The organism is Aureivirga sp. CE67 (assembly GCF_015767245.1).
Classification (GTDB): domain Bacteria; phylum Bacteroidota; class Bacteroidia; order Flavobacteriales; family Flavobacteriaceae; genus Aureivirga.
This window is the reverse complement of record NZ_JADOTV010000019.1, coordinates 1-57,671: the sequence shown is the minus strand read 5'-3', so window position 1 is coordinate 57,671 and position 57,671 is coordinate 1. Positions and strand designations below refer to the sequence as shown.

55 protein-coding genes (1 of these 55 running past the window's edge) are annotated in these 57,671 nt (G+C 27.8%); 14 read left to right on the top strand and 41 right to left on the bottom strand.

The features are described from left to right. On the bottom strand, positions 1-1,081 hold the 5' portion of the coding sequence (locus I0K12_RS17570) for a PKD domain-containing protein (protein ID WP_196889447.1). 926 nt of this gene lie to the left of the window's left edge; the window shows 1,081 of its 2,007 coding nt (coding positions 1-1,081); its start codon is at positions 1,079-1,081; the stop codon falls past the left edge of the window. A gap of 326 nt (positions 1,082-1,407) precedes the next feature. After that, positions 1,408-6,408: a PKD domain-containing protein gene (locus I0K12_RS22180; RefSeq protein ID WP_317194448.1), complete on the bottom strand. Its 5,001-nt coding sequence runs from the start codon at positions 6,406-6,408 to the stop codon at positions 1,408-1,410. A gap of 645 nt (positions 6,409-7,053) precedes the next feature. On the opposite strand from I0K12_RS22180, the gene I0K12_RS17560 reads away from it, so the two are divergent. Next, positions 7,054-8,028 carry a DUF438 domain-containing protein gene (locus I0K12_RS17560; RefSeq protein WP_196889445.1) on the top strand — a complete coding sequence of 325 codons (975 nt, stop codon included), beginning with the start codon at positions 7,054-7,056 and terminating at the stop codon, positions 8,026-8,028. Between the two features lie 231 nt (positions 8,029-8,259). Here the strand turns inward: I0K12_RS17560 and I0K12_RS17555 are convergent, their stop codons facing one another. Then, complete coding sequence (locus I0K12_RS17555; protein WP_196889444.1) at positions 8,260-9,195, bottom strand: hypothetical protein; 936 nt, start codon at positions 9,193-9,195, stop codon at positions 8,260-8,262. A 149-nt stretch (positions 9,196-9,344) separates the two neighbouring features. Here I0K12_RS17555 and I0K12_RS17550 point away from each other — a divergent pair, with 149 nt between their 5' ends. The 3 genes from I0K12_RS17550 (at position 9,345) to I0K12_RS17540 (ending at position 12,700) form a co-directional block, all read left to right on the top strand. Further along, positions 9,345-10,028 (top strand): hypothetical protein, encoded by a 684-nt coding sequence (locus tag I0K12_RS17550; RefSeq protein ID WP_196889443.1) that lies wholly within the window; start codon positions 9,345-9,347, stop codon positions 10,026-10,028. A 355-nt stretch (positions 10,029-10,383) separates the two neighbouring features. After that, positions 10,384-11,430 carry a hypothetical protein gene (locus I0K12_RS17545; protein WP_196889442.1) on the top strand — a complete coding sequence of 349 codons (1,047 nt, stop codon included), beginning with the start codon at positions 10,384-10,386 and terminating at the stop codon, positions 11,428-11,430. A 193-nt stretch (positions 11,431-11,623) separates the two neighbouring features. Beyond that, positions 11,624-12,700, top strand: coding sequence for an ETX/MTX2 family pore-forming toxin (locus tag I0K12_RS17540; RefSeq protein ID WP_196889441.1), 1,077 nt, complete (start codon positions 11,624-11,626; stop codon positions 12,698-12,700). Positions 12,701-12,811: 111 nt separating this feature from the next. Here the strand turns inward: I0K12_RS17540 and I0K12_RS17535 are convergent, their stop codons facing one another. The 35 genes from I0K12_RS17535 to I0K12_RS17365 form a co-directional block, all read right to left on the bottom strand. Beyond that, entirely contained in the window at positions 12,812-13,630 is an 819-nt protein-coding gene (locus I0K12_RS17535; RefSeq protein ID WP_231372795.1) for a hypothetical protein, read from the bottom strand. Between the two features lie 695 nt (positions 13,631-14,325). Beyond that, a complete protein-coding gene (locus tag I0K12_RS17530; protein ID WP_196889439.1) occupies positions 14,326-14,769 on the bottom strand; it encodes a VOC family protein in 444 nt (147 codons plus the stop codon). Further along, positions 14,756-15,406, bottom strand: coding sequence for a DUF3885 domain-containing protein (locus tag I0K12_RS17525; protein WP_196889438.1), 651 nt, complete (start codon positions 15,404-15,406; stop codon positions 14,756-14,758). The genes I0K12_RS17530 and I0K12_RS17525 overlap by 14 nt, the downstream gene beginning before the upstream one ends. Before the next feature lie 67 nt (positions 15,407-15,473). After that, positions 15,474-16,172 carry a hypothetical protein gene (locus I0K12_RS17520; RefSeq protein ID WP_196889437.1) on the bottom strand — a complete coding sequence of 233 codons (699 nt, stop codon included), beginning with the start codon at positions 16,170-16,172 and terminating at the stop codon, positions 15,474-15,476. A 538-nt stretch (positions 16,173-16,710) separates the two neighbouring features. Then, positions 16,711-18,138, bottom strand: a complete 1,428-nt coding sequence (locus I0K12_RS17515; protein ID WP_196889436.1) for a hypothetical protein — start codon at positions 18,136-18,138, stop codon at positions 16,711-16,713. A gap of 14 nt (positions 18,139-18,152) precedes the next feature. Continuing rightward, positions 18,153-18,803, bottom strand: coding sequence for a suppressor of fused domain protein (locus tag I0K12_RS17510; RefSeq protein WP_196889435.1), 651 nt, complete (start codon positions 18,801-18,803; stop codon positions 18,153-18,155). Between the two features lie 3 nt (positions 18,804-18,806). Further along, positions 18,807-19,892, bottom strand: coding sequence for an SEL1-like repeat protein (locus tag I0K12_RS17505; RefSeq protein WP_196889434.1), 1,086 nt, complete (start codon positions 19,890-19,892; stop codon positions 18,807-18,809). Positions 19,893-20,178: 286 nt separating this feature from the next. Then, a complete protein-coding gene (locus tag I0K12_RS17500; RefSeq protein WP_196889433.1) occupies positions 20,179-20,976 on the bottom strand; it encodes a c-type cytochrome in 798 nt (265 codons plus the stop codon). A 170-nt stretch (positions 20,977-21,146) separates the two neighbouring features. Continuing rightward, positions 21,147-21,800 carry a hypothetical protein gene (locus I0K12_RS17495; protein ID WP_196889432.1) on the bottom strand — a complete coding sequence of 218 codons (654 nt, stop codon included), beginning with the start codon at positions 21,798-21,800 and terminating at the stop codon, positions 21,147-21,149. A gap of 33 nt (positions 21,801-21,833) precedes the next feature. Continuing rightward, entirely contained in the window at positions 21,834-22,448 is a 615-nt protein-coding gene (locus I0K12_RS17490) for a DUF4844 domain-containing protein (RefSeq protein ID WP_196889431.1), read from the bottom strand. Position 22,449: 1 nt separating this feature from the next. Then, entirely contained in the window at positions 22,450-22,827 is a 378-nt protein-coding gene (locus tag I0K12_RS17485; RefSeq protein WP_196889430.1) for a hypothetical protein, read from the bottom strand. Between the two features lie 39 nt (positions 22,828-22,866). Then, positions 22,867-23,220, bottom strand: a complete 354-nt coding sequence (locus I0K12_RS17480) for a hypothetical protein (RefSeq protein WP_196889429.1) — start codon at positions 23,218-23,220, stop codon at positions 22,867-22,869. 65 nt (positions 23,221-23,285) lie between these two features. Further along, positions 23,286-23,942 carry a class I SAM-dependent methyltransferase gene (locus I0K12_RS17475; RefSeq protein WP_196889428.1) on the bottom strand — a complete coding sequence of 219 codons (657 nt, stop codon included), beginning with the start codon at positions 23,940-23,942 and terminating at the stop codon, positions 23,286-23,288. A 51-nt stretch (positions 23,943-23,993) separates the two neighbouring features. Next, complete coding sequence (locus I0K12_RS17470) at positions 23,994-24,296, bottom strand: hypothetical protein (protein ID WP_196889427.1); 303 nt, start codon at positions 24,294-24,296, stop codon at positions 23,994-23,996. Between the two features lie 21 nt (positions 24,297-24,317). Further along, positions 24,318-24,722, bottom strand: a complete 405-nt coding sequence (locus I0K12_RS17465) for a hypothetical protein (RefSeq protein WP_231372794.1) — start codon at positions 24,720-24,722, stop codon at positions 24,318-24,320. Further along, complete coding sequence (locus I0K12_RS17460) at positions 24,716-25,141, bottom strand: hypothetical protein (protein ID WP_196889425.1); 426 nt, start codon at positions 25,139-25,141, stop codon at positions 24,716-24,718. Before I0K12_RS17460 ends, I0K12_RS17465 begins: the two co-directional genes overlap by 7 nt. A gap of 484 nt (positions 25,142-25,625) precedes the next feature. Next, entirely contained in the window at positions 25,626-26,339 is a 714-nt protein-coding gene (locus I0K12_RS17455) for a M949_RS01915 family surface polysaccharide biosynthesis protein (protein ID WP_196889424.1), read from the bottom strand. Positions 26,340-26,403: 64 nt separating this feature from the next. Beyond that, positions 26,404-26,790 (bottom strand): hypothetical protein, encoded by a 387-nt coding sequence (locus I0K12_RS17450; RefSeq protein ID WP_196889423.1) that lies wholly within the window; start codon positions 26,788-26,790, stop codon positions 26,404-26,406. Positions 26,791-26,800: 10 nt separating this feature from the next. Beyond that, a complete protein-coding gene (locus I0K12_RS17445) occupies positions 26,801-27,310 on the bottom strand; it encodes a hypothetical protein (protein ID WP_196889422.1) in 510 nt (169 codons plus the stop codon). Between the two features lie 91 nt (positions 27,311-27,401). After that, complete coding sequence (locus I0K12_RS17440; RefSeq protein ID WP_196889421.1) at positions 27,402-27,656, bottom strand: hypothetical protein; 255 nt, start codon at positions 27,654-27,656, stop codon at positions 27,402-27,404. A 39-nt stretch (positions 27,657-27,695) separates the two neighbouring features. Beyond that, entirely contained in the window at positions 27,696-28,421 is a 726-nt protein-coding gene (locus I0K12_RS17435) for an ATP-grasp domain-containing protein (RefSeq protein WP_196889420.1), read from the bottom strand. A 6-nt stretch (positions 28,422-28,427) separates the two neighbouring features. Further along, positions 28,428-29,045, bottom strand: coding sequence for a hypothetical protein (locus I0K12_RS17430; RefSeq protein WP_196889419.1), 618 nt, complete (start codon positions 29,043-29,045; stop codon positions 28,428-28,430). Between the two features lie 43 nt (positions 29,046-29,088). Continuing rightward, positions 29,089-29,925 carry a hypothetical protein gene (locus I0K12_RS17425; protein WP_196889418.1) on the bottom strand — a complete coding sequence of 279 codons (837 nt, stop codon included), beginning with the start codon at positions 29,923-29,925 and terminating at the stop codon, positions 29,089-29,091. 48 nt (positions 29,926-29,973) lie between these two features. After that, positions 29,974-30,945 (bottom strand): DKNYY domain-containing protein, encoded by a 972-nt coding sequence (locus I0K12_RS17420; RefSeq protein WP_196889417.1) that lies wholly within the window; start codon positions 30,943-30,945, stop codon positions 29,974-29,976. A gap of 12 nt (positions 30,946-30,957) precedes the next feature. Further along, complete coding sequence (locus I0K12_RS17415) at positions 30,958-31,554, bottom strand: DUF5071 domain-containing protein (protein ID WP_196889416.1); 597 nt, start codon at positions 31,552-31,554, stop codon at positions 30,958-30,960. A gap of 12 nt (positions 31,555-31,566) precedes the next feature. Beyond that, positions 31,567-32,124: a hypothetical protein gene (locus I0K12_RS17410; protein ID WP_196889415.1), complete on the bottom strand. Its 558-nt coding sequence runs from the start codon at positions 32,122-32,124 to the stop codon at positions 31,567-31,569. A 12-nt stretch (positions 32,125-32,136) separates the two neighbouring features. Continuing rightward, positions 32,137-32,583, bottom strand: coding sequence for a hypothetical protein (locus I0K12_RS17405; RefSeq protein ID WP_196889414.1), 447 nt, complete (start codon positions 32,581-32,583; stop codon positions 32,137-32,139). A gap of 96 nt (positions 32,584-32,679) precedes the next feature. Next, a complete protein-coding gene (locus tag I0K12_RS17400; protein WP_196889471.1) occupies positions 32,680-33,912 on the bottom strand; it encodes a hypothetical protein in 1,233 nt (410 codons plus the stop codon). A 115-nt stretch (positions 33,913-34,027) separates the two neighbouring features. Further along, complete coding sequence (locus I0K12_RS17395; RefSeq protein ID WP_196889413.1) at positions 34,028-34,204, bottom strand: hypothetical protein; 177 nt, start codon at positions 34,202-34,204, stop codon at positions 34,028-34,030. A gap of 400 nt (positions 34,205-34,604) precedes the next feature. Next, the gene (locus tag I0K12_RS17390; RefSeq protein ID WP_196889412.1) at positions 34,605-35,654 is read right to left on the bottom strand and encodes a hypothetical protein; all 1,050 of its coding nucleotides are present in this window, start codon (positions 35,652-35,654) and stop codon (positions 34,605-34,607) included. Positions 35,655-35,981: 327 nt separating this feature from the next. Beyond that, on the bottom strand, positions 35,982-36,257 hold the full coding sequence (locus tag I0K12_RS17385) for a hypothetical protein (RefSeq protein WP_196889411.1): 276 nt from the start codon (positions 36,255-36,257) through the stop codon (positions 35,982-35,984). A gap of 55 nt (positions 36,258-36,312) precedes the next feature. After that, the gene (locus I0K12_RS17380) at positions 36,313-36,720 is read right to left on the bottom strand and encodes a hypothetical protein (protein ID WP_196889410.1); all 408 of its coding nucleotides are present in this window, start codon (positions 36,718-36,720) and stop codon (positions 36,313-36,315) included. A gap of 15 nt (positions 36,721-36,735) precedes the next feature. After that, on the bottom strand, positions 36,736-37,767 hold the full coding sequence (locus I0K12_RS17375; RefSeq protein ID WP_196889409.1) for a metallophosphoesterase: 1,032 nt from the start codon (positions 37,765-37,767) through the stop codon (positions 36,736-36,738). 64 nt (positions 37,768-37,831) lie between these two features. Next, complete coding sequence (locus I0K12_RS17370) at positions 37,832-39,889, bottom strand: ATP-binding protein (RefSeq protein ID WP_196889408.1); 2,058 nt, start codon at positions 39,887-39,889, stop codon at positions 37,832-37,834. A gap of 746 nt (positions 39,890-40,635) precedes the next feature. Further along, complete coding sequence (locus I0K12_RS17365) at positions 40,636-41,181, bottom strand: IS1096 element passenger TnpR family protein (RefSeq protein ID WP_196889407.1); 546 nt, start codon at positions 41,179-41,181, stop codon at positions 40,636-40,638. Between the two features lie 129 nt (positions 41,182-41,310). Between I0K12_RS17365 and I0K12_RS17360 the strand changes: the two genes are divergently transcribed. The 10 genes from I0K12_RS17360 to I0K12_RS17315 all read left to right on the top strand — a co-directional run bounded on the left by I0K12_RS17360 (position 41,311) and on the right by I0K12_RS17315 (position 53,692). Then, positions 41,311-41,676 (top strand): PaaI family thioesterase, encoded by a 366-nt coding sequence (locus I0K12_RS17360; protein ID WP_231372793.1) that lies wholly within the window; start codon positions 41,311-41,313, stop codon positions 41,674-41,676. A 354-nt stretch (positions 41,677-42,030) separates the two neighbouring features. Then, positions 42,031-42,903: an alpha/beta fold hydrolase gene (locus tag I0K12_RS17355; protein WP_196889405.1), complete on the top strand. Its 873-nt coding sequence runs from the start codon at positions 42,031-42,033 to the stop codon at positions 42,901-42,903. A 134-nt stretch (positions 42,904-43,037) separates the two neighbouring features. Beyond that, the gene (locus I0K12_RS17350) at positions 43,038-44,096 is read left to right on the top strand and encodes an isochorismate synthase (protein WP_196889404.1); all 1,059 of its coding nucleotides are present in this window, start codon (positions 43,038-43,040) and stop codon (positions 44,094-44,096) included. A 128-nt stretch (positions 44,097-44,224) separates the two neighbouring features. Beyond that, on the top strand, positions 44,225-44,551 hold the full coding sequence (locus I0K12_RS17345; protein ID WP_196889403.1) for a hypothetical protein: 327 nt from the start codon (positions 44,225-44,227) through the stop codon (positions 44,549-44,551). A 278-nt stretch (positions 44,552-44,829) separates the two neighbouring features. Beyond that, entirely contained in the window at positions 44,830-47,928 is a 3,099-nt protein-coding gene (locus I0K12_RS17340; protein WP_196889402.1) for a T9SS type A sorting domain-containing protein, read from the top strand. 247 nt (positions 47,929-48,175) lie between these two features. After that, complete coding sequence (locus tag I0K12_RS17335) at positions 48,176-48,457, top strand: DUF493 family protein (protein ID WP_196889401.1); 282 nt, start codon at positions 48,176-48,178, stop codon at positions 48,455-48,457. Between the two features lie 173 nt (positions 48,458-48,630). Next, on the top strand, positions 48,631-50,517 hold the full coding sequence (locus I0K12_RS17330; RefSeq protein ID WP_196889400.1) for a peptidylprolyl isomerase: 1,887 nt from the start codon (positions 48,631-48,633) through the stop codon (positions 50,515-50,517). Continuing rightward, entirely contained in the window at positions 50,517-51,389 is an 873-nt protein-coding gene (locus I0K12_RS17325; protein WP_231372792.1) for a hypothetical protein, read from the top strand. The genes I0K12_RS17330 and I0K12_RS17325 overlap by 1 nt, the downstream gene beginning before the upstream one ends. Continuing rightward, on the top strand, positions 51,382-52,731 hold the full coding sequence (locus I0K12_RS17320; RefSeq protein WP_196889399.1) for a peptidylprolyl isomerase: 1,350 nt from the start codon (positions 51,382-51,384) through the stop codon (positions 52,729-52,731). Before I0K12_RS17325 ends, I0K12_RS17320 begins: the two co-directional genes overlap by 8 nt. 7 nt (positions 52,732-52,738) lie before the next feature. Continuing rightward, positions 52,739-53,692, top strand: coding sequence for an AAA family ATPase (locus I0K12_RS17315; RefSeq protein WP_196889398.1), 954 nt, complete (start codon positions 52,739-52,741; stop codon positions 53,690-53,692). A gap of 62 nt (positions 53,693-53,754) precedes the next feature. Here I0K12_RS17315 and I0K12_RS17310 read toward each other — a convergent pair whose 3' ends face one another. From I0K12_RS17310 to I0K12_RS17300, 3 genes are all read right to left on the bottom strand, one after another. Further along, positions 53,755-54,633 carry an acyltransferase family protein gene (locus I0K12_RS17310; RefSeq protein ID WP_196889397.1) on the bottom strand — a complete coding sequence of 293 codons (879 nt, stop codon included), beginning with the start codon at positions 54,631-54,633 and terminating at the stop codon, positions 53,755-53,757. Positions 54,634-54,695: 62 nt separating this feature from the next. Continuing rightward, positions 54,696-55,790 carry a methylmalonyl Co-A mutase-associated GTPase MeaB gene (gene meaB, locus I0K12_RS17305; protein ID WP_196889396.1) on the bottom strand — a complete coding sequence of 365 codons (1,095 nt, stop codon included), beginning with the start codon at positions 55,788-55,790 and terminating at the stop codon, positions 54,696-54,698. Positions 55,791-55,857: 67 nt separating this feature from the next. Continuing rightward, entirely contained in the window at positions 55,858-57,363 is a 1,506-nt protein-coding gene (locus I0K12_RS17300) for a carboxypeptidase-like regulatory domain-containing protein (protein ID WP_196889395.1), read from the bottom strand. Positions 57,364-57,671 lie beyond the last annotated feature (308 nt).

The following is a 57,671-nucleotide window of genomic DNA, read 5'->3' as shown; positions in this document are numbered from 1 at the left end:
CAAAGATGTACCCTAAAAATTCAAGGTCATCTACCCAATGCCCTGCTAGATAAATAAATTGTTCCTCTTCTTCATAGTCTATAGCAATGTCATGAATTTGAGACCATTTAATATCCCCTTCATTAGCACTTTGTTTGCACCAAAGCACATCTCCTGTCGGACTGAAAGCAGCTACGTACAAATTTTCCATAATTTCTTCTTCCCCAATAAAAACAGGATTATTCGCATATCCTGCATATCCACCTACATAAATATTACCTGTTTCTTTATTTCTGATAAATTTAGTTTCAGTAACACTTGTATCAGGACTTGATGTCATATCTATAGAGTTTGCTGTATGATAGTTTCCATCTGTGTCAAATTCCATAATAAAAAACTTTGTTTCATCTTCATCTACTTGTATATCTTCATTGATTTGTAAAGGTCCTCCCACACCTTTGAAATTTGCAATCCAATATAATTTTTGATTTTCTTCATCTAAAAATAACCCTCGTGTACCAGATCCACTATAAGCTTGTGATCTATTAATGTCTTCAGGTTGTGGGCTTTTGTACCAAAGAAGGTTTCCGTTCGTATCATGTTTTATAATAAAAATAGATTGTTTTCCAACAGTATCACTACTGTCAAATGGGATGGTTTCTTCTGGACCATCTATATATAAACCTCCTTCTACAGCTTGATCTCCTGTTACAAGCTTTACAGTGATATAGGAATTTCCTTCGTCATCTACCTGTAGACCAGATACTTTGTCTGTTCTATATCCTCCCATAAGTTTAGACCATCGATGGTTCCCTTCGCAATCAAAACTAGCTAGCATCACGTCTGCTGTAGCAGCAGAAAGAGTACCATGGTTTTCGTGTTCCACACCGTCTACATCTGTTCCATTTTCAGAGATTGGTCCTGCAACATATACATTTCCTTGCGCATCTGTTCCCATAAATCGTATTCGTTCCCATTCCCAATCTAGTTGAGAATCACCTCCAGCTCTTTTGGCCCATTGTAATTCTTGTGCGGAGATTTGTTTTATAGAAAAGATTAGGAAACATAGTAAAAGTAATTTTTGTAGTGTAGTTTTTTTCATTGTGAGATGTTTTTTAACCACCCCTAGCCCCTCCTTTAAAAGGAGAGGGATTAAGAGTGTTGGTGTTTTGTTAATTTTTTTGATTTTGTTTATTATTTCCGCTGTTTAATTTACAAAAAAGTAGTATAAAATTAATTTTATACTACTTTTTTTATATGAGGAATTGTTTTAACACACCCCTAGCCCCTCTCGAGAGGGGAAATTTTATTGTGTGTTTTTTTATCTAAAACACACCCCTAACCCCTCTCAAGAGGGGAAATTTTATTTTGAGATGTTTTTTAACCACCCCTAGCCCCTCCTTTAAAAGGAGGGGGATTAAGTAGTGTTTAATTAATTTTTAGTTTTTCTCGTTTTAAAATACGTTCGTTTTCTTTAAGAAGAACTAAATATAGACCAGATTGATATGGAGACACATCAAGTTGAATCGTTCCATTTTTAATATCTAGTTTTCTGTTCGAAATTAATTGTCCTTGCATATTATAAATCTCTATAGATTTTTGAGAATAGTTAGAATTAGCGAATTCGAAATGAATGTTCACAAAATCTTGTGCAGGATTTGGAGCAATAGAAATATTATTTAATGTTTCTTCTTGATTTAGAACAGTACTACTTGATTCTGAACTTTTTCTAGCTTCAGCAACACACTCTCCTAATATGATTTCTTTTTGTACTATACAAATTTCTGGTTCTGGAATTATAAACACAGTAGATTCATATAGAATATTGATTTCACTTATAGGTGTATCTGCATTTACATATATTGAATAAGATGAATTCAATGTAGAATTTCCATTTATATAAAAGCTACTAGGTATTATTGTTACTCCTTCTACTTCTGTTTGTAGTGTTACAGACATAGGTTCATTAAAATCATTAGGGATTCCAATATTAATATTATAACTGCAGTACCCTTCATAATACGAACTTTCTGCATAATTTGAAGTAGAGATGCGTAAATCACATTTGCAAGGTTCTAAATTTATAGATGGACCTTCTATAGTTTCTTGGCAATCATTATTTTCTAAATAAAGACCATAGTTTCCTGATTGATTTATATTTATATCCTCTGGGAATCCTTCTCCTCCTGCAGGTGAACCATTATTTGTAATCCACTTCCAAGATTCGAATGTGTCTGTTGGGCCAACTAAATATGGATCACCAGGAGTATTTCCTCTTACTCCGCACATATCATAACAACCTTGTGGAACAATCCAAGAATAGGATTCAATACTATGAGGAATATCTATTTCTTCTGTAATTTCGCATCCTGTGAAGTTTTTAAATCGAACCTGATATACGCCACCTTCATGCACTTGGATTTCGTTTCCTGTCATCCCATTACTCCAAGTATAAAATCCATTATCATCTCCTGAAGCAACAATTTTAACTGTATAAGGATTCTCACATTTCACTACTGAGAAATTTAACTGCATTGGGCTAGGTAGAGGAACAACAGTAAGTGAATGTGTATCATATTGTGTACAATAACCTCCATTTCCGTCAGGGATTTTTGTTTCTAGTTGGTAATTGTAAGTTCCAGGATTTAGATTGTTAAGTTCTATTTCTGGATTTGTGCTTATTTGAGTACCATTTTTTGACCAAATGAATAAATAATTATCTCCTTGAACCGAAGCTTTTAAAGTGATGTCTTCATCTTCACAAATTGCTGGTTTTCCTTGAATACGAACAGAAGGACTATTGCTAAAGGAAATATTAGTACCTTCAGAAATAGAAGTTGTACATGTAGAGCTATCATCGCTTACTTTTACCCAATAATATCCTGATTTTGTCACGATTCCTTCTTCTTCTGGAATGTCTCCAAGAAATGGATCCGTTGTTTCTGCTATTTGCTCTCCATTGTACATCCAATAATAATTTGTAGGTGTATCCGTATCAAGATCTTCTTCATATTGTAAGATGATATTTTCTCCTTTACAGGCTATATCAGGGCTTGCTTTTACAGATCCATCCAGATTATTTTTATTGATAACAATTCCTTTAGAAAAAGTAGATGTACATCCGTATTTGTTGGTTACTGTAAGAGAAATTTGTTTTGGACCATACGTTCCTGTAGTAGAAATAGTAGGTACAGTTGCAGAGTTCTCTTCTCCATTAGGTAATATCCATAAGTAAGTGCTTTCAGGGTCTATAGATCCTTCTAAAGTAATAGAAACAGGGTCATTTTCGCATACTTCAGTAGAACTAATATCAAAATTAGCATTTGGTAATTCAGGTAAATTTACTACTACTGATGCTCTACAAGGAGCTTGCACAACTCCATCAAAAGAACCAATGATTTCAATTTCAAAAGTATGTGTTCCAGGTTGTAAAACAAGAGAGTGTTCAGCATTAGTACTAACAGGAGTAATAGGAGTAGAAGTACCACTATTGACCTCGAAAAATTGGTAAGTGAAATCCGTTGCGTTTGGCATCGTATTCGAAGCATCGAAAAGTGTCACTTGATATCCATTTTGATCTTGTGCACATTCTACACTATATTTTAAATCTGCAATGTATGGAATGATAATCTGAGAAAATGAAGAAATATTACATAGAGTTCCACCATAAATAGCTTCATTATAAATTGAATGAACACCCGGTGTATTAGCTTGATAAATAGCTGTAGTTGGTGTACTAGAGATAAGTGTCAGTTCGTTTGTTGCAGTTGTAGTCCATGAAGTAGTAATAGGCATATTAGATCCTATTGGCAATGCAGATGCAATAATCTGATTACAACCATCTTTTGTAAGCGATATATCTATATCTCCATCATGAGTTGTACAACTACCACTAGCGTCTTCATCATCACATTTTTGTTTGATATGTACAATATTTGTGATAGACCAACATTCGTTGTTGTTTTTAAGACGAGAATAGTAAAAACCAAATTGATTGATTTCACTTGTAATTGAAGTAGAACTACTTAAAAGAGTGTATCCACCGTTTGAAAAATCTGAATCGGTATCATGATACCATTCGATTTCTGTAATATCTGCTAAATTTTGCTCTGTATTCACAGTTAGAGTATAATCTGTGATCTCAGAAATTTCGCAAGCAACAAGATTATCATAAGGAGTAATAGTAGCTTTTGGAGCTCCAAATACCGAAACATCCATAGTTTTGGTAGTAGTCCCTATACAGTTGTCAGGATCCGTAACAGTTACAGAAATCGTATATTCCGTATTATCTCCATTTGTTTCTGGGTAGGTATAAAGAACATTTGGGGTAGAAGTAGTTATAGTATCTCCATTACCAAAATCCCAAACGATATTTCCTGTTGATATTCCAGTTATTTGAAAAGAATTAGATTCATTTACACAAATGTCAGAAATATTTACAATTTCGAATTCTGGCCCAGGATAAATAGTTATTTCTTTTTCAAATTCATAAACAACACCACATCTTTCAACTTCTAATTTTAGAATAGTATTTTCAGTACTTGAAACATTATTCCAAAGAATATTCACAGAAGAATTGGTGTTCCCATCTTCAAAATTTCCTAAATTACTGTTTTCTAAAGACCAAGTATAGATATCTCCATTCTCATAACTTAAATTAGTACCATTGATTAAATTCGTATACTCATAAGAAGTACTACTACAAACATCAATTTCTCCTTCTATTTCTAAATCTACTACTTCAGGTGTAAAAGAAATCGAAGTTAATTCAGAATCACAATAAGGAGCTGTGTCCATTTTTGACCATGCTCTTACCGTATAGTCTCCTGAACTAGATTCCGTAAATTGTACAGTAACTGATGTACCAATATTAGGTCCAATAAAAGTTCCATTTTCAATAGCCCAATACAATTCTTCGTCATTCGCACTTTGTATTTCATAAGAAACATCGAAACATATTTTATTATCCTCAGGTAAAGAATTATTATTAATATTAGGTGCAGACTCTGGAGCTAAAACATTTACAACAAAACTATTGGTTCCGCATACTCCATCGCCATTACTGATAATATATTCTCCAGGAGATGAGAATGTAATATTTTTTGATGTTCCAGTTCCTAAATTCTGAGTTGAATTATTTGGTTTTTTTAAATACCATACTATATTTTCATTATTTTGAATATTTTCAGCATCTTCAATTTCATAATTACTTACAGTACTTTGCCCAGGAGTAAAACAAAGAGTTTCTTCTCCAATAATACTAATATTGTCCTTTACTACAATAGTTATGGTTGCATAACCATCACAACCTACAAGTGTATTTTTGTAATCAGCTCTAAGCGAATAAGTACCAGGATTTAATGCTTTAAATGAAATTCTGTTTCTTTGCTCAGTTTGAATTATTGATGTTCCAGAATCATTACCAATTACATTCCATGTTACTTCAGTTGTAGGCCATTGTGGAATTTCGTATAAATTACTTTGATTTGTACAAATTTGATTTTCTCCTATAATATCTGTTCTATCTAAAATAACTGGAACTTTTATAGTAATATCTCCTTCACAAATAGAATCACAGTTACCAGTTTTAACAGTTACGAAACCAAATCCTCCATTTTCTTGTAGTTTCACTCCGTCATTCCAAAGAACGTTTACCATTGTAAATTCACTGAAAATAACTGTACCTCCAACAACTTCCCATTCTAGATTCCCATTACAATAGCTATAAAGATCATTTGGAACACTATAAGAAGCAACTTCGTTGAAACATACAATACTCGGACACTCTATTGGAAAAGCTTTTTTTTCTTCAATAAAGACTTGTTTTTTAATGGTGTCTGAACATCCACAATTATTAGTTACTGTTAAAAATACAGTGTATTCTCCTGGGTTAATATAATTATGAACAGGATTTGCTTCTGTTGAAAAATTACCATCACCAAAATCCCAGAGATAAGATACAATAGGAGAGCTATTGTTATCAGAAGATAAATCTGTGAAGTATAAATCATTATCAAGACACATTAAATAAGTATCTTCGTTATATTCAGAACCGATTTTAAAATCTGCTCTTGGACTTATTGCTTTTACAATACAAATAGTTTGCGTATCTATTTCGCCATCATTATTTGTGATAATAGCTTTTACAGATCCTAAACCTGTATCTCCCCAAAGAATATTCGCATTAAAACCAGAAGTATTTTGAATATCACCACCAGTTACTTCCCATGCTACAGAAGAAATGTTTGAGGTATTACCAGAAACAGAATATATTACAGAATTATTGCTACATACAAAAATACAATCATCATCAGGAATAGAAATGTCAGGATTACTTGCTTGTTCTCTTATTAAATAATCTCGACAACCAACTTCTTCATCCCAAGTTACAGTATAACCTTCTTGTGCTATTATACTGTTAAAGCTCATTATTAATACTAAAAAGAGTATTAATTTTTTAGCTTTTTTATTTAAAAAAGCTTTTAAAAAATAAAAATTTAACTTCATCCGTAAGTTTTTAAAAATTGATTCCTATAAAGAAAAATAAAAGAAGTAGAAGTTTAACTTGTTAAATAGTAGGTGTTTACGTTAAGTGTTTTTTTATTGTAAAGAATAAGGGATTTTCACGATTCTATTTCACAAAAAAGAGTTTATTTACCTGAAAATATGTTAAAATAAACTATTTTTTAAAACACTGTAAATTAATAGTTTGAAGTATGTTGTTAACATGAAATTTCTAACTATTAGATTTACCAGTTAAGATACTATTAGTTTTTAAAAATGTTAAATAATAAAAAAATAACATTAAGGTAACAATAAAATAATATTGTGTATTTTTTAAAGGAGCTTGATAATTAACATAATGTTATTTAGGTATAGTATTTTTATAAAATAGTGAAATATGAGTGTTCCTTAATTTTAAATAAAAGAAAAAAAGATAGATTTATCTTTTTTATCTCAAAAAAACATAATAATTTTGCTTCCATCAAAGAGAAACTAACAACTGTATCTTATAAAAAGTGAATATAAATCAACTTAACAAAATATAGTTTAAGTAAAAAAAAGAAGGAAATTATGAATACGTTTTTACCAACAGTAGAGAAGCTGCCAGAAGGACATCCAGTGAAAGTATATTATGAAGAGGCGGAGTTGATTCATAGATTGATTGATGAGATTAGAGATATAAATATTGAAGAAGAATTTCAGAAATATTATAATGCATTTAATGAATTAGCAACTGTAGAAAAACGTTTTGTAAGGAAAGAAAATCAACTTTTCCCTTATTTAGAAAAATATGGTTGGAATGGACCAAGCCAAGGAATGTGGTCTTTTCATGATAATTTGCGAAAAATGATTCGAATTATCGAAAAGCACAATGCCGAAAAAGATATAAAATCGATTTATGAAAATTTAAATTTTCTGTTAGATAATCTTCAAAATCTGATGTATGTTGAAGATACAAGGCTTTTCCCAAATGCAATGGAATTATTAAATGAAAAGGATTGGGAAGAGTTTTATGAAGGTGATGAGGAAATAGGGTGGATGTTGAAAGAAAAACCACAGGCTTATCCGAAACCAAAAGAAACTTATGTACATCCGAGTGAAGATCATACGGTGCGAGATTTACCTTTTTCTACGGATAATACTTTTCATTATGATGAAGGATATATGACTCCTGAACAAGTTAATTTATTACTTCGTTTTTTACCAGTAGATATTACTTATGTAGATGAAAATGATAAAGTAATTTTTTACAATAGAGGAGAAGACAGAGTCTTTGCGAGAAGTAAAGGAATTATCGGAAGAGAAGTTCGATTCTGTCATCCGCCGAAAAGTGTAAATACGGTTCTTCGAATTTTAGAAGAGTTTAAAGCAGGAACGAAAGATGTAGCGGAGTTTTGGTTTAATTTCCGTGGAAGAATTATTCATATTCGATATTTTGCAATTAGAGATAAACAAAAAAAGTATAGAGGTGTTATAGAAATGTCACAGGATGTGACAGAAATTCAACAACTAGAAGGGGAGAAACGACTTCTAGATTGGGACTAATTTTTTATTTATTTGCTTAGAGCCTATTTAAATTTATATCAAAAAGTTTTATAGACTTCTTAAAAGCTCTTTTTTATCTTTTTTTTCGTCCATAGCGATGCTATGAACTCTAAAAAAGCTTTCAAAATAGCATCTTAATAAGTTACATAACAATTCTGATACAATTTTTAAACAGACTCTTAACAAAAACACCTATAAATGCTGCCATATTTTATAGGTGTTTTTTTGAAGTTATTTTTTATATTCAATTATACGAACAGTTTCTTCGATAGGACTATTGTTTAAATATTCTATTCTTTCTATCCAATTTCCATTTTTATCGTATTTATATGTATATTCAGTTGGATTAACTGAAGAAAAAATACTCATAATTATATCATCATTTTTATTGTATTTAGTAGAATGATCTAAAAGTAATTCACCATTTTCTACATAAAATATTTTTTCAGTATAATTTCCTTCTTCATCATATTCAATAGTCGTTTTTGTATCTAATTCATTTTTGCTGGTATACCATTCATTTGAGTAATCTCTTGAATTTATATAATTATTTTTTATAGAATATAAAAGCTTGCCTGTTTTGTCATAAGCTGATTTTTCAATTAGTTGATTTAAATTATTGTATTTATAATTTAATTTTTCAGAAATAGAACTTTGGTTATCAAAAATAAATTTTTCTTGAATTAGATTATTTTTAAATAAAACTTTACTATTTAAACTATCTTGAAAATAATTTAATGTAGTAGTTAGTATATTTTTAGGGTTATATTCGTATTCTGTTCTATAAATTTCATTAGGAAAATCCTCCGTGCCACTGAATGTAATATTTGTTTTTTCAATCAGTAGACTTCCGGAATATTTAAATAATGTTTCATAAGAAAGCCAACCATTATTATAGTTTTCAATTTTTTCGATATAATTTCCATTATATTTAAACACGATAGAATCTCTTTCTTTTTCAGTTCTTTCGGTAGGTTTTAAGTTAACTTCTTCAGGACCACAAAGGCAATCTTCATCATTATAAACTTCTGGGTTTAATTTATATGAAATAGTCGTCATACTTTTTACATCTCCATATAATCTATAATCTTCAAATAGAATAGGATTTTTGTCGGAAACTGTGATAGTACAAATTAAAAATAGGATAGAATAGTATTTTGAAATCATTTTAAGATTAATTTTTAATATTTCAAAAGTAATCGTTTTCTGATAAATTAATGGAGAATTATATACTTCTATAATGGCTAAAGCGGATGAGTTGGAATATTTATGTTTATTTGTGAAACTAAATTTAAAATTCTATTAAAAATTAAAAGATGAAAAAAGTTGTTTTTTTAATGCTGTTTATGCTTTTCTCAAATGTGTTGAAAGCAGAAGATACAAGAAAACTTGTCAAATTATCAGGGAAAATTGCTGGGAAATATCCAATTCAGATGGTTTTGAATATTAAAAATAATAAAGAAGTTTATGGTTATTATTTTTATGAGAAATATAAATCGAATATTGTTTTAAGAGGAACTGTTGAAAATGGAAATATAAAATTATATGAAGGAGATACTGATATCAGATTCACGGGATTTAAAGGGGAAATATCAGATTTTGGAATTAAGGGAGAATGGATTCAGGAGAGATATAAAAAAGAAACAAGAATTTTGAGTTTTGATTTAAAAAAGAATTCTGAAAAAGTAATTACAAAAAGTGAAGATTCTTATTCGGGACTTTATGGAACTTATTATAGCGAAGGAGAGGAAGATTTGAATATCGAATATGTTGGAGGAGATTTATACGTTTTTCATATTTCAGTTGGAAGTCCATATTGTATGGGAGAAATTTTAGATTTGATTTCCATAAAATCTGGAAAGGGAGAATTTTCGAATAAGAATTGTGGAAAATTAATTTTTAAATTTTCTGAAAAAGAAGTTCATATTACAGAAGAAGATTGTGATTATTATCATGGAGCTCGTTGTAGTTTTCGTGGCGATTATCCTAGGAGAAAATAATTTGAAAAAGGAAGAATTTTTGGAATACTTCCTTTTTTAGAATATAAAATAGAAGAAATCTTGGTTTAAAATAAAGTTAAACAGCAACCATACCTATCTTAAAACCTGCCTTTTTCGTATCTTTGTTTTTAACATTTAAGACTATTCTACCAGAAATGTTAAAAAAATCTTTTCTTTCCTAAAATAAAAATTAAAAAATAGCCTTATCGTACTAAATTCAAGTTAATTAGACTTTTTTTAAAACAGACTTAAGACGACCGGTCATATCTTTGTAATAGAAAATCGAACTACGTTCTTTTAAATACAGCAAAAACAAAAATTACTAATTTAATCTATTACAATTGAAATGAAGAAAATGAATTTCAAAAACTTAAAAGGTGCAGCTATCTTATTAAGTTTATTTATTGCAGCTAGCTGTAGTAAAGATGAAGAAGTAACTCGCGCAGCTGAGTTTGAAACAGTTGAAGTTCAAAATTCAACTGAACAAAGAAAAAGTTCTTTAAACGAACTAGGTTATTCTTCAGTGGAAGAAATGATTCAAGATGGTTGGGAAATTATCTATGAAAGTCCAGAGGATTCAGTTTCTACTAATAGAAATCAAAGAGAAAGATTTACTTACAACCAAAATAGTGAAGCAGCAAGAGTTCCTTTTACAATTCAACATTTGAGAGAATTAGGATATCGACCTGATACTAAATATGGTTTAAATGCAATTAAAGATATTTTTACACATGAGTATACTGGAAAAAAGCCAGATGCGATTTATTTTTCAGAAAAAGAATACTTAGGTGAGGTGAAATTTCCGAATGTTACGGATTTCTTAGAAGTAAAAACAGATGTGGTAGTTGGTGAACCAGAAGTTACTGTAAAAGCAATCGAAGCACCACTTCCTGCAGATGTTACAACTTTTGAGTTGGTAAACGAAGGAGCTGAAGAAGCAAAAATGAGTTCTACATATACGTATACTAGAGGACATGTTTCAAATTGGAGTGTTACAGCTAGTGGTTCTTTAACAGTAGGAGCAAACGTAAGTGTAGGAATTCAAGGAATGACAACTATAGGAGCAAATGTTGGTGTTACAGTTGGTGCTAGTGGAACAAAAGGAGGAAATAAATCTGAATTGACAAGTGTTTCTGAGCAAGTAAGCGCTGTGGTTCCACCAAGAAGTAAAAGAACTGTAACAATCATTGCAGATAGAAAGAAAAGTGAGGTTACTTACAAAGTTCCGATGAAAGTTAAAGGAGTTGTTGGTTTATCTAAAAATCACAAATACGAAGATGACTATATCTGGGGACAAGATGCAAGTAAAATCCAAAATGGCGAAATTGCCGAAAAAGGAGTTGCTGGTTTAGTTTTACATTTAGGTGTAAAAGCTGTAGTATCACCAGCGCAACCTTTATAAGATCATAAACACAAATCTATTTAAATTCGTGTATATACTATTTATAGGAATGTAGAATCGATAAAGGATTCTACATTCTTTCTCGGAGTTTTTTTTATTCATTTTTAAGACGACTGGTCATATTGTCGTTTCACAAATCAAAACCTAGATTATTATTTCTATACCATTCAGTAATCTATTAAAAGCTAAAAAAATGAAAACTCTAACAAAATATACGAGAAGAGGTTTATTGATATTATTTATTGCCTTGGCAGTAGTATCATGTAACAAAGATGAGGACGTCGAAAGGGAAGCTTTCAAACCAGATAATACAATATTTAATGAAACTCCTCAGCAAAAAAGAACCACATTAGAAGACTTAGGATATGCTTCAGTGGAAGATATGATAAACAATGGATGGAACATTGTAGATGAAGATGTTTTAGTACAAAAAACACAAGGAAGAGAAAATAATGGAGACGTTACAGCTTCTATTGATGGAGATGATAAAGTACCATTTACAATTACACATTTAAGACAATTAGGATTCCAGCCAGATAATGGGGCAGGAGTAGATCAAATCAAAGAAATTTATCGATTAGACGGAAAAAAACCAGATGGTATTTCCTTAAACCCAGGAGAGAATATTTCTGGAGTTGTTAGTCCAAACGTAAGTGAGCGTATGGGATTATCAAGTAGTGTGAAAATCAACGATCCTGTGGTGACTGTTGAAGATCAAGATTTACCAATTCCATCGGATGTAACTTCAATTGAGTTAGTAAACAAATCTGACGAAGAGTCTACGATGACTTCTTCATATAGTTATCAAAGAGGACAAACGAAGAGTTGGGGCGTAAAAGTAAGTTCTTCTCTTACGATTGGTAAAAAAGTGAATGTTGGTATTCCTGGTATTGGTGGAGCAGAAGCTTCTGTAAATGTAACGGTAGGAGCGGAAGGTTCTACTGGAGGAACAGAAAATGAAACTACAACGCTTACTGGTTCGGTTACTGCAAAAGTACCACCAAGAAGTAAGAAAACAATTGTAATTGTAGCAGATAAAGTAAAAAGTGAGGTAACTTATAAGGTTCCAGTTTCTATTGAAGGTCATGTTGGGGTAAATTATCCAGACAGAGCAAATGGACACTATTTCTGGGGATTGGATGCTAATAAGTTTCAAAAAAGTGATATAGTAGAAGAAGGTGTTGCTAGTTTGGTAACAAATATGGGAGTAAAAGCAGTAGAATCACCAGCTGTGCCTCTTACACCAGATGAGTTAAATGCACCAAATTAAGATATAAAATTAGTTTATAGTTTAGTTAGTTAGGATTAGTTTAAAAAGAGCAATGTTAGGAACGTTGCTCTTTTTTGTTTCAATGTAGGTTATATTTTGTTATGGACAGTTTTATTTACTTTCTATATATATTTTAGCCATTTCTAAAATCATTTTCTTTGAATCGAAAAGACTTTTTGTAATTTTTGGTTGACTCCAACCCATTTCACCATGTCTAGAATTAATTCCTAAAAGACCAAAGTTATTAGCTGTGCCAGTAAAAGCTTTAATATCATTTTTTGAGTAACCACAAATTGATATTAATTTATCAAAATCTTGTGAATAATATTTTAATGTATCGTATATGGCATATAGGGTAACCCAATCTAGGTCATTTCCAGCCAATAATAATAAACTTAGTACATCACTTTCACTTTTAGCCAGAAAAGAAGAATAAGTAATAAAGTTTGTTCTTTTCAACATTTCTTTACTTTCATTTTCTGTTTGAAGATTTTCTGGGAATGGATTAATTGGTAAAATATTTTCAGTTGAGAATGGAGTTAGGTTTTCATTTGTAACCCAATTATCAAGTCTAGTAAATTTAACATTAGAATCCCATTCATTATTAAATAAATCAATGTTTACTGCTCCATTATATAAATTCAATAGAAAAAGACCTTTTCCCCAAATTTCTTCAGGATTAATAATGTCAGTTAAATATTCAGAGAAGAAAAAATATTCTGGAGGGAAATTATCTTCTTCAATAGACACAATTGAAAATTCGTTATTATTCAAATTTACGTGAGAATAATGAGTTGTGTATGTGTTCTTTATTGCAAATTTTTTTCTATCTCCCATACCTTTATTATTTATAACATATCTACAACAAGAAATCTTGTTATTTCTATTATATCTGTAACTATAAAATTTCTGTGGATATTTAATTTTCATAGTTAAAGACTAACAAATATAGAAGAAAACATTTAAATAAATGATAGTTATTTTTTTTAATCAAAAAGATCAATACCAGTATCAATAATATCACAATAATTTTTCATTTCAGTTTCATCTAAAAGACCAATTTTGAAACATCTTACTAAAAAATAATAAGCTGAATTTACAAACTCTTTTCTAATTTTATTTATTATTTGGTTTATGCCTTCACTATTCATTGCGTAACAATCAAATCGAAAAATTGTGTTGTATTAAAAATTTGAAAAGCTCTTTTCCTTCAAAGTTATTAGGAGGTTTTATTCATTATTCCCTTTTTCAGAAATTTATTTAATAGCAATATCAATAATAATAAAATTAGTCCAATATAGCCAAACTCTTGAGAATTTCCTTTAGAGTTATTTAGACTAGTAAAACATATAAGTGTTAGGATTAAAGTAATTAAGTCAAACCATAATACTTTTTTAAGTTTAATCATCTTTAAAGCACTCCAAATAATTTCAATCATTAGTAAGAAATAAAATCCTAACATTGAAAAAAATAAATGCCATTTATCAGGACGATCGATATAATTTGGCATGAAACTAATTTCTGACGAGTAAAAAGTCAAAATTAATAGTATGGTTATAAAAATGATAGTTTTTAATTTCATTTATTTACTTATAATGTTTGTCAAAAATAAATTTAATCTCCATTTAATCCTCATTCAATGTAGCTTCAATTTCTTCATCATAACAAACAAATTCTACGATATTTAATTCAGGATCTTTCACAAAAATAGATTTCCATTTCGTCCATTCAAAAACTTCTGTTACATATTCAAGATTATTTTCTTCAAAGAAATTCACTAAATAATCATAATCTTTTTTATCAATTTCAAGAGCAAAATGATGTAAAGTGCTTTGCATCGTTTTGATATCTCCAAATTTTTCATGGAAAGCGTTGAGGTTAGATTTTACAAATAAAGCCAGCGTCTGATCATGTCCACCATATCCATTTGCAATTTTGAAAAAACAATAATTTTCAGATGCATTTACTAATTCAAGTCCAATAGTTTGTGCATAGAATTTTTTCATTAATTCCATATCCTGAACTCTTAATATTATTTCTCCTAAACCTTTAATTTTATTCTTTATCATATTGTTTTTTTTCTTTAAAGTCTTTTTTATATCTTTCGCATAGCCATTTTTGATGTGTATTGTAATCGGGTTTCAAATCAATCAAGTTTTGCGACATAATTAAACACCCTCTATCATCATACATCCAGAACATTTTTTTAGAAGTCTCACCAAAAAAATATACAATTTGATGGATAGTTGGATTAAATCCCATGTCCGTATTAGCAATGCCTTCGAATAATTTTTCCAAATTAATAGAAGCTTTTTTAAATTTATAAACACCTAAAAATCCATCTTCATATTCGGGTTCTTCATCTTTAAAATACATCAAGGATAATTTTTGTTTCTCTTGTGATTTTTCAACTTGTAAAATTTGATATAAAAAATCTGGAGTTCTAGCTAAAAAGTTATTTTCTGTATTCCATTCGTAAGTCAAAACAAATAAATTATCTTCTTTTTCAAAACAAGTATTGAATATCTCTAATGCTCTTTTTTTAGCTTGATTTACCCTTTCTTTTGTCCCATTTTTTAGTTTATCACCAAGTTCAAACCTTAAAGAATGATTAAAGGATTTTTCAATAGTAGTAAAGTCAGATAAATTGATTTCTAACTCATTTTTCTTAATGTATTTTTTAAATTCAGATTTTAAGTTGTTCATTTCTAATTTATTCCTAACTGTATGATTCGCAAATATAGTAGAAAGCCTAAGAGTAGGTTTGTTGTTTTTATTTTTGAAAGCGTTCAAGTGTTTTCAAATCCATAATATCTTTAATACCAAGATCAAGCTCAATATTTAAAGGATATTTTTCTTTAAAAGAATTTATTTCTATGGAAGTTTTATCACAAAAATCTTCTTTGTCTTTCATCAATTTTTCTTCTACAAATTCCAGATGTCCTTTAGAGATTTCATGTAATACTTTCAAAATTATTTTTTTATCAACTCCTTCATTCCAATCTAAATTAAAATATACCTGATCAAATCTTTTTGGAAAAGTACCTTCTGGATTTCCAACATTTTTATAATACTTAGCAATTTTAGAACTTAAAGAGTCTACAGAAGAAATTGTAGTATTTACAAGTATAGATTTATTAGAACTTATAGAAATTGAATATTCGTTTTTTAATCTTAATGGAATATTACAATTTTCACAAATCGGGTAGTCGTAATCCGTATAGACTTTTAAAAATCCTTTTTTATTATCAAATTTCATAGGAATTTTGAATTCTACCTTATCACATTTTTTACACAAATCTTCCGAAAAATGAGTTTCAATCTGTTGTCTTATTTCTTTTTTACTTTCATTAAAATCTATAGAAATTTCAGGTATATTTTCTGTTGTATTAGAAAAATTATATTTGTTCTTACAATTTTTAGAACAGCTTAAAAAGATTATCGTTGTAATAAGAATTAAAATTTGCTTCATAGTTTTTTGATTAAAAATTATCACGAAACCTTCTTCTTTTGGTCTCAATGGAATAAAATATCTTAAATAAATAACCAACACAAAGGCTCCGATCAGCCCAATGAGAATCCCTATAATAGTTAAAATCATATTACTTTATTCATGTTTTAAAACCCAAAATTTCTCTCAATTACTCATAGCTTGAAAACCACTAATTTTTCTTTTTCTCATAATCCAAAAAATTAAAAAAGAAAAAAGAATCGTAAGGATAATTCCTTCCTCAATCAAAAAAGGATTATTGGTGTAAGTATATCTCAAATCTAAAAATTATTGTTCTTGAACTTCAAAAACATCCCCAACTTTTTTCCAACCAATATATCTAGTGGGTGATCTGTTTCAGCCCAATATAATTATTTGGTAAAATGATTTACAACCAAATATTCAACGGTTGCATATGAATTTTGAATGGAAATGATAAATAGAGTTAGTAAGATTATAGTAGGTTTTCTTTTCATTTATTATAATTTCTGGTCCATTATTATTATTATTATTATTATGTTTAATTTTTCATGGATTTATAGATTGGACTATTCTTCATTTTAGATTCTTTTTCTTTTTCAATTTCTTTAAATACATCATCAAAATCTCCCTTGAAATAGGATTTTACCTCTGAGTTTCCTAATTTATCAACGCAGTATAAAAAATGCTTGATTGAATTTTGAGAATTATCATTATCAAATGTTGCTGATAGCCAAAATAATTGTGCAGCAAAATCATAAACACTCAAATCAGATGCGATATCTGCATATTTGAAAAAATCATTTAATCTTTCATTTTTATCTTTAAACAAGAAATTTATCTCTTGTCGCCTAAATAATAAATATGCTTCTTTTCCATTACTTGCTCTAACATTCATATTGTACAAAGGATTGTGTTTATAAATTTCAACCTTTGCTATATCCCAGTCTTTTTTGTCGCTTATAGTAACCTTTTGATTTTTTGTATTCAATACGTTTTCAGAATAATATTTTTCATATAATGCCCAAGAAGAATTTGGATAAATTTCAAGAATATTTTTATAGATATTTATAGCATTCTGATATTGTCCTTTATCATGCTTAACAATTCCTTTATGAATTTCTTTTTCCAATTCTTGACTAAATAAACTTAATCTGTAATTAATATTTTCTAAATAATCATTTGAAATAGTTTCTGGATTTGAAAAAGGGCGAAGAATTTCAATATACTTTAGAGCATGGTCAAATTCACCTTGAGATACTAATGCATAAATTTTTGTTATAGGAATTAGTTGATTTCCTCTTTCCATTTCCAAGGTTGCTGACCAATAATTATTATTTAAACTGGTTAATGCTTCTATGTTTTGTTTTTTATTAAAATCAGTTTTGTGTATCAGGTTACCAAATTCTTTAACACCTTTAAATTTATCATCTACCCTTCTTTGATAAGCACTCAAAACAGGCAATACTTCATTTATTGCATATTCTTTGTTCAATTTAATTTTTGTTTCTAAATCGGCATTTTTATATGCATTTATTTTCAATTCAACAGGATTTTCATAATCCTCAAAATCGGTTATTTCTCCATTATTTGTGCTGTTTATTGAAATGAATATTGAAAAATCAACAAGTTTAGTGTTTTCTATTTCCAATTTGTTTAGCTCTTTTAAAGTTTTCTTCTTTAATTTTTTATCTATTTTAGGATTTGAATATACTTCATAAGTAGGTTTTCCTTCTTTATGAACAGTTACTAATATTCCAATCTTTTGTGATTTAGGGAATTTCTCAAAATTTACTTTACAATAATCTGTAATCTTTGCAATAGAGCTTACAAATTTTTCTTCCTCGATATTAACTTCCGTAATTTTATCATTGGAAAGTAAGTTTATCATTAATTCTAGCTTGTTTTCCTGAGAAAAAACATTTCCACATACAAGAATTAATAAAAATGCAACAATTTTTAGTTTCATAATTTGAGTGTGTTTTATTTTCTTTTTAAATCAGTTATTAATAGCGGGTTTTCTTTTTTCAATTTTTCCAGTAATAACTTAACCTCTGTCGTTTTAGGGTTTAGTTTTAATTGTTTATATTCCTCTGTTGTAATTCCAACCATTTGCAAAAACTGAACTTTTCCGTTTGGCGTATCAATGCTTCCCATCTCAGGATCTTCGATAAATGCAATTGCAGTAATGTCAGTTTCTGTATTTAATCTGATAGGACCATTTGCAGGAATAAAATGATATTCTTCAAACCAGTTTTTACTGTTAAAAACATATTTAGCCAGATTTTGCATTAAAGAAACAACCCATTTTGGTTCTTCAGGATCTTCATCAAATGGAGCTAATCTAAAAGTAAACTCAAATCCCCATCTGCTGTATTCTTCTTCACAGTTTTCTATGTCATAATACAAATTAGACATTCCATAAGAAACAAAATGGTAATGATCTTTTTGGTTTTTACTTTCATAAATACTTACTCCATCTAATGGATCTTCACCACCTAGCATATATTTGATGATGGTTCCAAAATGTTTAGGTTCCTGATTAGGGTATAATTTAGTTGTTACTTCATCAATACTAAACCAACCTACAGCGTCTTCTTCGTTAAATTTACTTTTATATTCGTCTTTTTTCATTTTTTAGTTTTTTGTTATTTCTTTTTCAAGTTGTTTAATGAAGTCACCCCAATTTCCACTACCTGTTTTTTCAATAATTGTATTTTCAGCTTTTACCAATAAATCATATGCTTTAGGAACATTTTTTTCAACACCTCTACCTTTGTAATAATAAAAAGCCAAATCAGATAAAGCATTATAATTATTCATCTCTGCACAGTTTTTTGCGTACTTAATCCCTAGTTCATAATTCAATTTACCACCTGTACCTCTCATATAAATCCTTGAAAGTTTTAACAGTGCTTTTTCTTTAAACCATTGTTCTGAAATTAAACTCTCAAGTAACGTAATAGCTTTATCTATAGATTCAATTTTATTGTCAATTATAAAATCTGCTAATTCATAAATATCGTCTTTACTTCCATATTTAATCGCTTTTTCTCTCCATTCAATAACTTTATCGATATCTACATTATCTTGATAATAATAATAGTCAGCAATTTCATTTGCTGCTTCAGGGTGTCCTTTTTCAGCAGCTATAAGTAATAATTCAAGTGCTTTTTTATTTCTTTCTAAAGAGTAGTTGTAATCAAATTCTGAGGTCATAAGTTCAGAGGCATAATTGCATAAACTTCCTGGACAATTTTTAATTTCACTTATATCTTGATTTTCATAACCAACAGTTTCTATTTCATTAATCAAACGATTTGTTTTAGCCGTATTTTGAAATTCAGAAAATGAAAAAGCATAGAATGTTTTATCATTACCTTCATCTAAATGTGAAATTTTTGTACTTGATTTTTTTGAGTTTTGATAAAATAAAACTTCATTATCCTCATTAGTAGCAAAAGCAAAATCTTTATCAGATATTGCTCCTTTTTTTCTTAGAATTAAAGTTTGTTCTATAGATGTTGTTATATCCCAAAATAACCAATTATCGATTTTAAAATAAATTTCTTTTTCTTTGTTTAGATCATTTCCACGATAATTTATATAGTCACTCGGAATTTCTATTCCCAATTTTTTTTCCATAAGATTAAAATCTATTTTTTGTCCTAAAATATTGCTTGTTTGAAAAAGAATAACCAAGAAAATAATATTCAGTTTCATAGTTTGGTTTTTTATTAGTTTCATATTTTTTATGAAGTTTCATATTTCTAATAGGTGGTAACGTTTTGTAATTTTTTCTACTAGTTTAAAATATATAGCGTTATTTAAAAAAGCTTATTTCTTTAGATTTTAGTTTAGAAATTTATTCCATTTTTCCATGCTTTTATGCTGTTTTATCCATAAGAGAGTTTATTAGTTTTTGATTTTTCTCTGTTTGACTACTATAAGTAATAAAAAAAAGAGAAATAAGTAAATGAATGAATTTCATAATGATTTTCCCTAGATTTTATTGGCATTTTTCTTTTAAATAATCTATTAATAAATCAATTTCATTTTTAGTCAATTTTGACTTATGGTGTGTATTAGAATTTGATATTTTATTGATTATTGCTTGTTTTGATTTTTTTTCTAGAATACAATTTAATTTAGGACCTATAAAATCATTTTCCAATCTATGACAAGCCATACAGTTATTATTAAAAATCTTTTCTCCTTTAACAATTGCTGAGGTTTTATTATCAAGATTCATTAATTTATTATATGCCACTTCATCAATTATAGTATGATTTTCTGACTTCAAACCATTAATGATTTCATAAGAATAAACAGGAGAATTTAAATTATAAATCACTACTGAAATATTACAAGAATTATTACCAAATTTACAAAGCTCTTTATATTTTTTAATTTGTGATATTTCTCCTTTTTTATTGTAAAATATTGTAGAGTCGATATGAAAATCTGATTTATATTTTTCAACCCTTTGCAATTTTCCATTTGGATAAAAACATTTCAAAAAATTATCTAGTTTGTTATTTTTGTAGAATTGCTCAAATAAAACATTACCATTTTCATAATAAGTTATAGATTTTCCATTTCTATCTAATCCATTCAAGGATTCATATGTTTCTCTAATTTTTCCGTTTTCAAAATATTCTTTTACTAGAAGAGTATCCGAATTATTCTTTTTGTGTATTTCCCTAAGAACATTCCCTTTTTCATCAACTTTTTTATCAATTAATGTATTTTGACTATTACAGCTAATAATTGTAAAAAGTAGGATAAATTTTAATAATAATTTCATTCGTTTTTATTTTTTGTCTAAAGCATAAGCATAACAAGTATCCCTGTTATTTCTATTAAACCTGTAACCATAAATATTTTGTGATTATAAAATTTTCATAGCAGCAGATGTCCAAATATAGAAGAAACTTTAAATTGAGACAAGAAATAATACGACAAGAGTTTTTTAGTTTAAATCAAACTCCCAACTAGTTTTTGTTTAAGTCCATTTTTATCAAAAACCCAAGCAAGAAAATATCCTCCTGCGCCATCACTATTCAATTGGTAAACAATATAATATTCTCCAGTTTTTATGATTTTAAATTCATTTCTAACCTCAAAAATATCTTGAAAGTAATGTTTGTCAATATTAATTTTTTTTCCGTTTATTTTTACATCTATACTGTCAACCTGAATGTGTGGAAGATAACCATCAATTCCCCAAGGTCTTTGTCCGTCAATGCTGACAACCCATTTATCTTCCTGCTTTTCAATTTTTCTGTTTGTAGCATCAAAGGGTGAAAGATGGTATTTGAAGTGAAAATCGTTTCCATTATAAGGTTTTGCATCTTTAAGAAAAAGTAATCGAGAAATATGAATAAATCCCTCAATTTCATTTTTAGAATCTTTTACTTCTATATAGACAGGAATCCATTTAGCTCCATTTTCAATTTCATGATATTCATAAAAAAATATTTCTCCTTCATATACTTTATGTATAATCTTGGATTTTCCATTTGGAGCTTTTCTTACATTCGTATAACCATCCGGGTCTTTGATTGTAGCAATTTGACAAAAGCTAATTTGTATAATTAAAAATGTTAGTATAGATAGAGTAGTTTTCATTTTTTAATGATTTGTGTAAGCTAAATTTAATATTTATTTGATCTTCAAAGACTCTAATTTTTCTAATGCTTTTTCTTTAGTGAAATCACTTTTGGCTAAATGTTCTATAACCTGATAATTCCCGAATAAGAATTCTTTAATTTCTGGTCCCAGTTCAATCATATTTAGTGCAGAACATTCATTACATTTTATAATTGTATAAGAAAAATCTGGAATTCCTTTTTCACGCTCTAAAATCTCGGTTTTGAATTTTTCCTCACAATTTGTACAATGATGTAAGATAATATCTTTACTCGAAGATTTTTGTGTTTTGATAAATTCATAAATTTCTTCTCCATACATCCATTTCATCAAATTTTCTTTAAAGTCCAATCCACAAATCTCGGATAATTCTAAAAAATAGGTAACGATAAATTCTCTTTCTTCAGTATCATAATCATACGAATTTAATTGACTTAAAAAACTATCAAAACAGTTTTTATAATCTTCCTTTTTAGAAAGAATTAGTTCATTAGCACATTTGTTTAAAAATGTATTCAATTTGTTACATTTTTCTTTGCTAGAGCTATTTAATCCTCTATTTTTCCATAATTCCTTAGAAAATTTATCTTTAGAAATAAAATTGATTAATGCTTGAAGTGTGTTCATTTTATTTTATTCTCAAATTATATGGTTTTTTAAGTCCACCAAAAGTTTTTTTATCAAATAAATCTATGATTTCTTCTAGAGTATTTGCGGTAATTGTATCGTTATATCGAATAATTTTTAGTGTATCAAAAGGGATGTCATTATCAATTTCACCAATCGCATTTCCAACTTTTATATTTTCATTTGGAGCTAATTCATAAACATCAAATCCATCAACTGTGGTTAGAGTTTTTTGTTTTTCTGTTCTAAACCTGTTGTTCTGCTTAACTAATATTTTGACAGTTTCAGTAGTTTTGTTAGTTACCGTAATTGAATAATAAGGATCACAACTTGATAATAACAGAATTAGTAGAACAAATATTCCTATTTTTTGTATCATAGTTTTTTTATTTATTATTTTCTTCTTTTTTCTCAATTTTCACTCTTCCTTTACACTTAAAATTACATAGTTTTTAGGATTACTTTCAGAGTATTTAAGTAAGAGTTTTGTTCCATTTTTTAATCTTCGATTTTCAATCCCTTTTAAATAACTTCCTTTGTATTTAATACCATTTATATTAAAATTTATGGTATACCACCAAACTGTTTTGGAAGTTCCCCAGCTATTTATAGCCCAGTCTTTTCTTGATTCAATAATAGTTGCTTCTGTTTCCTTTGTTTTTACAAAATTAAATGGGTAATCTCGATATAATTTATAGGCAAACAAGAATAATCCTAATACTACAGTTAAGGAAATTACTTCATTCTTATATTCTTTAATTAATTTGTTCATTTATACTTTTTCTAAAATTTTATTCAAATGCTCCAATATTGATTCTCATGAAAAAGTTTCTTGGTTTATGATTTTTCACTAATTATCACCATATAATCTCTATTTGCCAAATCACCAATTTTACTCTTAATATTATCCGTTTTATTTTTGATAGAAATTATTTTAAACCCAGATTTTTCTAATAATGTTTTTGCTTTTTCTTCATTAAATAATTGAAAATTATCATCTACAAAATCCAAATCTTTCATGAAATCTTCATTTACAAAAGTCAAAATAAACTTTCCATTTGGTTTTAAAACTCGATAAATTTCATTTAAAAATAATTCATGATTTTCCCAGAAATAAATAGTGTTTACAGTAAATATTTGATCAAATTTTTGGTCTTCAAACGGAATTTTATTTCCATCATAAATCAAAAACTGCGCTTGATTTAATTTTATGAATTTCTCATTTATTCTCTCAGCCTCTTTCTTCATAGTTTCTGATATTTCTAGACCAGAATAATGAACATTTTTATCTTTAATTATTTCAGTTAAATGAGAACAGTTTCCATGTCCGATTTCTAAGATTTTATCATGATTTTTAACTTCTAATAAGTCTATAGAAGAAGTAATCATTTCTTTATTCGTTTGGTTCATTGCATTTCCAACTTCGATTCCATTTTCTCCTGTTGGTTTGCTTAATTGTGAAGATAAATCTTCTATCAAATTTTCGTTTTTCATTGTTGGTAAAATTTTATATTAAAGTATGATGGTTGGTAAGTCTATTTTAATTCATTCTTGGTGAAATTTTCTTTTCTTACATATTATAAAACATTCTTTAAATGAAATGACTAAACCGCAGTGTTTTAAAATTTCATTAAGGCAATCTATATAATTAGAATTTCGTTTTATGTCATGATATTTTATTAAATATTCAAATACAGCAAGTTCGTAAACTAGTTTAAAATCCATACCTATAAAAAATACTTCAGATGAAGATTCTTGACTTGTTTTTTCTAATAAAGAATCAAAATAATCTTCAATATAGTCCGTATCATAAAGTTCTTCAATTTCAGAATCTAAAAGGTAAAACAAAGGTTGTAGTTCAAAGATTTTTTAATGTTCATTCCACATTTCTTTTAAAAGTTCTTTAGATACTTCATTCTTTCCATCAAAGAATATTTGATGATTTGTTTTATTAGGTCCAAATTCTCTTTTATGTGCTAAATGAAATTTATCTTTTATCATATAAAGCATCCAAAACCCTGGACTTGTCATTGGAAATTGCCATTCCCATGAATTTACAGCTGTAAACTCTTTTGAAGACCATTCATGGAATTTTTCTATCAGTTCATTAACATGTTCATAAATAAAATGTTTTGTAGGAATATTAAATCCAAATTCTGTATAAAATTTCTCGATTGAAGATATAGCTTTTTGTTCATTAAATTCATTTTTGTCGAACAATGCGATTTTTAATTTTTCTTCTAAAATATTTTTAAAATCATTTTTTCTTAGCATCTTATTTTTTTCATTTTCCATGCTCCTTTAGTTTCAGGAGTATAGCCTAATTTTCCATTTATAATAGTAATTCTTCGTTTAAATTTCCAAGTTCCTTCAAACTCATTAGTTTCATTGTTTAAACTTCCTTCATAATAAATTGGACTGTGTGGTTCCTTTTTTTCAATTTTTTCTCCATTTGGAAAAATAATAGTTTTTATAGGCATTCTTTTTACAAATTTTATTTTATTCCCTTTAACAGTACCAGAAATAGTTCCAATTCCTCTTGTACCACCAGTTTCAATATTATCGAAAATAGTTCCTGAGATTTTTGAATTATCATCATTTTCTATTGTTATTTCGAATTCAGTACGATTCTTTTTTACTGAATCATGCACATTACTTGTAAACCAGTAAGTACCTTTCCAGATTCCTTTCATTATTATTTATTGTTTAATAGATTTATTTTTCTTTTTAAAACTCTATTTTATTTTTTTAAATTCATTATTACTTAGTACACCAATAAATTCTATGAATATTAATATTAATCCTGTCCAATATATTTGAATTTGCGTCAAACTATACAAAGCAAAGATTGTTACTAATAGTAACCTGAAAACATAAAATATATTTTGAAATGAATTATTTTCGGTTTCTTTTTTCTTGAATAAAAGCTTTTTCACTATTCCAATTATTAGAGCAGCTATTATTGAAATAGACAAAACAACAAATGAAGAAAATAAAAAGAATAATACGAGTTCACTTGAATATTTAGTAATGAAATCTTCAAAATAAGGAAATAAAATAATACTAAAAATTATTGCTAAAGATACTCTTAACAATCTAAGTGTAATCTCTTTTTTTGTCAATTGGAATTTAGTCTTTAAAATATCTAAGTTCATATCAATTTAATAATTTGAAGTTTTAATAATATTTTCTATTCTCACATTTATTTCTATCCCAATGTTCTATAAGAAACTTCGAAAATACTTTTTTATTTTTTAAGTTTTCACTTGGTTTAAAATCACCACCAAAAGGATGTTCAGATTTACACATAAGCATTGTAGAACCTCTTAAAGCATATTTAGTTCCGCCTTCATACATTATTATTTTCATTCTTCCAGGATCAACGCCTCCACGACAAATAGAAACATATGGTAAAGTTATTTCTGAAACTCCATCTTTATCCAAATCCGTGATAGTAGTAGCTTTCGGAATAAAACCAGTAAACCAATCTACTCCATAACATTCTGTATAATCATAAACACGCCATTTTCTTCTAAATTCTTTATCTGACGCTCTTTTTTGAAAAAGATAAGCATACAATTCTGATTTATCTTGAATTGTATAATTTGTAGAGTTTTCTTCATAATCTTTCCAATCAAAAGCTCCCGTTATCGTTTGGATTAGAATATTTTCTCCATTAGAATCTGTCCATTTTAAAGCTTGAACTACTGTTCCTCTAAAATCAATATATTTAGGAATTTCATCATAAATTAAAGTTTCAATTTTGATGGAATTATCAGAGTTTTCTTTATCCCAAATTTCTAAGCGAAGTTCTGGTACAAGATCTTTTTCAGTTTGACCAAAAGAAAATAGACTGATGATTAAAATTAGTATAGTTGTGAGAGTTTTCATATCTAAATTAAATCCTATAAAATAGGAGTGAGGTTTGTAAATTATTATTTTAAAATTCGTTTTCTTATTTAAATTGCTCTTCGTACTCTTTTACGTGATGAGGAAATTCCTTTTCATAAATTGAGCTTGGAATTCCTTGAATTGAAATTTCATTTAGTTCGTTTTTAATGATTGAAATTTGATTTCCAACACCTTTAATTTCTGTCCCTTCAGGACTAATTATTTTCAAATCCTCAATAGTTTCGCAAGTGGATAAATAAAAATCCTCTGTAAAATCAATATATAAAATCTCATTTTCTTCACAATAATCTCGAAAAAAATCATAGCCATATTTATTACTAGTGAATTCAATTTCACCAAAAGCTACTCCCATAGGAGCATCTGCTTTTTCTAATTTTGTAAACCCAATTAAATGTTCTCCTAAATATATTTTATACTTTTTCTTTTTCATTTATAATAGTTTAATTTCCATAAGATTGTTCGTAATAAGTCAAATACTTAGAATCTAGAATTTTAGTAATGTTCTCAAATAATTTATTTCGATCTTCTTTTGAATATTGTTTTTCATATACCCAACTAGGAAGTCCGTATTCATAAATTAATAGAATTACTTGAAAAAACTGTTCAATATTTTTTGCTAATCTTAAATGAACCATTTCAAATTCTGGATCAAACATTACTATTTCTTTTGTTTTCTTTTCAATTCCAATATAAAAAGGATCCTGAAGCACAAAAAAAACATATTCTGAATTTTCTTCAAGTTTCCCAAGAAAATTAAAACCTATTGCACGTCCTGATAAATTATAATTTTCATATAAATCTGATAGGAAGTTTTTAGTCAGAATTGGATTATTGTTTTTCGTTTCCGGAATTAAAATTTCAAACAAATATTCTTTTTCCGATGTAATAAGATTTTTGTTTAAAAGTTCTTTTAATTTTTCTACAAATTTTATCGCAGTTAAGTCTCTCATATTTAGGTGAAAATCCTATAAAATAGGAGGTAAGGATTTATAATTTTTAAATATTATTTGAATGAGTGCTGATGAAAATAAACTTATTTTTTTACATTCTTGACAATACAGTTATTGTTGAAAATACAGAGAAAACAATACTAACGATAGCAATAATCATTAATATTTTTCCGATTTTTTCAATCAAACGAGTAGTCGATTCGAAGTATACTTTTTTCTCATTTAAAGATGAAATCCCAAAGAAATTTCTTACATCTTCTGAATCAGTAAGTATTTTTCCAACATAATATAAAACGACATAATATAAAATTGATTGAATCAATCCAACTAGTGCTGTTAAAACCATATTTTTTCTATTTCTTTTTAAATTATTTCTTAATATTTTTTAAAACCTTAAATAATCTTTCGTACCAGTTAATTGACTCCATCTTGCGGAAAGAAATTTCGCATAAGTAATTGGACCAATTCCATAAGTTCCCAAACTATGACCATCATTTATTTCTACCAAATAACAATTTCCGCTTGCATCAATTCCTACATCCAAGCTAAAAGAATTAGGCTGATTTTTAAAGGCTGAAACTGCATCAGCTACCATTTTTAAATCAATTTTATTATCCCATTTTCCTTTGTAGTATCTAACATCCAATATTTCACCATAGCGAATATAACAACGCCATTCTGTTTCAAAATTTATTATTTCAGAACACCAAACAGGAACTTCATTATCATATTTTAAACCAATAAAATCTTTAAAACCAGAAAAAACTTTACCTGTAAAAAGTTTTGTTTGTAATGGCTTTACAAAAACAGGGAATTTATTTTCGTTCATAACCTCTTCCAAAGTCGATTTCCATATTTTTCGCCCAAGAAATTGACTCAATTCTTCTGGATATTCAAATTCTTCAGGAATTTCCAAACCAAGATTTTTAAGTCGTTTTCTTATACTTCCAATTCCACCAACAAAAATAGATTCTCTGTCTAAGTCTTTTACAGAATCGGCATCTACATATTTTTCAATTTCATAGCCCAAGGCATCAAAACCAACATAAGCCGTATAATCATTTATGTTGTAAAATGTTCCATTTTCATTTGTTTGAATGTATACTTTCATAGTTTTTTAGTCAGCTAAAAATTCTTTTGAATGATTTAATATAAACATATCAATATATTCATCGAATTTTGTTTGTTCAAATTTATAACGTTTTAATTCTTTTTTGGGTACTTTATCCTTATTATATTCGTAATTCTGTTTTAGTTTTATTTTATATTTTTCTTTAAGTATTTCGTATTCTTCGGTTAATTTAAAATATTCACTTTGCTCTGATTTAAATTGAATTAATCTTTCCCTGTTATATTTTCTAATTTCAGAAACATTTCCATTTTTTATTTCAATAATTAAATAGTTCTCCTCAAAGTTATTATTAGTGTTTGGTTTCATTGTTTTATGCTGGTCTATTAATATTAAACCTGAGAACCAAATCATTTTTTTTGATTTAGGAAATACTTCGTTTAGCACAGATTTGTACTTTCCTTTTCTTGAAACATGAAGTTTTGCTACAAATAATTCTTCATTTACGATTTCATAATCCGAGAAATATCCTCTCCACATACAAGTTTCAATTTCTCCCTCAGGTTTTCTTTCTGGAAATTCTTGAAAATAGAATTCTAATAAAAAATGATCCAAAAAATATTCTGTATCCTTGAATTTTAAAAATTCTGTTATCTGTTTTGTCATTACTCGTTGATTATTTAATTGAATTGTGCAAAACGTCCAAAATTCAATTAAAGTGCTGTTTTAGTTTTTCTTCTATTAATTCCATCATTTCGATAGAGTTATTTATAGTCTGAATACTTTCAATATAGTCTCTTGCAAATCCATTTATTTGATCACTAATTCGCTCAAGTTTTTCAGTGATATCTGATTTTGATTTAATCAACAAATAATCATAGTATCCCAAATCTTGTCCGATTAAAAGACCAATAAAAATATCATTTTTAGAAAGTAAGCTCTCTAGATTTGGTTTATCAGAACTTTGTAAATAATTAATAATAGAATTAGGTTTTTCTGAAATAAAAAAGTTTGAAAGATTATTAGCTTCAAAAAATCCAGGCTTTAAAAAATCCACCAATTCTTTAAAAGTATTTAGTTTAAAAAGTCCTGTTTTGTCTGTAGGTGTTTTATTTATAGGTTTGTTGTATTGTGAGAGTATAGGGTTTTCCGCTTTTTCAAATCCAATAATTTTTCTTTGATAATTCCCTTTAACTATTAATTCATGATTTAATTTAAATTCCCAATTGATAAGTGTTGGTGTTTGCTTTAATATCTTTTCGATTGTTTCTGTTTCCCAAATTCCAACTCCATGTAATTGCATTTTCTTACTTAATTCCCAAATCAAAATCATGTATAGAAGCACATTTTCTCCAGTTGCAAGATTTGAAATATTATACTTATCGTAAGATACAGGAAGTCCTTCTTGCTTACACCAATCTTTCCAAAGCTTCTTATTATTTGAAAAATATTCAGTTTGTTCAATAATCAATTCTTCATTTTTCGGGTAGAAATGATACTCGAATAAGTCTTTGGTTTTAAATATTTCGAATTTTATAGGATTCATAATTTATGTGTAATGCAATTTGTTCTGTTGTATATTGGAAGCTTATATTTACTTAGAAGCTTTTTTATTTAATTCTATTATAATTTCATTAATATCAGAATAGTGCTCTTCTTTAATTTTTTCATCCCAAAAATAATATCCATTTTTATCTTTAGCAAAACACCCAATTCCTTCTACTGTTTTAAAAGTTTTATAATCAACATTTTCTATTTTACCATATCTAATTAAATAAATATTATTTTTATCTTTTGCATAACAATCTCCAATAGTTTCAAAAGTCTCAAAATCAACATCTAATATTTTTATATAGCCTCCGTCACTTCTTTCACTATGTTCATATATATAGTTTTTATCTTTATGATAATTACCTCCAATATTTCTAAAAGTTATTGTGTCAACTACATTTGATAAATCTTTAATAATAACTAAAGAATCAGAATCAAAATAAATGGATGTTAAAAAATTATTTTTAAAAGTTCCGTTTTCAAAGACTTCCTCTGTTTGAAATCCAATTTCTCCACTTTTATTTTTATAAAGACCACACTTTAATTTTTTCCAATATGAATTTTTATATAAAACTTCTTCTGTTTTTTGTTTATTCAGAATTTTGGAAAGTTTAGGAAATTCAGATGCCATTCTTTTGTTATCCATTTTTCCATCATAATCATTGTCTCCATACTCAAGTCCTACGTCTATTAATCCATCAAAACCAATACGTTCTGTTTCAGGAATCTCAATTAAAATCTCAGCAAAATCATTTTCTCCAATTCGGTAAATGATTTGAGTCAAAACATATCCTAAATCATAAGTGCTAGCAGCTCCGCCATTCGGAAAATCTTTTATTTCAATAATTGCAATTTTGTCTTTTTTTAGAGCTTCATTAATCAGATTTTCCATTTTACGATTCTCAGTTAAAGATTGATGTGCTAATAAAGTCTCTCCAATGATAATTCCGTCAATACTTTTGTTTTTACAGCTAATTAAAATAATTGTGAGAAGTAATAGTGTAATTTTTTTCATATAGCTCAATTTTTAATATAGTTCTTTGTTGTCTATTTTGGTTATTAATTCATTTAAATCTTCTGTACAAGATTGCTTGTTTTCAAAGTATTTTATCAAATAATCAATAAGTTGGTCAATTTCCTTTTGAGTCAAAATCTTTTTGTTATGAAGTAGTTCTAAAGCAGCTAAAGCAGCTCCATCTTCATCTGCTTTTTTAACCAAATGAATCAAATCATTTTTTAATTCATTTAACCTAAAACTATCAATTTCAAACAACACATAAATTATATTATAATGCCAAATAGAATCAAATGGATCTTTTTTGAAAACTTCTTTTATCGGATCAATTATATCTTCACCAAATAACACCAATAATTCATGAATTTTAGATGCAGCAGGCCAATTCATATCTTGAATCCAAGTAAGTAATTCAGGAATTCGATGTTTTAATCTTTCTGAATCTGTATGAAGTAGGAGGTAACCAGCACCTTCATATTTCACATAATTTTCTGTCAGCAACTGATTAATTTCAGAATCTGTCAAAGGACTAGAATTTTTAAAGATATGTTCTAATTCCTGACGTTTATCTGGAGAATCATATTCATAAATCCAATCTTTTAAATTCATAGTTTTTTTGTTTTATAAATCAGTCAATTGAATCTTTCCTTTAGCAATATTATCAAATCGTTCAAATTGAGAAATTCTATTTTTACCCCATTGATTATTTTCAAATTTAAAACTCATATACTTATAGATTGAAGGTCTTTCATGTCCCATTACATAACTGTACTCATAAGATTCAGAAATGTATAATGCATCTTTTTCTTTTGGCGAATATTCAAAATCAAATATTTTTTCATTTGAATTTAAAAGCTCAAGTACATAATCAGATGTAATAATATCATTGATTTTACCACTTGAAGCATTTGATGAACCTAAAATATCAAATGAATTATCCTTGTGTCTAAATAAAAACCATTCAATATTGGTATTTAAATACAAACCTTGATTAATTGCTTTTTCAGTTTCTATAACATAAGGATATTTCTTTATACCAAGCTTTAATTCTAATTCATTTTGTCTTTTTAAATTCATTTCTTCGGTTGTGAGAACTTTCTTTTTTGGATTTTCCAAACCCTCTTCAGCTATAGAATTATTATAAGTGCAAAATTTAATTTTAGGTAGTGGCTTTTTCATAGAATCTATTTTTTATTTATTCCATGTCGAATTAAATTTCCAATCTTTTTTCTTTATTAACTCAGGAAGTTTTTCTTCATTATTTACATTATATTTTTGTAAATCAAGACTCTGTCTCAAAGTTTTTAATTCACAATATTCAGTTTGAAAATGCACCTTAGATTCTTTCCATATTAATTGAGATAATAAACTTTCAAATTTTTCAATCCATTCGTCAATTTCATTTTCTACAGATTTTAAGTTTACACCAAAATGAATGATTCTTCCTGAATATTCTAAATTCGGACTTAATTCATCTATATTATTGGTTATAGAGAACATTTCTTTTGAAACTGGAGGCCAATTATCATTAGGTTTTAAAGAGCTAATGATATTGTTATTATGAGTTTTGACCAATTTTCGAACATTTTCATTCCAAAAATCCATTTCTTCTATATATCCATATAATGTGGTTCTCATTCCCATGTTTTTTCTAATTAATATTAAAGATTGGTGTAATTTTTACATTCTGTAAAGAGTAAATAGTAAAAATTACACCACTTAATTTTAGTTTATTTACCAAATCAATTTTGGTTCATCTTTCCATAAAATTAATCTGAAATCTTCATAATGATTTCCATTACCAATTGTATGGTTATCTCTGAGTCCCTTACCCAATTTAAGTTTATGAACCATACCTGTACAAGAACCAACCCATAGAGTTTTTTCATCGTCAGAAATTGTTATTCCACTAATTGTTGAACCCAGAAAATGCCTCCAAATACATTCTCCCTGCTGATTAAAAGCTTTGATGTATCCATAAGCATCACCTAAAATATACAAGTCTTTTGTAGTCAGTCCAACGTAGACACGCATGTCCTCGTCAATAATTGTATAATTATCACTTTCCTCATAGGCCTCAACCTTTAATCCATCTATGTTTTCTGTAGAAACTCCAATGGTCATTCCATTATAAAAATGACAAGAGTTAGTAATTAGTTGCTTATCATCTGATGAGAAAAGACAAAAATGTGGATAAGAAGATTGTGGGCCAATTTCACCAATTTGATCACCATTTTCATTTAATATTCTGTGGTCTGCACACTGATCTCCAACAACAATGAATTTATTATCATTAGAAATTGTAGCATTCTCCATATCTATATAAGAAGTCCATTTGCTATCCTCTGTGTCAGGAATTGGATGAATCATTTTTTCTTCTTTGGATGATAAAATGTAAATTCCTTCAGATGTAGTTAAAAGAATTTTAAGTCCATTATTGAAGGGGATTAGATTGTTTATTCCTAATCCTTTTGTTTCTGATAATTCAAAAGTTTCAATAATATTTCCTTGCCAACCATTAGTCGTAACTATCTTATTGTTTGATGCTATCGCAAAAACATTATTTCTTTTAGATTTTCCAATTGCATCAATAGACGAATCGAGTTCAATTAATTCTTTGTTATTAAGTAGGTAAGCTTGTCTTTTTTGGTAAGCAGTACCTGTCAGAAAAATGATTTTCTCATCTTCTATGAAATGAAGTTGTTCAATACTTTGACCTTTTGCTTCAAAGTATTTAATCAAAGGAGAATGCGCTGGAGGAAAATCTTCTCTGAATTTTTCTATAGAACCCTTTTTGTTAGCCTCTTTTAATAATTTAATGACTTCATCTGTTAAATGCTCTCTTTTATCTTCAGGCTCTTTTCCAGTCCAATTTTCCCATCCATTTTTTTCTGCAAATTCAACCATTTCATTAATTCCACTAGCGTACTCACTACCTAGTTTATTCCATTCTTCTTTTATGTCCATTATTTTTTTCTTTTTGTTAAATAAGCTTATTTTCATTTTTAGTTTTTAATAATTCACATTCTTTTGAATACATAGAGTAGGAGGTAAGTCTCCAAGCATTGAAATCCCAATTTTATCAGACCCATGATTCAAATATAATATCTTGTTTTCTTTTCTGCTTAACAGATTTTTTTAAAGCTGATTTTTTAGCTAACTGAGCTAAATCAGAATGAGGATCACCAAATTGATCATTAATCTCTTCTCTTGTTAATCCTTTTAAATCTTTATGTGTTGTATGAATGCTTTTTGACATTTTGTTTTAATTATCAAGTTTTGTGTAAATGCTAGTTTAATGACATAGAGGAAGCTTATTGTTTTTCGTAAAGTTTTGTTAGAAAAGTAATTTTCTATATTAAACTTTATCATGTTTGACTTTATTTAAATTATACAGATTATCAAGTTCTCCTCTTGAGAGCAGGGCTGTCAGGTTTTCCTAATTTTTTAATTGAAAACCTGGCGCACTTTTGTAAAGTGTGCCCATTGTTTCTAGCATTTGTGTGGTCACGAGTTACAAACTCGCGCCAGCGATCATCAAAAGTCGATAAATCAAACTAGAACATGACGACCTTGCTCTTGAGAGGGGCTAGGGGTGTGTTTTTAAATAATTAAAACTTTCTAATAAGATTTTAAACGTGATAATGTCTATTGTATAACTATTTTTCCAATAAAAACTCAACTCTAATTCTTGGTGTGGCAGACTCATGTAATTGTTCAAAATTCACAGCGATGTTTTTTAAACCTAATTTCTTTAGATGTTTTTTTAATTTTTTAAGCTTTATCTCAACAATTTCATCATTTTCTAATTTAAACGCATAGGTGTTTTCCTTTATTTTTTTCTCAAAATAGATGTAAAATTGACCAAGAACAAGATTATTGTTGAAAATAATTTGCCCACGACGTGATTTTAAACTTGTATTTTTAAAAGGTATATCAATTTCTAAATGTTTAGTTTTTAGAGCACTTAAATCTTTAAAGAAATCAAAAGGTTGGTTATCAAAAAACTCTGAAAATCTTTTTAACATGATAGAATCGAAAAAATATTTATTATCATGATTTGCATAATAACTAAAATCAAAAGGTTTGATATAAGTATTATGATTAAGCGTAACGATAATATCTGAATTAGCTACAAAACATTTATAAAGTTTATTCTGATTATATTTTCTTGTGTCAAATCCAAGTCTTGTAGAAAATTCTAAGCTATTACCAGACATAAAATCGATTAATATTTCAGTTCTGGAGCTTTTTATTTTTTCTCCCTTTCGAAAAGATTCCAGTGGTTGGCATTTAAAATCAGAGTTGTCAAATTCTAATGCATACGATCTAATCTTAAATGAAGTTTCAGATTTATTATTTTTAGTGATTGTAATTATTTTTCTCCAAATATTATTTTCAGTGTTGACACGTGTAAGGTTAATTGTAAAAGCGTTTTTATAGTCTAATTTTAATGGGCTACCATAAGAGTACACCTTTTTTACGTTCCATTGTTCAGACCAATTAACACCAATCGAATCTATACCTTCAGTTTCGTAATTTATATGCCATCCAAATTTTTCAATTTTACTTAAATCAAAATATTTTTCAATATTTTCAATTTGATCTATTTCTTTTTGATGAAAACGAGATTGACTTGGAATTTGACAGTAAAAATTTTGTGCTAAGATTAAACACAGTCCTATGGTAAATATAATTTTCTTATTCATAATTATAGATAAAGAGGGGCTGTATACAAGCCCTAGATTTTTTGTTAAAACTAGTCTTTTAACATAAATAAATCAAGCTTAAGAAGATTTTAATTTTGAAACTGAAATGGGAGGGGAGCTGATTTAAAGGACGTAATGGTTTTATTCAAAAAAATGAAATTGTTGCTTGGCTATACCTTTTTGAGAATACATAAAAAAAGAGAAGTTTTTGCTTCTCTAAGTTTATGTTTTTTAAAATTTTACACTAGTAAAACTGTGAGTTTTTACATAGTTTGATGCTACGGCTTAACTTCGTTTTAATGCAGTTTAGGTTTTGTTGTAATACGTTTATTCTTTTAGTTTGATTCTCGTTATCTCAATCCAAACAATTCCTAATATACATGCAGCAGAAATTATTCCGAGTCCAATTGCACCTCCGTCAAATCCTGTGTCTATTGCATTAGCCACATTTTCTATTCCTTTATAACGATTTAGCCCACTACCTTCGATTACTCGTCCTTTTGTTACAATTTTATCCGTTTTCATACCAATTGTTCCAGATCCTATTGCAGTACCTATCGCTGCTGTAATTAGAATTAACTCTATCAGGTTTGTTCTTTTCATGTATTTTTTTACTCGAATTTTAATTCAGTTCTTTGTTGTATAGTGTTTTTATTTTCTACAGTTTAAGTTTGAGTAGATTTTGAATTCTTTCTGACAATCGACTTAGATAATCTCTCGCTATTTCTTCTGATCCGACTGAGTCATGAAATTCAGTAAGTTTACGCTTAGGATTGGTTAATTCGTTATTTATATCCTCAAGGAATACTTTTAAATACCTCTTATCATAATCAATAAAGCTTGATGCAATTTGATTTATTCTTTCATTGGATAGTTTTTTATTTTCAAAAATTATAAAGTAAAGAGGAATTGATAAAGAAGAATTTCCTCTACTTTCAATTAGTGTTTTACCTTTTTCTTTGCCATAACCTTGTCCACATTTTTCACATTCACTCGATAGAATATTATTTGAATTTTTTAAAAAAAATAATTTAGTTCCACATTTAAAGCAAAAGTCGTTGTCCATGATTTTTGTAATTATCTACTGTTTTTTTCTTTTTGGTATTTTATCAATATTCAAATTCTCTGCTAAATCCATTACTTTTTGGGGAGTATCAAGATTTTTTCTCAAATCTTCTATAGTTAAATTATTAGATTTGGCTTTGAAGATGAAAGTTCTAAAATCTAGCTTTGAAACTTCTTGGTTAAAGTTATCTGTAAATCTATTTTTCAACTCTAATGTTAAATCTTCCAATTTGTTTTTTAAAGCCCCAATAAGGTTCTCAATCTCTGAAATCCATATTTTTTGATTTTTAAGAAAGTCTTTTACTTCTTGTTCTTCCTTATACTCAAGTTTCTCAATTTGCTTATGAACTTGAAAGATTTTCATGTTTTCCCAGTCTTTAGATTCAAGAACAGGAATTTGCCATTTTGATTGTTCTTCTTTCCAATAATCCTTTTCAACTTTGATTTTGTGGATTGTAAAATTAGGCAACTCAATTGCCGTTAACATTCCTGCGTGACATGCTCCAGTATCTATTCCATAAGTTCTATTCTTTATTTTTGGTTTTTCTCCTACCACATGATGTCCATAAATTATAGGTTTTTCTCCTTGATAAAAATCTGACCAGTATTTTCCTTCTTCGTATTTATTTTCCAAGTACCTGCTTCCAGAGTTGGTTCCAGCTAAGACTTCTTCCTTTTGTTCATAAAGTTTTTTATCATGTTCAAAAAATGCATGGACAATTATTGCTGATTCAGTCTCATAAAAGTATGGTAATGTCTTAAGCCATTCCAAGAATTCATTATACTTATCTTGAAATTGGACTTTAACAATCTCCTGAGAATAGCTTAAAACTCCCTTTAGATGTTTTCGTTCATGATTTCCCATTAGAACTACTGAATTCTTTCGATTTTTGAAATACTCATATAGTTCTACAGACTTGGCTCCTCTATCCACAATATCGCCAACAGATATAATCAAATCATCATCAGTTATTCCAATTTGTTTGGTCAATTGAATGAATTCTTCATAACATCCGTGTATATCTCCTATGACATATGTTTTACTCATTTCTTTATGTTGTTAACTAGCGTATTAGAGCAAGGAGCGTGCGGAGCATGCTCTTTGCTCATTGTTACCCAACGTTTTTTATTAATCTTAATTGAGCTGAAATTTTTTCATCTATCAATTCTGAGTATTCTTTTTCAAACTTATCTTGTACAGATTTATCTTTTACATTTAATTTATTTGATAAATAACCTAATTTTCTATTGTTTTGTTCAATTAACTCAGACCATTCTAATACATAAATTTCAATATTCTTTTCCGTTTTTTTATCATATAAAAATGGTGTGTCTGGATATTTTTGCCTTGCTGATTTAATTTTCGATTTCGCATATTTAGTTAGTTTTGAGGAGATTAAAACTAGTTTGTATTTAACTTTTTCATTAGGTAAAGCAGAATGTTGCTCTAAAGTAAATGCATAATCATCAATTTGATTCAATTCTTTTTTGCTGATTGAGCATTTAGGAGATTTAAGTTCAACAACCATTATTTCTCTTACATTTGAATCTGTTATTTTTTCATTAAAGAAGAATAAATCTGTTATATTATTCAATCCATCTCCATCTAATTTTATTAAATTATCATCAACATCATTTGGTTCATAATTAAAATATTCATTTCTCAACTCTTTTAATATATTTCCTATTTTTTTATCGGACCATAATTTTGGAGTTCCATTATAATTTTCACCAAACAACCATAATTGATGTTCAATAATTTTATGAAGTTGACTCCTTTCTTTTAAATGCTTTGACAATTCTCCATATGTCAATTCGTGTAAAAACTCTAAAAATTCAGTTTTTTCTGCAACAATACTTGCAAATTGAACTACATCTTCTAAGTCAGTTTTTTCTAATAGATTATGAAACTTTTCAAGGCTTTCATCGGACAATTTCAATACTTTATCAAAAATATACTCAATATTCCCATTGCTAATTGCTTTGTCTAATAATGGATATAAAAAATTACGAATTTTATCATCGTTCTGTATTAACTTATGTTCATCTTCTAATAAATAAGCTACTTTCTTAAACAAAACTTCCTGTGAACCAGATGATGGTTTTTCATTTTCATTATAAGGGTAATACTTATCATTCTCTAATCTATTAAGAAACTTATCAAATCTTTTATTTCTGGCTTTAAAAAAATCATTTATTGTATTCTTTATAGTTTCTTTTATGTTTTTTACTTCTTTTTCACCTAAAGATTCAATATCTAAATTTCTAAATAGATCTGAATTTAATAATGTTGATTCTATGTAAATAAACCATGTTCCTAAATCCGGAGTATACCAATCAGAAGAATATGTATATTGATGAGATACACTTTTCAATCCTGCATTATCAGTTTGAAAAAAAACTTTCACCTTATTTAAACTTGATTTTACATTGTAGAAATAAAAATTTAGTTCATGTTCTACTCCCTTGTTATCAATATAATTTACATTTTTTGATATTGGACTATTGATAACAAAATCATTTTTTTGTAAGTCTTTTCCATTTACATTAAAAGTGATTTTATTATTAAAAATTTCAAATGGATAATTTTCAAAAATAGCTTGATGAATATTTTCTTTTAAAAATTCTTTTGAAATCTGATTTCTTTTAGGGATTTTCCCCTGTTTATTATGATGTAATAATTCTATATCTACTTTATAATATGTACTATTATCACCATTAAGATATTCATAATCCACTTTAAAATCAGTATTTTCAAGTTGCGCATTTTCCATGTCAACTGTATCAATACTAAAATTTGTTTTGCTATACTTTTTTTCAATTTTATTATAACCAACAGTTTCAATATGCATCAACTGACCAATTTGAAGCGAACTAAATCTTCCTATCCCTTGACCTTTTACTTTATGTGTTGTTCCAATCTCCAATATCCTATTATCAAACTCATTAAATGGAACTCCTTCCCCATCATCTATTATTTGAATTGATTTAATTGGACCTTTAACTTCTAAATCATCAACATATTCAAATTTTATTGTAATAACTTTCGAATTAGCTTGAATAGAATTATTAATTAATTCTTTTAATGCTTGAAAAGTATCTTTGTATTTAGTTAAATGTTCTTTGATTAACCTACTATTAGTTGTAAGTTTTTTAATTGATGTTTTCATATTTTTTTTAATGTTGGGTAACATAACTATAACAGGAATTCCTGTTATTTCTCTTATATCTGTAACTATAATATTTTAGTGAAATTTGAATTTTCATAGCAGCAGATGTTCAAATATATAAGAATCTAATATTTTTAACAAGTAAAGAAGGAGTTTTAAATATACTTTTTAAAAGCTTGAAGACTCTAGGCTTTAAGAAAAACATGAAAACTAGATTTTATTACTAAGACAGTTGTACTTACGACAAATCCATTCGAAGGAACAGAAAAGGAAGAGGAAGGAATAGTTGAGACACTTGAAGGAAGGGAAGAGGAAGTCGAAGGAACTACTCAGACACACTGAGGAATTACTCCGACAGTTATATTTGTGATTGACCCACTTGTTTTTAGTGCTGAGTGCCTTCGAGAACCTCAGGCACCATCTTAAATTTAATTGCGAAAGGGATTGTAGTGGAAAGCTTTTGTTTTTTCAAAAAATTAGAAAATCTAGGAAGCGGAGGCGACCAACGGAAGCCCACGTATGACGTAGATTTCTTTTTTTGAAAAATCAAAACTTGGAGGGAAAAGCCCGACCTTTTTTTGAGTTTTGGTAAACGAAGAAAAATGGTTTCGCCCAAAAAAAAACGACACAAAGAAAAAATCTAAGTGCCGTTTTGGTTTATTTTTAGAATATATTTTATTATTTGTTGGAGAATGATTTAAAAACACACCTCTAACTTCTCTCAAGAGGAGAGCAAATAAAGTATACTAGAACTTATCAGGATCTATATCATCGATATTTTCAAAATTTTCAGAATCGAAACCTCCAAATTCATCATCAAATTCGTCAATTCCTGGAATAGAAGATGTAAAAGGATCTTGTTGTTTTTTATCCGCTTTGAATTCCTTTTCTGGCGCTTCTTCAGGTACATTACCGAAAGAAAGTGCAATAGTTGGCAATTCAATATTATCTGTATTTTCTTTAATTTCTTTTAGTTCGATAAAAAATGCCCACATTGAGAAGAAATCGTAAACATAAATCAATTTGTCATTTACATTTTGAAGTTCGTCCTCAATTTTTAAATCACGCATTTCTTTTTTGTCGAAATCATCAGACATATTCACCAAAGGAATTTCATCTCCTTGATTCCAATCTTCATCTGTTCTGAAAAATGAAGCCATTTCTTGTCCATTAAAATCAAAACTATTTGTAAGTGTCTTGTGTAAATCTTCTAATGAAGTTTTTCCGTCAATTAAAATGTCTCTAAAAACATCTTCTGGTACATCTAGTATGGCTCTAATTTTATATATCATGATTTCTGTGTTTGAAAGTACAAAGCTATTACATAATGTTGAAATAAAACGTATTTTTGTGTAAAAGATTTATCAATGAATAAAAAACAAATACTAGAAAGATTAAACAAATTTACCCCGAAAACGCTAATGGAAACATTAGAAATAACTTACACTGATGTTGGTGAAGATTTTGTTGAAGCGAGCATGCCTGTAAACTCTAGAGTGCATCAACCAATGGGATTATTGCACGGAGGAGCGATTGTTGCTTTGGCAGAAAGTGTAGGTAGTGCGGCTTCTTTTATTTTTGTAAATCCAGAGGAATCGGATGTGCGAGGAATTGAGATTGCAGCAAATCATGTGAAGAGTAAAAGAGAGGGAACTGTAAGAGCAATTGCGAAAATTATTCACAAAGGAAGAACAACGCATTTATGGCAAATTAAAGTTGTTGATGAAGACGATAATTTGATTTCGTTGTGTAAGTTGACGAATATTGTTTTGCCAAGGAAGAAGTGATGTTTTAAGGTGAGTGAATTTGATAGGTTTAATTAAGATTTTACTAATACAGGAAATAAAGTAATCCTATTCACGTTCTTGTTCATTTTTTACTTGTCTAAAAAACGAACCAAAAAAGGACACTTTCATAAAAGGTGTTTTTTTGACAGCAAGGTCAAAAAACCGTATTTTAATTACTAAAATTCCTACAAGGATTCGGAATTTTTTAACATAATTAAAATACTACACTCATTATGAAAGACTTTTGAAAATCTTCGATTTTTGATTAAGATTAAAGATTTTGATAATTATGTATTATCTCTGGAGTACTTTTGTAAAGTATGCTTATTGTATTTTAAATAAGAAAATGAATAAATGAAACGAACAATAATTAAAACTTTAAAGGTGATTTTTATACTTATAATAATTGTGTTTATTGGCTTGGTGATTGCTTTTTACCAATTTTCGACACCAAAACCAGATAAAAAAATCATGAAAGATTTTCAGGAGCTGGGTGTAAAACCAAAAATACAATATTGTACTTTTAAAGATTTTAAAGTTCGAGAAGTTTATGTGAAATCTACTTCGGAAGAGAAAAATATTCCAACAATTGTTTTTGTACATGGAACTCCAGGGAGTGCTACAGATTTTAAAAAATATATGACCGATTCGACATTGAGAAGTAAAGTAAATATGCTTTCTTATGATCGAGTAGGTTTTGGAATGTCAAGTGCAGGAGAAACACAAAATTCGATTGCATTTGACGTTTCTCTTTTAGAAGAAATATTGAAAGAATATAAATTAAAACCAGAAAATACAATTTTAGCTGGTTATTCTTATGGAGGATCAATTGTTTTGGCAACCAAAGAAAAGTTTAAAGAAATTGTGCTTTTAGCTCCAGCAGTTCATGCGGATGTGGAGCCGATGCCAGCGATGTTGAATGTTTATAAATGGGAGAGTACACGTTGGATGGTTCCAAAAATTTGGAAATCAGCAGCGATTGAAAAAATGTCGCATAAAGATGAATTGAGGAAATATGATTCGATTTGGATCGATCAGAAATCTCCAATAACGGTGATGCAAGGAACAGGAGATAAAATTGTTCCATATGAGAATACTTTGTACTTGGAAGAGAAGTTTCCGAAAGAACAATTAACAGTGATAACACTAGGAAATGCGGGGCATAGTTTAATTTGGTCGAGATTTAGTGAGATAAAACAAGAATTGTTGCGTATTATTGCAAAGTGAAATAATTGAATGAAAAATATTTTTGGAGGTTGAAAATTGAGTCAATAAAATTAAATAGTATTGATGAAAAACACACCCCTAACCCCTCTCAAGAGGGGAGGTTAAATTTATTTCAGAAGAAATTTAGAAGGAAAATGAATAGAATTGAAGAGATAATTAAAGAAAATAAACCTTTTGTAGCTTATAGGAAATCTGGAGAATCTTTGGTGAATACTTTTTGTCAAGAAACGGATGAGGTTCATTATATAGAAGATTTTACAGAAAAAGGATTTGTTTTTGCTCCATTTGATTCTTCAAATAAAACGATTTATTTTCCGAAAGATAATTCCCAGTTTTTTCAATTTGAATTAACTGAAACAAATTCACTTCCAAAAGAAAGTATTGTTTTTGATTTGGACGAAAATGGGAAAGAGTTTCATATTTCTTTGGTGGAAAAAGGAGTTTCTACAATAAATCAAGGAGATTTTGAAAAAGTAGTGTTGTCTAGAACTGTAGAAAAACAAATTTCAGATCAGCCTTTTCAGATTTTCCAGAAATTATTACATAATTATAAACACGCTTTTGTTTACATTTGGTATCATCCGAAAGTTGGAACTTGGCTTGGAGCTACTCCAGAAACTTTATTTAAAGTAAAAGAAACAAAATTTACTACTATGTCTTTGGCAGGAACAGCTTTGAATGATGGGAATTCAGATTTTAGTTGGGGTGAAAAAGAAATTGTAGAACAAAAAATTGTAACGGATTTTATTATTCAAAATTTAAAAACTGCAAATCTAGAGGAAGAAGAAACATATCTGGAAAATATGCAAGTTTCTAAACCTTTTACGAAAGAAGCAGGAAATGTAAAACATATTTGTTCTTTGATTCAAGGAGAAATAAAAGAGAAAAAACATTTAGGAAAGATAATTGAAACTCTGCATCCAACACCAGCAGTTTGTGGAATGCCAAAAGAAATTTCAAAACAATTTATACTTAAAGAAGAAAATTACGATCGAAAATTTTACACAGGGTTTTTAGGAGAGTTAAATTTGAATGAAAACACAGACTTATACGTGAATCTTCGTTGTATGGAAATTGATAATAATATTGCAAAAATTTATGTTGGAGGAGGAATTACAGATGGAAGTGTTCCAGAACTAGAATGGAAAGAAACTGTGAATAAAAGCAGAACGATGTTAAAAGTTGTATTATAATGTGTAATTATTTAATTTTTAGTTAAATAAGAGTTCTTTTTTGTGGTTGCTTAATAATATTCTTAATTTCAATACGTTATAACTTAATTTTTAAGAGTTATTATGGTAGGTTGTTAAATTATTGGACTATGAGCAAAGAAATTCTTCTTAAATTTAAAATAGGTTTATTCATTTCGATGTTTCCTATTTATGCACTACTTTCTTGGGTTGGTGTTCGCTATTTTCATAATTCGGATTCTGTAGAAGAAAAAATATCTTTATATCATTCCATGTTTTTAAACCAGTTTTCTTCTTTGGACACAATAACAATGTTGTCTGTCTTTTTGTCTTTTGCTGCAATTGTACTTCTTACGCAGGCTAGACCTATTACAAATAAATATCTTGCTACCGTAAAATATTCTATTTTCGGACTTTGTGTGGTTAGTTTACTTTATACTTTTTGGGATACTTTTTAAGCTTCAAATATTTAATAATTAATTTTAAGTAAAAGTTGTAATTATATTTAATATTTCAATTCTTCCTACTTAGCTATCAAATTTTTTAGATTTTTTTTATTCTTAATGTAAAAAAAAAGTATTTTATTTGTAGTTTTAGGGTTATAAAATAATTAAGTAATTCTTTAAGAATTATTCGCAAAAGAAGAGCTTTAATTATAAATACTTTTAATCTTTTAGATGAAAATAGAGATTGAGAGTGCTAAAACAGAAACATTTATTAAATATATATTAACATTATGAAAAAAAAGTACATTTTTTTACTAGCCTTTTTGGTTAGTGCAATGGCATTTTCACAAATTACGTTTAATGACGATAATTTTAAGAATGCCTTACTTACTCAAAACGTAGTGGATACGGATGATGATGGTATTGCAGATGCACCGGTTCCAGAAAGTACAACAGATCCTGGAGAAATAGACCAAGCAGATGCTGCACTTATTACATTTTTAGATGTAAGTGGTTATGATATTGTTGACTTTACAGGTATTGAGGAATTTACAGGTTTAGAATTTTTAAATGCATCTTATAATGATGCTACAACTGTAGATTTATCAGCTTTATCAGCTTTAAAAAATTTAAGATTTTCTTCGAATGACTTAGAATCTATTGATTTACCTACTGGAACTCCAAATAATTTAGAATATTTATATTTAGGATTTAATGAACTTACTGAAAGTACTATTGGTAATATAAATTCATGTGAAAATTTATTAACTTTTTCAGCACCAAATAATAAAATTTCTGATATTAATGATTCCTTGGCTCTTGATGTTGCAGATTTTCTTAATCTTTTAAGACTTGATGTTTCTCAAAATGAGCTTCAAGATTTTGATTTAAGCCAAAATACCGAATTAATTGAGGTAAATTTACATACTAATAGTATTGATGGTACATATAATTTTAATGATAATTCAGAACTAAAAAAATTAAATTTAAAAAATAATGAACTGTCTAGTATTACTATTGGCAATCACCCTGAGTTAACAGAGATTGATTTTAGTAATAATTCATTAACAGGAACTTATAATTTTTCAATAAACCCAGCTTTAATGAAAATTTCAATAAATCAAAATTCTATTATTGGAGTTATTACAGATGGGCTAGAGTTTTTAGAAGAATTATATGCAAGTAATAATAATATTTCAGCAATTGATTTAACAGGTAATATAAACTTAAAAAAATTAGGACTTACGAATAATAGTTTATTTAATATAAACTTAGACGATAATATAAAACTTGAGACAATAGGTATTTCTGAAAATAATCTAAATGCATTAACTTTTTTATATGCTGATGGTGAAGAATATGAGTTTTTACATACAATTTATGCAGATGAAAACCAATTGTCGCAAGTAAATGTAACAAAATGTATAGCTCTTAAAAATTTATATTTAAAAGATAATCAATTGCAAGGGGCTTCTAATTTAGATTTAACTGAAAATGGATTTCTAGAAGATTTAAATTTACGTGATAACTTTTTTGAAAATGGTTATGAATTAGACTTAACAGGAAATCCTCTTTTAAGAAAACTTAACTTACAAGGGAATAATTTTACTGAATTAGAAGTAGGAATAAATACAAATCTAGAAGAATTAAATTTAAGAGGAAATGATTTTGTAACTGTTGATTTAGCAACAAATGTGAATTTAAAATATTTAAATCTTAAAAGTAATGAGCTTACAAGTTTTGATGCTTCTGATTTGACGAATTTAGAATATGCAGATTTAGCTTTTAATGAACTTTTAGAGCTAGACTTTAATAATAATACGGCATTAACAGAATTATATATTAATGATAATAATTTGTTTTATGCTTTATTTATTCATAATGAAACTCAAGTGTATTTAGGAGAAGATGGAGATGGTCTTGAAGGTTTATCTTTAATTTATTTATGTGCTAATGATTATAATTTAGAATATTACCAGAATTTAGTAGAATTACAAAACTATGTAGATTGTTCTGTAAATGATTTTTGTGAATATGACCCATTAGCATCTACATATTTACTACAAGGTAATGTTGAATATGATTTTGGAGCAGCTAGTTGTACAACAACTAATATTCAAGGAGAATATATTAAATTAGAAATTGATAATGGAAGTGGTACTCCTTTCTATGTAGTTACAAATGCAACAGGAGAGTATAAAATTCCTTTAGAAGCAGGTACTTATACAGTAACACCTGTAATTGAAAACCCTGCTTATTTTGAATCTACGCCTGCTAATTTTACAGTAACATTCCCTAATGGAACAGGAGATACAATTACACAAGATTTTATTTTATCACAATTAGGAGATTTCGATGATTTTGAAATTGAAATTTTACCAATTACGGATGCAAGACCAGGAGCAAGAGTAAGATATAAAATTATTTATACTAACAAGGGAACTACATGTTTCACAGGAGATTTAACTTTTTCATATGATGCAGTTGTTATGACTTATGATGAAGCGACAGTAAATCCAGACTTAATAGGAAACCCATTAACATGGAATATTGAAAATTTAGCACCTTTTTCATCAGAAGAAATAATCGTTGACTTTATTTTAAATCCTGCTAATGATCCTACAGATCCATTATCACAAGGAGATATTTTAAATTTATCAGCTACTTTAGATATTCCTGGTGCACCAGTTACAGCTACTTATGATCATGAAGTAATTAATGCATTTGATCCGAATGATAAAAAATGTATGGAAGGTGATTTCTTAACTTTAGATATGATTGGAGAGGAATTAACTTATAGAATTCGTTTTGAAAATACTGGAAATGCACATGCATTGAACATTGTTGTGGAGGATGAGATTAATCCTGAAATGTTTGATATTTCTACTTTAAAAGTTATTGATGCTAGTCATGAATGTAAGACATTTATTGAAGGAAATACTGTGAAGTTTGTTTTTGAAGATATTTATTTACATTGGGAAGATGATAAAAACGATGGATATGTTTTCTTTAAAATCAAAACTTTAGATACTTTAAAATTAGACGATACTGTAGAGAATACTGCGGAGATTTTCTTTGACACAAACCATCCAATTGTTACAAATACTGCAACTTCAGTTTTTGGAGTGTTAAATATTGCAGATCAGTTTAAAGATCAATCAATTTCTGTATATCCAAATCCAGCGAAGAACCAAATTTCTATTTCTGCTGATAATGCAATTAAAAATATTCAAATCTTTGATATTTTAGGAGCTTCAGTATTAGAAAGAAATATGTCTGCGGATCAAAACAATACTTTATTAAGCTTAGAAAATCTTAATTCTGGAGTTTATTTAATTAGAGTAGAATCTGAAAAAGGATCTTATTCTGATAAATTAATCATTGAATAATCGAAAAGATTTAAGAGTTTTAAATAATATTTAAAAAGGTTATCTTGTAAAAGATAGCCTTTTTTGTATTTTATAATACAGGTTTATTGATTTTAATAGATATTCATAGGTTTAGAATATTAAAATATGTTAAAAAATAGTTTAGTATGAAAACAATATTATATTATTGCGAACCCAAGTAAATAAGTGTAATTTTGCTAGCCTTTTAAAGGAAAATTAAAGTATAATTATTAGAAAGAAATTTCAGATGGAGAATAAAGAAGAGTATTACAAGAATTTAAAAACAAAACTAGAGGAAACTACAAAATTTCCTGCAAAATATATGTTTAAGTTTATCGTGCCAGCAGGTGGAACGCAACTTGGAGAAATCGAAAAAAGATTCAACCACATGGGAGCTGTGATAAATACTAAAAATTCTAAAACAGGAAAGTACACAAGTATTTCTATAGTAGCTAATATGGATAGCTCGGATGCAATTATTGATAAATACAAAGAATTGGAAGGAATTCAAGGAATTATTTCTTTATAATTTAAAACTCTTAAAATAACTACCAAAAATTATCGTTTGTGAATTGGAAATAATATTGCATATAAATTTAGAAAATATCTACTTATCAGAAAAAATCTATGAAAATAAGTAGGTATTTTGCATTTTATATTATGGAATTTTTACATTTGTATTTCTATCAAATTAAATCAACTATGATAATAAAAAAACTTTGTTTAGCTACACTTTTAGCTTTTTCTATTTCAGTAACTGCACAACAAAAAGATAATAAACAATTATTTACTATTGACTCTGAACCAGTTTATGCAAAAGAGTTTTTAAGAGTATTTCATAAAAATGCTTCGATTGTAAATGATGAGAATAAAAAAGATGTAAAAAACTATCTTGAATTATTTATCAATTATAAATTAAAAGTAAAAGAAGCTGAGGAAAAAGGGTATGATAAAAATCCTTCGTTCGTAAAAGAATATAATAAATATAGAGAGCAATTAGCAGAACCTTTCTTAAAAGATACAAAAGTTACAGATCAACTAGTTCAAGAAGCATACGATAGAACTGTTAATGAGGTAAATGCAAGTCATATTTTAATTCTTGTAAAACCAGATGCTTCTCCTGCTGATACTTTAAAAGCATATAATAAATTGATTAAAGCAAGAAAAGAAATTCTTTCTGGAAAATCTTTTGCTTTAGTTGCTAAAAAGTATTCTGAAGATCCTTCTGCGAAAGAAAATGGTGGAGATTTAGGTTATTTTTCTGCGTTTAATATGGTTTATCCTTTTGAAAATGCTGTTTATAATTTAAAGGAAGAGGAGATTTCGATGCCATTTAAAACAAAATTTGGTTATCATATTGCGAAAGCAAACAAATATAGAAAATCTCGTGGTGAAGTAGAAGTGGCACACATTATGATTAAGAACGAATTGCCAGATGCTGAGACAAAAATAAACGAAATCTATAAGCAAATTAAAAATGGTGAAGATTTCGGGTTTTTAGCACAAAAGCATTCGGATGATAAATTTAGTTCTAAAAATCAAGGGAAACTTCCAAAGTTTGGTTCTGGAAGAATGCTTGAGGAATTCGAAAATGTTGCTTTTTCATTAGAAAATAATGGAGAATATTCAGCACCTTTTCAAACTAAATATGGTTGGCATATTGTAAAATTGGTTAAAAAATATCCAACTCCATCATTTGAGAAACTAAAAGATTTCTTGAAAAGTAAAATCGAAAGAAGTGATAGAGCTCAGATTGTTGGAAATACAGTTTTAAATAGATTAAAAAAGGAGTATAAAATTGTAAATAATTTTGAAACGGTTGCGAATTATAAAAACTGGAAAGAAAGAAAAGACAATTTTAAAACTATCTTAGAAATCAACGATAAAAAGATTCGTGAGGATGTTTATTACAAATATCTATATAAGACTAGACAAAAAAGTAATAAAGCATCTTTTGACAAGTTCTTAAACAAACAAATAGCGACTTATTTTAAAGATAATTTACATCTTACAAATGAAGATTTTGCTAGTACTATCAAAGAATATAAAGAAGGATTATTATTATTTGATTTACTTCAAAAGCAAATTTGGGATAAATCAGAAAAGGATACTTTAGGTTTACAAAAATATTTTGCAAATCATCAAGATAAGTATCAATGGAATGATAGAGCAGATGTAATTATTGCAACTTCAACTGAGGAAGCTAAATTAAAAAAAGTAAGAAAAGCTCTAAAGAAAAATCAAGATTTAAGCAAATTAAGAGAAGAATTTAATAAGGATAAAAATTCAGTTATTTTGTTTAAAGAAGGTGTTTTTGAAACAACAGAAGGAGTATTACCAAAAGGTATGAAAATGAAAAAAGGTGTTTCAAAAGTGATGAAAGAAGGACAGAATCAATATGTGGTAATCTTTGTGAAGGATGTTTTAAAAGCTGGACCAAAAGAATTGAAAGAAGTTAGAGGGCAGGTGATAAGTGATTATCAAGGATATATTGAAAACGAATGGGTGAATGATTTAAGAAATAAACATGAAATTATCATAAATCAGGATACTCTTAATGAAATTATAAATCAAGAAAAGAATAAATAGTGTTTAAAAGAATAGTATTTTTCATTTTTATAGGTATTTTTGTTTCTTCATGTAAATATTTAAGTTTAAAAGATGAAGAAAATAGAGAGTTTGTAGCGAAAGTTCACAATAAACTTTTGTATAAAGATCAATTGGTAGAAGATTTACCTGCTAATTTGTCTAAAGAGGATAGTATCATATTTGTTAATAGTTATATTAACGAATGGGCGAAAAAACAACTTTTATTAAGAAAAGCAGAAACAAATCTAGAGGAAGAAACTTCGAAATATAATCGATTGGTTCAAGAATACAGAGAAGATTTGTTTATTAATTCTTACAAAAAAGCAGTTGTGGAGCAAGAACTAGATACTATTGTAACAGAAGCTCAGATTGACTCTTATTATCAAGAAAATAATAAAAACTTTAAACTTAATGAGGCATTAGTTAAACTTAAATTTTTGAGTTTTGGTAACAATGTAATCAATAAAGACGAATTGATGACTTTGTTTAAATCTGAAAAAAAATCGGATTTAGATAGTTTAGTTACTAAAAAATTAGAGTTTAATAATTTTTATCTAAATGATTCTGCTTGGGTAAAAATGTCTGATGTTTACAAAAAGATTCCTTTTTTGAAAGAAATGAACGTAAAAGAAGATTTAATCAAAAAAGAGAAATTAATACAAAAAGAAGATTCTTTAGTTACGAATTTAGTTTATATTAAAGATGTCTTGGAGAGAAATAATACAGCTCCAATTTCTTATATTAAACCAACAGTAAGGCAAATAATTTTACAAAAAAGAAAGTTAGAATTATTAAAAGAAATCGAAGAAACATTATTTGATGATGCGCGAAAGAATAAACAATTTGAAATATACACACAAAAAAATGAATAAAAAGTTTTTATTTATAGCACTGATGCTATTAATGCAATTTACTAATGTTCAAGCTCAAAAACAAAAGATTGATGGAGTAGCTGTAGTTGTTGGTAAAAATATAGTTTTAGATTCTGATATCGAGAAGTTTAAAATAGAACTAGAGCAAAAAACAGAAGGTAAAATAAAAATTACTGATTGTGAGATGCTTGAAGAAATTATGAAACGTAAACTTTTAGCACACCACGCAGTTATTGATAGTGTTCCTGTAAATGAAGAAGGAATTGAATCAGAAGTTTCTAGAAAAATTGATTATTTAGCAGGACAATTAGGAGGAGATCCTAAAAAAGTTGCTGAATATTATGGTTTTGATGATGAAGCTGATTTAAGAAAAGAACTTTTCGAAATTCAAAAAGAACAAGTTTTAATTCAAGGGAAAGAAGGAGCTATTGTTGAAGGAATTGATGTAACTCCTGAAGAGATAAATACCTTTTTTCAAAATCTTGTGAAGGAAAGTGCAGTTCCTGAAGTTGGAACTGAAGTAGAATTAGCACAAATTGTTGTAAATGTTCAAACTCCTGTAGAGGAAGAAAGAAGAATTATTGATCAATTAAATCAATATAAAAAAGAAGTTATTGAAGGAGCTAGTTTTAGAACAAAATCTATTCTATATTCTCAAGATCCAGGGGTGACGCAAACTCCAGTGTATACTATTACAAAAGATGCGCCTTTTGTGAAAGAATTTAAAGAAGTTGCGTTTAGTTTAGAAGAAGGAGAAATTTCTGATCCATTTGAAACTGTTTATGGTTATCATATCATTCAAGTTGCAAAAATTAGAGGACAAGAAATTGATGTAATGCATATTTTATTACAACCTAAAATTTCTAATGAGCAATTAAAGAAAACTCATGATTTATTAGCGGGAATCAGATCGGATGTATTGACAGGAAAAACTACTTTTGAAAAAGCTGTTAAAGAATATTCTGAGGATAAGAATACTAAAAATAATGGAGGGGTTTTAATTAATCCAGTTTCTAACGGAACTTATTTTGAATTGTCTAAATTAGTAGACCCAGAATTATATAAGAGAGTTAGTAATTTACAAGAAGGAGATATTTCAGAACCATTTTTTGAGAGAGGAAGAAGTGGAGAAAAGATGTTTAAAATTATCTTGGTTAAAAAGAGAATTGAGCCACACACGGCTACTCTAAGTCAAGATTATATTAAAATTCAAGAATTGACTCTAGAGAGAAAGAAAGAAGAGATGATTTCGAAATGGGTGGAAGAAAAGATTGAAAATACATATATCAATATTAGTGATAGTTATAAAAAATGTGATTTTAAAAGTAATTGGTTAAAATAAGAATAATATGTCAGACGTTGCTGCTGTGAATCAATTGGTAGAAAAATTTACCAAACTAAAGAAAGAGATTTCTAAGAAAATAATCGGTCAAGAAGATGCTGTGGAGCATGTACTATTATCAATTTTTAGCGGAGGACATTCCTTATTAGTTGGAGTTCCTGGATTAGCGAAAACATTGTTAGTAAATACAGTTTCAGAAGCTTTAGGATTGGATTTTAAAAGAATTCAGTTTACACCAGATTTAATGCCTTCAGATATTTTAGGTAGTGAAATTTTGGATGAAACAAGAAATTTTAAATTTATAAAAGGTCCTATTTTTAGTAATATCATTCTTGCTGATGAGATTAATAGAACTCCACCTAAAACACAAGCTGCTCTTTTAGAAGCAATGCAAGAAAGAGCTGTTACAGTAGCAGGACATCATTATAAATTAGACTTACCATTCTTTGTTTTGGCAACACAAAACCCAATTGAGCAAGAAGGAACTTATCCTTTACCAGAAGCACAGTTGGATCGTTTTATGTTTTCAATTAATTTAGAATATCCTTCTTTTGATGAAGAAGTAATGGTGGTAAAAAATACCACGACAGATAATGTTGTTAAAATCGAACCACTATTTTCACCAAAAGAGATTATCGAAATTCAACATTTGATTAGAAGAATTCCAGTTGCTGATAATGTAATTGAATATGCTGTAAAATTAGTTTCTAAAACGCGTCCTAATACTGCAAATGCTCATGAATTAGTAAATGAGTATATAGATTGGGGTGCAGGGCCAAGAGCCTCTCAGAACTTAATTTTAGCAGCAAAAGCAAATGCAGCTGTAAACGGAAAATTCTCTCCAGATATTGAGGATGTTCAGAAAGTTGCAGTTTCAATTTTAAGACACAGAATCGTGAAAAATTATAAAGCAGATGCGGAAGGTATTACAGAAGCAGATGTTATCAAGAAATTGTTTTAAATAGTATTTCTATAAAACAAAAAACTCCATTAATTATTTAATGGAGTTTTTTTATGTTTAATTTATCTACCACCTGTGAGGAATTTTAATTTTGGTACTTTTTTGATAAATAGAAAAAGAATATAGACCATTATAAAAGGAACAATTATTTGATAAATTACTTGTAAGTATAAATTAGAAGTAAATTTTTTTATAAAAGGTAATGTAGCGACAATAATTGGTGCATGGTATAAATGAAGTAAATAAGTATATCCTCCTGTATAAAAGAATTTGATTTTGGCATCAATCAATAGTAGGAATACTAAAATTGATAATGGATATTTTGAATAATATTCAAAATACATGAAAGCAAGAATTGTAACTATTGAAAATAAACTAATTAAGTATTTTTTATTGATTTTTTCTTCAAAATAAGCATATGTTGATCCTAATACAAAGAGAGTAATAATGTCGTATCGATTCATTAATCTACCAAAAAATAATAGAGGTAATATAATAATCAAAGTATAAAGATTTCTTTTCAGTATTAATTCAACTAGAAGAAAAACTATAAATAAATCACGAATAAAATATGTTGGAGGGTTTATAGGATAATCATTAATAGAAAATAAACCATTATAAATCATTGTGAGATCATAATTATATCTCTCCAAAAAATTGTATCCTAAAAAATTAAAAATTAAAACTGGTAATAAAACTAAAGTGTTTGCTATTAAAAATGGTATAATTAAATTATTAAATTTTTTTCTTATTAAGTTTGGTTTATTTTTAGAATATTTCCAATATAAATAACCAGAAATAATGGATAAAATTACTGTTCCATAAGTTGGAATAATTTCTATAATTGTATGGAAAATACCTTCTGTAAAATCATGTTTTGTATGTGTAAACGTAATTAATATAACAGCTAAGAATCGTATAAATTCTAAATTATAATTCATTTGTGAGATTTTTTGCTAAAATAGAATTTTATACGAATATTAATGAAATTGTAGATTAAAAATTACTTCATAAAATACAATTCCAATAACTGTTTTGCAGCTTCAAATGGTGTTAGCTTATGTTGATTTATGCTACTTTCTAAATCTGAAATTTTATTTTTCACATTATTATTTTCAAAAAACTGCCTTTTAAGAGCATCTTCAATGGTTTGTTGGAACCAAAAATGATTTTGAGATTCTCTTCTTTTAGTGAAATAATTATTTGCTTTCGTAGTTTCAAAGAAAGATTCAATCATTGAAATAATCTCTAAAACTCCTAAATTATTCAAACCGCTACAAGTTAAAACTTTTGGAGTCCAACCATTTTCTTTTAATGGATAAAGATGTAGAGCTTTTGAGAAATCTAATTTTGCTTGTTTTGCTCTTTTTATATTATCTCCATCTGCTTTATTAATTGCAATAGCATCTGCCATTTCGATAATCCCTCTCTTTATTCCTTGCAATTCATCGCCGGTTCCAGCAACTTTTAGCAATAAAAAGAAATCTACCATAGAATGTACCATTGTTTCACTTTGCCCAACTCCCACAGTTTCTACAATAATATGAGAATAACCAGCAGCTTCACATAAAATAATCGTTTCTCGAGTTTTTTGTGCAACACCCCCAAGAGATTCTCCAGAAGGAGAAGGGCGGATGAAAGCTTTTGGATTATTTACCAAAGTTTCCATTCGAGTTTTATCTCCAAGAATACTTCCTTTGTTGATGGAACTACTTGGATCTATTGCAAGCACTGCAACTTTATGTCCTTTTTTCGTTAATTCATTTCCAAAAGATTCGATAAAAGTACTTTTTCCAACTCCAGGAACTCCTGTAATCCCAATACGATAAGAATTATTAGCATGAGGTAAACATCCTTCCAAAATCTTATTTGCTTTTTCTTGGTGTTTAGGATTCGAGCTTTCGATTAAAGTAATAGCACGACTTAAAAAAGAGATATTACCAGAAATAATTTCTTGAATAAATTCTTCAACACTTGGTTGTTTTATTCTTTTTCTTTTAATAAAATTAATAGATTTTTGATTGATTTTATCTGGTTGAGCTACTCCTTCAATTTCAGTAAGAGTTTTTTTACTCTTTTCGTCTTTATTTTTTTGCACGCTATATATCTTATGTTTCTTGCAAAGTTAAGAAACGAAAATATTTATTAAAAAAAAGAGGAATATTTTATTCCTCAATTTCAAATTCTAATAATTCTTTAGTTGGTTTTATAATATTATAACCATTCCAAATTTCTGGTTTATATTTTGAAAAATATTCTAAGAAATACTGTTGCTCTACTTTAATTGCATCAAATTCTTTTTTCGAAATATTTTCTGGCTGCATGAAAATCAATTCTTTTGTAGAATGCATATTTAAAACAAACTTAAAATCAAGTTTTGTTTTCTCTTTCTTTTCACTTCTTTTTGTTCTGTTTTTGATAAATTTAAAAGAACGGTTTACATAAATATAAGTTCCTGAATATGCTTTGACAAAATTTAAAGTATATTCTCCAGTTGGAATTCTATTAAAAATAACTGTATTATCCCAGCCAAAATCTTTGAAAGCAAGTCCTACTAAAAGTTTTAGATTTATAGACTCACCATGTTTTCCTTTTGCATATTTATAATCAATTCTAAAAACACCAAAGTCTTCTGTAGAAACGACCATTTGTCCTTCAAATTTAGCAGAAGATCTTTTTGGTTTGAATGAAATTACATAAACGTTTTCACCATTATATCTTGTGATTTCATTTAATTCATAACGATATTTTTTTGGTTTAAAAATGAAATCTAACCTTGATTTTTCTCCACCAGTAAGAGAATTCTCAGCAATTAATTTGTCTAATTCCATCTTATACGTAAAAGAGTTTTTTACAATTTTGTCCTTATATTTTTCTTCTGTGTTTTTAACTGCAAAATCTGAAACTTTCATGGAATCTTCTACTTTAAAAATTCCCGTTTTTACTTTATATGTTACTGTAGAATCAAGGTATTTAGTGAATTTTTTTTGAATCTGATTACCAATGTTATCTACAGAACTGTTCTTTTCTTTATCAGCAATCGAAATAGATTTTTTTACATTTACTTTTGACACATTATTGTATTGGTAAAATTTATTAAATGACTCTACGAAACTTTTTGTATTTCTATCAAAAGTGTTTTTAATCTCTTGATTTATGTTTTCATTGACTTTTTCTAATTCTTTTTTAGTGAACCATGGAGATTTTAATGCTTTGATTTCAATTTCTTTTGCTTCTGCATCTAAAGAATTTCTTAGAAATACGTTTCCTTGAATAGAATCAACATAATTGGTTTTGATGTTTTCATTTATTTTTGCTAAAATTTCTTCTACACTCAAATTTTTGTGAGTAATAGCAACTTCACCAATTTCATTGATTTGGTCTTGTAAAATATATTCTTTTGAAGTAAAATCTGATGTGTTTATTTCTAAAGTTTCAAATCCTAAACTCGAAATTTCAATAGAATTAGTTTTAGGAAAACGATCTAGATTTATTTCAAAATCTCCTTCTTCATTAGAAGTAGTTCCAATATATTTTCCAATTTTAATTGCAGCATAAGGAATAGTATTTCCCTGAGTGTCTTTAATCTTTCCAATAACGGTTTGCGCGTTAATATTTAAAACAAAACCGAAAATAAAAATGAATACTAATAGTAAATTTTCTTTTTTCATAATTAAATGTTTTTTAAAGAAACGAATTAAGTTGAAAGTTGTTACACGCTAGATGAAAAAAAATAAATATTTGTATTATAAAGTATTTCTAAAATTATTTATAGATAATCGAATTCCCTAGAGAGCGCCAGGGGATGTATTTTAGATTAAACATTTTTTTTGATTAGAATTCAAACGTGATATTGTTTACACGGCTTTTTCATAAAAATAAATTTGATTTAAAAATCTTATTCAACTCATCTTTATTATAAGCTAACTTTGTTCTTATTTGCTTAAAATTCAATTTTTCTTTTGATCTTTGTAGTAAA

Bases quoted from the DNA above. Each gene is read 5' to 3' on its own strand.
- I0K12_RS17465 (WP_231372794.1), bottom strand. From the start codon at position 24,722: ATGCTAAGAAAAAATGATTTTAAAAATATTTTAGAAGAAAAATTAAAA.
- I0K12_RS17425 (WP_196889418.1), bottom strand. From the start codon at position 29,925: ATGAATCCTATAAAATTCGAAATATTTAAAACCAAAGACTTATTCGAG.
- I0K12_RS17390 (WP_196889412.1), bottom strand. From the start codon at position 35,654: ATGAATAAGAAAATTATATTTACCATAGGACTGTGTTTAATCTTAGCA.
- I0K12_RS17505 (WP_196889434.1), bottom strand. From the start codon at position 19,892: ATGAAACTGAATATTATTTTCTTGGTTATTCTTTTTCAAACAAGCAAT.
- I0K12_RS17460 (WP_196889425.1), bottom strand. From the start codon at position 25,141: ATGAAAGGAATCTGGAAAGGTACTTACTGGTTTACAAGTAATGTGCAT.
- I0K12_RS17335 (WP_196889401.1), top strand. From the start codon at position 48,176: ATGGAGAATAAAGAAGAGTATTACAAGAATTTAAAAACAAAACTAGAG.
- I0K12_RS17475 (WP_196889428.1), bottom strand. From the start codon at position 23,942: ATGAAAAACGAAAATTTGATAGAAGATTTATCTTCACAATTAAGCAAA.
- I0K12_RS17440 (WP_196889421.1), bottom strand. From the start codon at position 27,656: ATGGTTTTAACAGCACTAGTTGGATTGATTCAATCAATTTTATATTAT.
- I0K12_RS17395 (WP_196889413.1), bottom strand. From the start codon at position 34,204: ATGTCAAAAAGCATTCATACAACACATAAAGATTTAAAAGGATTAACA.
- I0K12_RS17310 (WP_196889397.1), bottom strand. From the start codon at position 54,633: ATGAATTATAATTTAGAATTTATACGATTCTTAGCTGTTATATTAATT.
- I0K12_RS17490 (WP_196889431.1), bottom strand. From the start codon at position 22,448: ATGAACACACTTCAAGCATTAATCAATTTTATTTCTAAAGATAAATTT.
- I0K12_RS17370 (WP_196889408.1), bottom strand. From the start codon at position 39,889: ATGAAAACATCAATTAAAAAACTTACAACTAATAGTAGGTTAATCAAA.
- I0K12_RS17485 (WP_196889430.1), bottom strand. From the start codon at position 22,827: ATGATACAAAAAATAGGAATATTTGTTCTACTAATTCTGTTATTATCA.
- I0K12_RS17520 (WP_196889437.1), bottom strand. From the start codon at position 16,172: ATGAAGCAAATTTTAATTCTTATTACAACGATAATCTTTTTAAGCTGT.
- I0K12_RS17320 (WP_196889399.1), top strand. From the start codon at position 51,382: ATGAATAAAAAGTTTTTATTTATAGCACTGATGCTATTAATGCAATTT.
- I0K12_RS17540 (WP_196889441.1), top strand. From the start codon at position 11,624: ATGAAAACTCTAACAAAATATACGAGAAGAGGTTTATTGATATTATTT.
- I0K12_RS17545 (WP_196889442.1), top strand. From the start codon at position 10,384: ATGAATTTCAAAAACTTAAAAGGTGCAGCTATCTTATTAAGTTTATTT.
- I0K12_RS17420 (WP_196889417.1), bottom strand. From the start codon at position 30,945: ATGAAAAAAATTACACTATTACTTCTCACAATTATTTTAATTAGCTGT.
- I0K12_RS17445 (WP_196889422.1), bottom strand. From the start codon at position 27,310: ATGAGAGACTTAACTGCGATAAAATTTGTAGAAAAATTAAAAGAACTT.
- I0K12_RS17300 (WP_196889395.1), bottom strand. From the start codon at position 57,363: ATGAAAAAAGAAAATTTACTATTAGTATTCATTTTTATTTTCGGTTTT.
- I0K12_RS17525 (WP_196889438.1), bottom strand. From the start codon at position 15,406: ATGAACAACTTAAAATCTGAATTTAAAAAATACATTAAGAAAAATGAG.
- I0K12_RS17315 (WP_196889398.1), top strand. From the start codon at position 52,739: ATGTCAGACGTTGCTGCTGTGAATCAATTGGTAGAAAAATTTACCAAA.
- I0K12_RS17345 (WP_196889403.1), top strand. From the start codon at position 44,225: ATGAGCAAAGAAATTCTTCTTAAATTTAAAATAGGTTTATTCATTTCG.
- I0K12_RS17515 (WP_196889436.1), bottom strand. From the start codon at position 18,138: ATGAAACTAAAAATTGTTGCATTTTTATTAATTCTTGTATGTGGAAAT.
- I0K12_RS17480 (WP_196889429.1), bottom strand. From the start codon at position 23,220: ATGAACAAATTAATTAAAGAATATAAGAATGAAGTAATTTCCTTAACT.
- I0K12_RS17455 (WP_196889424.1), bottom strand. From the start codon at position 26,339: ATGAAAACTCTCACAACTATACTAATTTTAATCATCAGTCTATTTTCT.
- I0K12_RS17330 (WP_196889400.1), top strand. From the start codon at position 48,631: ATGATAATAAAAAAACTTTGTTTAGCTACACTTTTAGCTTTTTCTATT.
- I0K12_RS17365 (WP_196889407.1), bottom strand. From the start codon at position 41,181: ATGATATATAAAATTAGAGCCATACTAGATGTACCAGAAGATGTTTTT.
- I0K12_RS17380 (WP_196889410.1), bottom strand. From the start codon at position 36,720: ATGGACAACGACTTTTGCTTTAAATGTGGAACTAAATTATTTTTTTTA.
- I0K12_RS17435 (WP_196889420.1), bottom strand. From the start codon at position 28,421: ATGAAAGTATACATTCAAACAAATGAAAATGGAACATTTTACAACATA.
- I0K12_RS17510 (WP_196889435.1), bottom strand. From the start codon at position 18,803: ATGAAAAAAGACGAATATAAAAGTAAATTTAACGAAGAAGACGCTGTA.
- I0K12_RS17535 (WP_231372795.1), bottom strand. From the start codon at position 13,630: ATGAAAATTAAATATCCACAGAAATTTTATAGTTACAGATATAATAGA.
- I0K12_RS17415 (WP_196889416.1), bottom strand. From the start codon at position 31,554: ATGAATTTAAAAGATTGGATTTATGAATATGATTCTCCAGATAAACGT.
- I0K12_RS17495 (WP_196889432.1), bottom strand. From the start codon at position 21,800: ATGAAAACTACTCTATCTATACTAACATTTTTAATTATACAAATTAGC.
- I0K12_RS17560 (WP_196889445.1), top strand. From the start codon at position 7,054: ATGAATACGTTTTTACCAACAGTAGAGAAGCTGCCAGAAGGACATCCA.
- I0K12_RS17350 (WP_196889404.1), top strand. From the start codon at position 43,038: ATGAATAGAATTGAAGAGATAATTAAAGAAAATAAACCTTTTGTAGCT.
- I0K12_RS17555 (WP_196889444.1), bottom strand. From the start codon at position 9,195: ATGATTTCAAAATACTATTCTATCCTATTTTTAATTTGTACTATCACA.
- I0K12_RS22180 (WP_317194448.1), bottom strand. From the start codon at position 6,408: ATGAGCTTTAACAGTATAATAGCACAAGAAGGTTATACTGTAACTTGG.
- I0K12_RS17400 (WP_196889471.1), bottom strand. From the start codon at position 33,912: ATGGACATAAAAGAAGAATGGAATAAACTAGGTAGTGAGTACGCTAGT.
- I0K12_RS17550 (WP_196889443.1), top strand. From the start codon at position 9,345: ATGAAAAAAGTTGTTTTTTTAATGCTGTTTATGCTTTTCTCAAATGTG.
- I0K12_RS17355 (WP_196889405.1), top strand. From the start codon at position 42,031: ATGAAACGAACAATAATTAAAACTTTAAAGGTGATTTTTATACTTATA.
- I0K12_RS17500 (WP_196889433.1), bottom strand. From the start codon at position 20,976: ATGAAATTATTATTAAAATTTATCCTACTTTTTACAATTATTAGCTGT.
- I0K12_RS17430 (WP_196889419.1), bottom strand. From the start codon at position 29,045: ATGACAAAACAGATAACAGAATTTTTAAAATTCAAGGATACAGAATAT.
- I0K12_RS17385 (WP_196889411.1), bottom strand. From the start codon at position 36,257: ATGAAAAGAACAAACCTGATAGAGTTAATTCTAATTACAGCAGCGATA.
- I0K12_RS17375 (WP_196889409.1), bottom strand. From the start codon at position 37,767: ATGAGTAAAACATATGTCATAGGAGATATACACGGATGTTATGAAGAA.
- I0K12_RS17530 (WP_196889439.1), bottom strand. From the start codon at position 14,769: ATGATAAAGAATAAAATTAAAGGTTTAGGAGAAATAATATTAAGAGTT.
- I0K12_RS17410 (WP_196889415.1), bottom strand. From the start codon at position 32,124: ATGAAAAAGCCACTACCTAAAATTAAATTTTGCACTTATAATAATTCT.
- I0K12_RS17450 (WP_196889423.1), bottom strand. From the start codon at position 26,790: ATGAAAAAGAAAAAGTATAAAATATATTTAGGAGAACATTTAATTGGG.
- I0K12_RS17340 (WP_196889402.1), top strand. From the start codon at position 44,830: ATGAAAAAAAAGTACATTTTTTTACTAGCCTTTTTGGTTAGTGCAATG.
- I0K12_RS17405 (WP_196889414.1), bottom strand. From the start codon at position 32,583: ATGAGAACCACATTATATGGATATATAGAAGAAATGGATTTTTGGAAT.
- I0K12_RS17360 (WP_231372793.1), top strand. From the start codon at position 41,311: ATGGAAACATTAGAAATAACTTACACTGATGTTGGTGAAGATTTTGTT.